The sequence below is a fragment of the Azotobacter armeniacus genome (genome assembly GCF_054779355.1).
Genome location: NZ_BAAGYK010000030.1, coordinates 1 through 45,915, shown reverse-complemented (window position 1 = coordinate 45,915; position 45,915 = coordinate 1). Strand labels below are relative to the sequence as shown.

The following is a 45,915-nucleotide window of genomic DNA, read 5'->3' as shown; positions in this document are numbered from 1 at the left end:
CATCGTGTATCCCTTCTCGACAAAGAGAAGACACGCTACACCAAACCTGCTCGGGCTGAAGCCGCTTGAAGCTACGGGCGCATCCGTTCATGCGATTGCCCTGCCCTGAGCGGAACGGCCAGCCCTTCGTTGAATGGTTGCTTTGACTGGCCGCCAGTGAAGCCGAATCGCTTTTGAGCACTTTTCAATAACAAGTGATTCTAGGGTTATAGAAAAACATTACTTTTACGCATAACCCTGAACTGTTATCGTAACCCGCTCTCCGAAAGCGGTGCGCGGTCGCGCGCGCAGAAAAAGCAGTAAGCAGCCTGACCGACAGGACACTTCATGTACGTATACGACCAGTACGATCAACATATCATCGAGGACCGGGTCCGCCAGTTCCGCGACCAGACCCGCCGTTACCTGGCCGGCGAGCTGAGCGAGGAAGAATTCCGTCCGCTGCGTCTGCAGAACGGTCTGTATGTCCAGCGCTATGCCCCCATGCTGCGCGTGGCCGTGCCCTACGGGCTGCTGTCCTCCCTCCAGTTGCGCAAGCTGGCGCAGATCGCCCGCGACTACGACAAGGGCTACGCCCACATCAGCACCCGGCAGAACGTGCAATTCAACTGGCCGGAGCTGGAGGAAATTCCGGAGATCCTCGCCGAACTGGCGACGGTGCAGATGCATGCGATCCAGACCAGCGGCAACTGCATCCGCAACACCACTACCGACCAGTTTGCCGGGGTCGCCCGCGACGAGCTGGTGGATCCGCGTCCCTGGTGCGAGATCATCCGCCAGTGGTCCACCTTCCATCCGGAGTTCGCCTTCCTGCCGCGCAAGTTCAAGATCGCCGTCAACGGCGCCGCTAGCGACCGTGCCGCCATCGAGGTGCATGACATCGGCCTGGAAGCCGTGCGCAACAGTGCCGGCGAGCTGGGCTTCCGCGTCTCGGTGGGCGGTGGTCTGGGCCGCACGCCGATCGTCGGCAGCTTCATCAACGAATTCCTGCCCTGGCAGCACCTGCTCACCTACCTGGATGCCGTGCTGCGGGTCTACAACCGCTATGGCCGCCGCGACAACAAGTTCAAGGCGCGCATCAAGATCCTGGTCAAGGCGCTGACGCCCGAAGTGTTCGCCGAGCGGGTCGACGCCGAATGGGCCCACCTCAAGGACGGCCCGTGCACCCTCACCGCGGCGGAAGTCGAGCGCGTCAGCCGCTGCTTCGTCGATCCAGCCTATCAGACCCTGGAAGACCAGGACGCCGCCCTCGCTCGTCTGGACGCCGAGCATCCGGGCTTCGCCCGCTGGCGCGCGCGTAACGTGTTCGCCCACAAGAAGCCAGGCTACGCCGCCGTGACCCTGTCGCTGAAGCCCACCGGCACCGCCCCGGGCGACATCACCGACAAGCAGCTGGACGCCCTCGCCGACCTGGCCGACCGCTACAGCTTCGGCGAGGTACGCAACTCCCACGAGCAAAACATCATCCTCGCCGATGTCGAGCAGACCCGCCTGTTCGAACTGTGGGGCGAGCTGCGCGAGCTGGGTTTCGCCACCCCGAACGTCGGCCTCCTGACCGACATCATCTGCTGCCCGGGCGGCGACTACTGCTCCCTGGCCAACGCCAAGTCGATCCCGATCGCCGAAGCCATCCAGCGCCGCTTCGACGATCTCGACTACCTGTTCGACATCGGCGAGCTCGATTTGAACATCTCCGGCTGCATGAACGCCTGCGGCCATCACCATGTCGGTCACATCGGCATCCTCGGCGTGGACAAGAAGGGCGCGGAATTCTACCAGGTGTCCCTCGGCGGCAGCGCCAGCCGCGACGCCAGCCTGGGGCAGATCCTCGGCCCGTCCTTCGCCCAGGAGGAAATGGCCGAGGTGATCGAGAAGATCATCGCCGTCTATGTGGAAAAGCGCGTCGAAGACGAGCGTTTCATCGATACCTTCCGCCGCATCGGCATCGAAGCGTTCAAGGAGCGCGTTTATGCAGCGAATCATTAAAAACGGCCAGGTGATCGACGAAACCTGGCACCTGCTGGACAAGGACGCCACTCTCGAGGGGCTGTCCAACTCCGACGACCTGATCGTCCCTCTGGCGCTGTGGCGCGAACATGCTCATGCCTTGAAGGTCCGCGACGGCGGCCTGGGCGTGTGGCTGGACAGCGATGAGGAAGTGGAGGAAATCGCCGAGGATCTTGACCACTTCAAGGTCATTGCGCTGAATTTCCCCAGCTTCACCGACGGCCGCCATTATTCGAGCGCCCGCCTGCTGCGTGAACGCTATGGCTATCAGAGCGAGATCCGCGCCATCGGCGACGTGCTACGCGACCAGCTGTTCTTCATGCAACGCTGCGGCTTCGACGCCTACGCCATCCGTCCGGACCGCGATCCCCACGATGCCCTGCAGGGCCTGCAGGACTTCTCGGTGTGCTATCAGGCCGCGGCTGACCAGACGCCGCTGTTCCGCCGCCGTCAGGGCTGAGGTTCAACCTGCTCAAAAAGAAGCCCCGTTTTTGGCGGGGCTTCTTTTCCCCAATCACTGATAATGGCGCTGATTCAGGCGCTCCCACCAGCTTGACAGAACGCGGTCCACTGCCAGGGCGACCCCTAGGCCGAAACGCTCCTGCAGGCTCTTCTTCTCGGCGTAATGCAGCTGGAACAGCTCCGCATGTCCGGCCTTCCCTGCCAAGTATTCGTCGCTGGTCATCAGCTCATCAACCAGCTCCTTGCCCAGTGCGCTCTGCCCCAGCCAGATCTCGCCAGTGGCAATCTCGTCGATGGACAGCTGCGGCCGGTAGCGTGCAACGAAATTCTTGAACAGCTCATGGGTAGTTTCCAAGTCCTCCTGGAACTTCTCTCGACCTTTCTCAGTGTTCTCGCCGAATACCGTCAGAGTGCGCTTGTACTCTCCAGCAGTGAGCACCTCGAAATCGATATTGTGCCTCTTCAGCAACCGGTGCACGTTGGGCAGCTGCGCCACCACGCCGATGGAGCCGAGAATGGCGAAGGGCGCGGAGAGGATCCGCTCGCCAATGCAGGCCATCATGTAGCCACCACTGGCCGCCACCTTGTCGACACATACGATCAGCGGTACGCCCGCCTGACGGATACGCGCCAATTGCGAAGCAGCCAGGCCATAGCTGTGCACCATGCCGCCACCGCTTTCCAAGCGCAGTACAACTTCGTCCTGGGGATTGGCCATGCTCAGCACGGCAGTCACCTCATGACGCAGCTTGTCAGTGGCGGAAGCCCGAATGTCGCCATCGAAATCCAGCACGAAGACCTTGGACTTTACCTTGCCTTCCTTCCTGTCCCGCTTCTCGGCCTTGGCCTCCGCCTTGCGGTGCGCTTTCAAATGATCCTTGTCTAGTACCGCCTGCTCCAGGCTTTCGCGCAGGTTTTTGTAGAAATCGTTGAGCTTGTGCACTTCGAGATGCCCAGCACCCTTGTGACGATCTCTACTGCGCAGTGCTGCGATGGCGATCAATATCACTAGAATGCCCGCCAGTACCGTCACGGTTCTGGCCAGAAAGCCCGCATAATCGAGAAGAAACTCCACAGCCGTCCCCTTGATTCAACATACAAACAAAACGCCCGGTCTCGAGCGCTGTCGAAGCGTTCAAGCATAACGAGAGGGTTATGCCCCGACCAGCACAATAGATAGAAGGAAGCAAAGCCTCCATGAACGACAGAAGGCCAGACATTGACAGTTTTCCACCTGCCCTCCTAACCTCGAAAAAATAACAATAACCACAGGGATATGGACGTGGGCAGCATCTATCTGATTCGACATGGCCAGGCCTCGTTCGGAGCACTGGATTACGACGTGCTTTCGCCCCTCGGCAAACGTCAAGCTGAAATACTTGGCGCCCATCTGGGCCGCTCAGGTGTCAGCTTCGACCGCTGCATCAGTGGCTCGCTCAGGCGCCAACAGCACACCGCCAGCGCAACACTGGAACAACTGAACCTTGCTGGCATGAGGACTCCGGCAATCGAAACCGATCCAGCTTTCGACGAAATCAATATTGATGCGGTGCTCCAGGCTCACCTTCCAGACATCTTTCCGACTAGTCAGGAGATGCAACTCGCCCTGCAGCAGGCGGCCGCGCAACCGAGCAGTTTCCAGCAACTATTCGGCCAGGTTATTGAACAGTGGATTTCCTGCCAGCACGAGAAGGCGACATTGGAGAGCTGGAGCGGCTTCCGTGAACGGGTGCAAGGCGGCCTCAATCGTCTGCTGGCCGATGCAGACCCACAAGCGCGGATTGCCGTGTTCACGTCCGGCGGGCCGATCATCACCCTGCTCCATCTGATCGTTGGCGTGTCAGCCAACAAGGCATTCGAGTTCGCCTGGCAGATCGCCAATACATCGTTCAGCCAGTTAAAATTCCAAGGTAATGTGGTGACAGTGACCTCCTTCAACAGCCACGCGCACTTGGAAATGATGCAGACACCGGAACTCATCACTTACCTATGAGTTTCGGAGCTCTTGCGACCCGCACACAGCCCCTCTCGAAAAGGATCAATACATGACTTCTGTTGCCGACATCATCGAAACCATGAAATCTAGATTCGACCCTAGCGCCGCTTCCGGCCTGGACTTGATATTCCAATTCACTATCAAGGATGCCGACAACCATTACCTAGTGGTCAAGGATGGTACCTGCGAGGTTCACCACGGCGAAGCCGATGAGCCCAATGTCACCCTGATCATGGACAGCAAGACCTTCAAAGGCATCACCACCGGTGAAATTGGCGGCATGCAGGCCTTCATGTTCGGCAAGCTTCGTGCCGAGGGCGACGTGAAACTGGCGATGAAGCTGAGCGAGCTGTTTCCACTCTGAGTTCAGCCCCCGCGCTGAAGAAGGCTCAGTTGTCCCTGTTTCGCTGCCGGATCGGCTGGCAGAGCCAGCGATCCGGTGCAGCCGAGCTCAACCTGGCAAAGGAGGCTCTCCGAGCCCAAGGCGCTGCGCCCGATAAAGCTCGATCAGATAGCGGGCAATCGAGTAGGTCGAGGGCAGCGGCGGCAAGTCGGCCAGACCAAACCAGCGCGCATCCTCTATCTCCTCGGGCTGGAGGACGATTTCCCCTCCGGCATATTCGGCATGAAACCCCAGCATCAGCGAATGGGGGAAAGGCCAGGACTGGCTGGCGATGTATTTCGGTTTCCGAATCTCGACACCAACTTCTTCCCGTACCTCGCGCACGACACACTGCTCGACGGTTTCACCCGGCTCGACGAAACCAGCCAAGGTGCTATAGATGCCGCTGGCAAAACGCGGCGAACGGGCCAGAAGAACTTCATCGCCATGGGTGACCAGCACGATCATGCTCGGTGACAATCGTGGATAATGTTGCTCCTCGCAACGTGGGCAATGCATTGCCCGCTCTCCCGGCAGCAGTTCCATCGGCGCCCCGCAACTGCCGCAGAAACGATGCTGCCGGGCCCAGGTACCGATCTGCGCTGCATAGCCAAGCAATCTGAAGGTTTCAATATCGCTCTCGAGCATCAGTTGACGCAGGCTCTGCCAAGAACAACCTGTCACCTCGGTGGGACTTTCCAACTCGAGCAGGCGAACCGGCTCGCCATCGCGACTCCCGAGCCCATGCTCGACGATCACCGGCAAGCCTTGCCTCCGCAGCCATTGGTAGGGAAACAGCGGCCCTTGCGGGCCAAGCAGAAAACGCTGTCGACATCGCGCTAGTGCCAAGCCATCCGATGGGAGGTCAATGTTTATTCCGGGACTCCAGCAAGGGCTCATCATTTGAAGGGATTCTCCTGCCTCCTGCCCCTTCGAAAGTTGGCTTGCGAGTACCAAACCATCCAGTGCGACAGGGGCCAAATTACAAACTGTATAAGGATATTCAGTTCGTAAGCCATAGTGTCCAGCACTTCCTGATTATGTATTGACAGATCTGTGCTGGCGGATATGGGCAGATCGGGTCATTGATGTTCTTGTTCGTGCCCCGCTACCAGAAGTCACCATCGCGTCGTTCATCTTCACCAGTATTTGGTATGCGGCTACAGCAATGCTGCCACCTTGGGCCACCATAGCGGAACACCATCCTCGTCTAGCACCATGGTATGAGCGTCATCTTTGAAGTGGCCGATATCGACGAACTCTGCCGCAGCGCCCCGCTCCACATAAGCGGCATGCATGGCCCGAGCGAACTCGATAGGCCAGAAGCGATCATTCCGGCCATAAAACCAGAGCGAGGGGCGCTTGCTTCGCAGGCCAAAGTGGCGAAAGGCACGCAGCAGGGGGTCTTGCCAGCCATTGCCATACTCGGAACGCAAGCCGCCCATAAAATTGACGAGTGCACGAACCCCGGCGTGTGGCTCGTTGCCATAGGCCAACGTCCCGAGTGAGCCATAGGAAAGCCCAGCCACGATGATGCGATTAGCATTGATTTTCGGGTGACATATCAGGCCGCGAATCGCTGCATCGATGTCCTTGGCGCAGCACAAAGCTCCTGACAACGGGTTCAGCCAGTGGCTGAGGTGAGTGCCGCCCGAATCGGCAAAACCCTTGCGATTGGGGGCGGCTACTGCGTAGCCGTGCCGTACCAGCACGCGGGCGAGCACCGTAGGTTCGAAGCGAGGTTGCGCTGCGGAGGCACCGTAGCTCTTACCGTGGTTGAAGACCCAAAGCGGAAACGGTCCGTGCCCGTGCGGCAGGTACAACGTCGTGACCAACGGCACGGATGGTGTGTCGTGCGACGGCAAATATAAAACCTCTCGCACCCAAGGCGATAAACGCACCCAAGGTGGCGGGGGCAAGGCCAGGTGCGAATGGAGCGTGGCCACTCGCATCCAATGGCTATCTGCAATCCGGTAGCTCATGGCGCTAGCAGTAGCACGATGTTCTGGCTCGGCATCAGCCGCATGCCTAACGCATTGTTGTTGTTCTGCAGTGTCATGCTGGTCAGCCGGGTGGCGGGCTTGCTCTTGAGCAACACGATGAAAGCGCCCGTCATATATCAGGATTGCGCCATGAAGCGTTGGGAAATGATCCCACCCAACGAACCCGGCGTATCGCCGATGGTGACAAAGGTTCGGGTACTCATGTTATGCGCCGGGGAGCGCTTCACCAGCACGTGATAGCAGCCGGGGCGCGCCATCTTGGCATCGGCCCTGGTTGAGGTAGGGCATGGTCAGCATCTGCGGCGGGGTCTTGCACACATCCGGAAAAGTCAGGCATTTGCCTTTCTGCTGGGTGTTCATGAACATCGCCGATTTCTCCTGGAAAACCTTGGGTTCCATCCGGCGATTCAACCGATATGGACCTGCCGCGCCTTGGCCTTGATCACTTCCCTGGCCATCACCGCCGTGTATTTGCCGTGGATGAGCACGCGCGCCGCGCCCTCATAGTCGAGTTGGGCTGCACGTACCTGGTCGATCTGCTCCACTCGGCGCAGGCTCACCTTGGTGAGCTGCAACACGCGGTCCACCATGGTTTCGCACACCCGCCCCACCAACCTCAGGGTGCCGACCGCGCCCTGCCACAGCACCCCGGTGTAGCGCAAGCTGTCGACAGTCACCTAGCCGGTCCGGGCGCGCACCACCAGCCGCTCACCGCTCAACTCGACCGCCTGCGCGGCCTGCACGGTGACCGGGCCCTGCCCGATGGCGAGTACCAGGTCGCCCTCCAGTTGCAGCCGGGCAGCGCCTTCGCCGGCGCGCTCGATCACCGCCAGCAGATACAGTTGCGCGCCGACCACCGCTAGTAGCACTGTGTCGCCGATCTCGGGCCGCAGCAGGCAACTGGCGACCTGGCGGCAGGTCCGGCCGCGGCCATCGGTTTCGGTCAGGAACAGGCCGCCGCCAAGGTTGGCGATGACGATACCCACCTCATGGAGGGCCGGCACGGCATCGGGTATGGATTTCAGTTGGATCGGCATGGGAGCTCCGAAAAGGAAAATGAACGATATCGGGGACAGTGTCGCTAAGGGGTGGTCTTGGACTGGATCAGCGCGTGCAACTCGGCCTGCCATAGCGCCTCGTCGCGCTCGATCATGGCACGACGCGAAGTGAAGCGTGCATCGCCCAGCAGCGAACGATGAAAGCGGGTGTGCTCGAAGACCGCGTCGCTGAAGTCGGCGCCGGTGAAATCGGCGTAGGACAGCTCGGCATGGGCAAGGCACGCGCCGTTGAAGCGTGTTGTCGCAGCCTGTACCCGCAGCAAAGTGGCCATGTCGAGCTGGGCGCCGGAAAAATCCGCCTCGGCCAACCGCGCCCCTTCCCACACGCTCTGGCTGAACTGACCCATGCGGCAATCGGCGCGACTGAGATCAGCCTCGGGAAACAGTGCATGGCGGGCATCGACGCCAGTCAGCCGGGCGCCGACGAGGCTGGCTCCCTTGAACACGGACTGGGTAAGCAGCGCGCCGCTCAGGTCGATGTCGTCGAGGATGGCGTCGGTGAACTGGCAGCCCACCAGTCGCTGCCCGGCCCATCGCTGCCCGGCCAGATCGCTTTCGCTGAAAACCACGCCATCGAATTCGGTCGCGTCGAAGCGGGTCTCGCGCAGGTCGAGATCGAACAGGGTGGCATCGTGGAGGGCGGCACGGGAGAAATCGGCCCCGCTCAACACGCAGTCGATCACCTCCAGTTCGCTGGCGCGCAGCGCGCCGCCATCCAGGCCGCTCAGGTCACTTTCGATCAACTGCACCTTGTCCAATACCGCCCCGCTCAAGACCGCCCTTTCCAGCTTGCAACGCACCAGGCTCACCTCGGTGAGCAGCGCGCCGTCGAAGCGCGCCCCGGTCAGGTCGCACTGATGCCACTGCGACTGCTCCGCTTCCACCTGAGCGAAACAGGCGCCGACCAGCCCGCACTCGCTGAAGATCGTCTCGGTAAGGGTTGTGCAGGTGAAATAGGCAGCAGAAAAATCACAGCCCAGGAACACGCCGCCCGAAAGGTCGAGCGCGGACAGATCGAGCCCGCGCCCATCGACATCGCTGACCGGCTCGCCCGCCCGGATGGTCTGCAACAGCTCTTCCACGCCATTCATGGCGCCGTCTCCGTCGGGCCACGCCGAGGGTAGGTGAGCGCGCGGACGGCATGCACGCGATCCAGCACCGTCGATGCGTCGAACCAGGCGTTGCCCAGGTCGGCTTCGAACAGATTGGCGTCGCTCAAGCTGCAACCGCGCAGGTCGGCCTGCTGCAGGATGGCCTGCATCAGATTGGCGCCATCGAGCCGGGCCGCGTTGAAACGGGTGGCGATGCAGAGCGTGCCTGCCGCATTGACCCGGCTCAGATCAGCCCCGACCAGTTGGGCGCCGGAAAAATCGCAGTCCTTCAGTTGCGCCGCGCGGAAATCGGCACGTGCCATCGGCATGTCGCGGAAATTTCCTTCCTCGATCCGGGCACCGCCGAATTTGCAATCCTCGAGCCGACTGTCCAACGCGAAGCTGCAGGAGACCAAGGACGCAGCGGCGAAATCGGTGCCATCCGCAAGCGTGGAGGCAAAACAGCAATCGTCGAGCCGGGCTTCGGCAAAGCGGGTGTCCTCCAGTACGCATTCCGTGAAGGTCACACCCTCCAGTGAAGCCTGGGCGAACGATACCCCGACGAATTCGACTTCCTGCGCATCGAGCTCGGCGAGTTCCGCGCCGGCGCAGTCGCAATCCACCAGCATGGCGCGGCACATATGGCCGCTCAAGGTGATCTGCGTCAGGTCGCACTCTTCCAGCAGCGCCTCCCACCATTGCGTGTCGGTCAACCGGGCTCCACGCAGCGTGGCGCCTTGCGCCCGCAGCTCGGAAAGGTTGGCGCCGTCACAGTCGGCCTCCACCAGCGAGGTACGCAGCAGATGCGCCCGGGCCAGCACCGCCCTCTGAAGCCGCGCGCCATCGAGCCGGGTATCGGTCAGGTTCGCGCTTTCCAGCAACGCGCCCGTCATATCGGCCCCGCTCAGATCCAATCCGGAAAGATCCGCGCCGGTCAGATCTAAGCCAGTCAGGTCACGATCGAACTGGTAGCGTTCGAGCACACGCTCGCGCAGCGCTTGCGCCGCCTCGGGTAGCAACGCTGGCGCCGCGCCGCAGAATTGCACGCTTTGCCGATAGCTGTCGCGCAATTGCGCGGCGAGTTCGGCGCTCGGCGCCGGCCCTGCGCCGAACGCCGAAGACTCGAGAAAGCCCGAATCCTGCAACAGGGCGAGTTTACCCCCGAGATCGAAGGGCTCGGGCTGGGCGTCGGTTTGCTCCGCCGCCTGCAGGCGCTGCTGCAGCGCCGCGTCTGGCCCGTCCTCGGGCAGATCGTCGAGCAACGCCTGCCGCTGCCTGGCCGCTTCGGCCAGCCAGCATTGCTCCGCGGCCTCCATGCCTTGGGCGTAATCAGGCAGATCGGCCAGTCGCCGCAGGGTCGGGAGCTCCTCATCAGCCACACCAGCACCTTCGGGCAACGGGCGATCGGGGAAGTGCTCGGCATACAGCGCGGCATGGCGTTGCCGCTGGTATTCCGCCATCGGTCCCGGAGCATCCGGCTCCAGTTCGTCGAGATCGAAACCGGGGCCGATCAGCGCCGGACTGACGAGGTCCTGGTCGCAGTAGGTGTAAAGATCGCCATGATCCGGATCGAGCCGTTGGCGGAGCACCTGCTGGTAATGCTCCAGGGTACGCGGCGCATCGCTCGCTTCGAATGCCGGCATGATCAGTACCGGTGCGGCCGGCCCGGCATCGACGCTGCCGTGATAGATCAAGGCCGCGCACTCGCGATGGGGGAAGAACCAGGCCGTGGTCAGACGCAGGGACATCTCCCCGAGCTGTTCGAGCTCGTCGCCATCGCGCAGTACGAAGCAGCGTGCGGCACCTGCCGGCAGGCTTCCGGCCAGCAGGGGATGATCGGGATGGAGGTTGACGAAAGCGTAGGTCGTTCCGGCGGGAAGCGTCGCCAACCCGTGCCATTGCTGGTCCTCGGGCGCGGCATTGAATACCCGCCAATCCAGGTCGTCGGCGAAACCGGGGAAATCCTGCTCCAGCCAGCGCTGATCGTGCCGGCCCAGCAATCCCAGGCGTTGCGACGTGTCCAGGGGCAACGGGCCGAAGCCTGCGGCAGCGGGCGGCTGCTGCCTGGGGCCGCTCAACAAGGCGTGGGGCAGCTCGACATTCGGCAGGCGTTGTACCAGGACGCCCTGGACCTCTTCCCGCTCCATTCCGATGCCCTGCGGGTTGGCCGGATAGGCGGCACCGCCGTAGGCATGCGCCCAATCGATGCATTGCAGCTCATAGGCTTGCGCGGCACTGGCCTCGCCGGCCAGCCAGTAGCGATCGCCGAAGACCATGAGATGCTTGGCCTTGTCGCCGACCTCGGCCCGCACCAGGCACCGCGTCCGCTCGGACTGATGCGCGGTGAAGGCATAGCCGGAAATCAGGAACTCGGGATGCGCCTTTGGGATGAGCAGATCGAACACCGCGCCATCCTCCAGCTCGTCCTCCAGCACATCCCACAACTCCTGCTCATGCAGCAGTTGCGACGGCGCGCGCAACGACACCAGAGCGGTGACGGCCACCCCGATCGACTCCCGTTGACGCCAACTGAACGGCCGAGTCATCACGCCGAGGCGTAATGGTTTGATGATTTCCATGCTTAGCGTTCGCTCCTGGTCTTGTCACGACAGCGTCCCTGGCGAGCCGGCGCGGGGTAAGACGCACGGTATGCATACCACCCGCGGTTTGCCAGGTCACAGCGCCCCAGCCCAAGGCCGGGCTGCGAAGGCCTAGGCGGAAGAAAGTCATTCATTTCGCTCTACTCCTTGAAAATAACCGCTGATGACCTACGTCGGACGCCTAGTGCCCAACTGTTCCGGCGCGCTGTTGAAAAATTTCCGGCTCTCAGCGCTCACCGCAGGTGGCCGCGGCTTGCGCTTCAGCGCCCAGGCACGGCAGGTCAATCACCAGTTGCTGCGGATTCTGGCGATCCACACGTAGCGGCACGTCCAGGCCCGGCTGCACGCGCGGCAGGTACACATGGGGAATCACCTGCGAGAACTCGGCCCTTACCGCCTGCCCGGCCACGCCATAACGCACCACCAGTTGCGCCACCGGCTGGTCGTTGACATAGGTGGTGGTGGGCCTGATCGAAACGACTTGTCCCCGCTCGAGGCGCCCTTCCCGCAGCAGCCTGTCATTCAGCTCGTTCATGGCGTTGAGCGGTGCCATCGCCGTGGCACCTATCCAGAACAGGAAGCCGAAGACGCCGACGACCGCCAAGACCAGTGCCACCTTGATGAAATCGCTGATGCTCATTTCCTCACCCTTCACTGATTGACCGGAGCCCGGCGGTTCAAGGCGTGCCATTTCCGCCGCCGGTCGGCGGCTGAGGAGGTTTCTTCACCTTGTTCTTGACCGTTTTCACGATCTCACCGCCCTTCTTCTGGACGGCCTTACCCGCCTTATTGACGCCCCGCTCCGCCGTGGTGGCAGCACCCTTGACACCCCGCCCCGCCGCGGTGGCGGTATCGGATACGTTTTTCTTGATCTTGGCGAGCCTGTCCCTTCTCGCCTGGCGGGCCGCCTGTTTGGCCGCGTCGAAGTCCGCCCTGGTCTCATGCTTCTTACTGAACCTGAAGGTTTTCTCTGCCGGGTCGGTCTCGGCATTGCTATCGTTCTTTTTCTTTTCCAGCTTCTTCCTGTACGAGCCACCCCCGAGGATCCTCACCAGCTGGGACTTGATGGTATGGGTCACACCCTTGTCATAGGAGGTCAGCACGTTCTTGTTTTCCACCGATACCGTTTCGTTCTTGAAGAAGGTGTATTCCTTCTTGCCGATCTCGTTGCGCTTGTATTCGAAGCCGTTGTAGGCGGTGTTGACTGCGGTCAGGGAGATCTTCAAGCCATCCGCGCTGAGATTGAGCCCCGTCGCCCGCCCTTTGACCGAGGTGGCATCGAGATTGAGGCGGGAGTGGGTGGTCACTTTATTGGCGTAGGTGGTAACAGTTCCGCCACCCATTACCGGTATGTTGGAGTTCGAGGAAGCGCCGCCGCCACCGGCCCCCGCCGAAATCGTCACATCCCCCGCCGTCACTGTGTGCATGCCCCCGGTCTGGTAGCTGGCGGCCTGCATCACCGTCACCGTGTGCCCCTGCTGGACGGTGGTGGTGCGGCTGCCGGTGACCGTAGTGTCGTGGTCCTGGCCGATGGTGACGGTGTGCGAGCCGGTGACATCATGCGTGTGATCCGCCTTGACCCTGTGCTCGAACAACTGCTCGTTGGTGCGGGTTTCCGGCGCCTCGTAAGTCTTGGTGGCGATGCCTTTCACCCGGTGGGTGTAGGTGTCCTCGTAGGTCTGGTCGTGGGCGCTCTTGCGCAGCACAGTGGAGGCACCGACCGAGGTGTGCGCCCAGGTGTCGTGATAGGTCTCATCGGCCCTCTTGATGACCTTGCGCGTGCTCTCGCCTTCCACGCTGTGGTCATAGTTCTGCAGGATGGAGGTGCTTTTGTTGCCCTTGACCGTCTGCGTGGCGTGGCGGCCGATGGTTTCGCGGCGGTCGTTGCCGATCTCGTGTGCCTTGTCACGCTCCACCGTGGTGCGGTGGTCGAGCTCGGCATGGAACCAGAGTTCCTCCTCGCCCGGCTTGTCTTCGAAGCGGATCGCGTTGGCATTGGCGGGCGAGCCCTTCAGCGAGCGGCTCACGAACCCGCTCTGCGTGGCGCTCGCCGGGAGGCTGAACGGTGGCATCTGGTCGGCGTTGTAGGTGCTGCCGATCACGATGGGCCGATCCGGCTCGCCAGCAATGAAGTCGACGATTACTTCCTGACCGACGCGCGGGATGTAGATGCCGCCGAAAGTCGAGCCGGCCCAGCTCGACGAGACGCGCACCCAGCAGGAGCTGTTCTCGTCCATCTGGCCATAGCGATCCCAGCGGAACTGCACCTTGATCCGGCCATACTGGTCGGTCCAGATTTCCTCGCCGGCCGGTCCGACCACCACGGCGGTCTGCGGCCCGTTGGTGCGTGGCCTGGGGGTGAGCCGGCGCGGGCGGAACGGCAGGCTGGTGGGCTGGGTGACAAAGTCGAATTCGTAGTAGGCCAATTCGGGATTGGTGGCGTAACCCGGCTCCTTGATCCGGTAAGTGACGCTCACCACCAGGTATTCGCGGTTGGCGTCCATGCGCGGGCAGTTGCGCAAGCTGAAGCGGTAGCCCGGCGCGAGGCCGCGCGCGGTGGCGTGCCCCTCGTCGCGCTCGCGCTCGGCCTGCAGTTCCTCCAGTCGGATGCGGCTGTAATGCTCCGATTCGCCGAGGTCACTGTAGCCACCCAGCCAGTCGTAGACCTCGTACTGGCCATGGTCGTGCAGCGCGGGGTTGCTGCGCTGGTTGCGCATCCGAATCCGCGGCTTGGTGAAGTTGTAGTCATCGGTCACATAATTTCCCGGCGCGATCTCCTCGGCGACATGGTAGGTGTCGATGCACTCCTCTTGCGCGGTCACCACACGATCGGCGGTGAAGAATGGGATGCTGTCGTAGCCGGGAAAGGGCTCGTGCGTGCCGATGTCGTCGGCCAGCACCAGCGTGTGGCTACCGAGCTCGTGCTTGAAGAAGTAGTAGATGCCCTCGTGCTCCATCAGCCGGCTGACGAAGGCGAAGTCGGTCTCCTGATACTGCACGCAGTAGCCCCACTGCCGGTAGCTGCCGGTGAAGCGCATCTCGATGGCGAAGCCGTATTCGCCCAGCACCGTTTGCAGGATCTGCGGCACGGTCTGGTTCTGGAAGATCTTGCAATCCTGCGTGCGCGTCAGCAGCCACAGCCACGGCCGCACGATGGCGCGATAACGGTACTGCCGGTCGGTCCTGTCTTCGCGGCCGATCAGCGTGGCGCGTGCGACTATGCCGTCGAGGTAGCGGACACCATCGGCCTGGGTGGCGATTTCCAGCGTCAGCGACTTGCCGAGCAGCGATTTCAGGTCCAGCGAATGGCTTTCCGAGAGCAGCTCAACCTCGAATTCGAACAACTGTGACAAGGCTTCGCAGCCGTTCATAGCGCGAAACCGCAGCGATTCGCCGAGCGGAGTATGGGCCTTGACGATACGATTCATCTCTTGTTTCCCCGTTCCTCGGGTGACTCCTCCTGCGGCATTGGCCCGCTACCATCGAAGCGATAGACGAAATCGCCCTCCGCCGCATCCAGCGTCACGCGCGACAGCGGTGCGCCCCCGCCGGCACGCAGCAACAGTTCGCGGCTGATACGCGGCAGTACGGTATGGGTGAGGATGGCGTCGACCATGCGGCCGCCCGATTCGACTTCGGTGCAGCGCGCGCCCACCAGCTGCACCGCGGCCGGCGTGTAGTGGAAATCGATACCATGGTTGTCGCGCAGTCGGCGGCCTATCCGGGCCAGTTGCAGCGCGACGATGCGTGCCAGCATTTCGTCCGACAACGGGTAATGGGGCACGACCGACAGCCGCCCCAGCAGCGCCGTCGGGAATACCTGCAACAGCGGCTCGCGCAGTGCGCCGGCCAGCACCTCGGGCTCGGGCAACAGCGCCGGGTCCTGGCACAGCCTCATCGATAAGTGCGCCCAAGGTGGGGAGGCAAGGCCAGGCGCGAATGGGCCTGGCCACTCGCATCCAATGGCCATCTGCAATCCGGTAGCTCACGGCGCTAGCAGTAGCACGATGTTCTGGCTCGGCATTACCCGCATGCCCAACACATTGTTGTTGTTCTGCAAAGTCGGGCTGGTCAGCCGCGTTGCGGGTTTGCCTTTGAGCAGCACAGTGAAGGCGCCCGCCACGTAGCGCGACTGCGCCATGAAACGTTGGGAAATGATGCCACCCAGAGAACCCGGCGTATCGCCGGTGGTGATAAAGGTGATTGTGCCCATGTTATGCGCGGGCATGCGCTGGACCAGCACATGATAACAACCAGGTCGAGACATCTTGGCGTCGGCCTGGTTGAGATACGGGATCGGCGCCATCTGCGGTGGCGTCTTGCACACGTCGGGAAACGCGAGGCATTTGCCCTTCTGCTGAGTATTCATAAACATCGTCAGCTTCTCCTGATGTCAACCAATGTGAACTTGGCGGGCCTTTGCTTTCAACACGTCTCGCGCGGTCACCGCGGTGTACTTGCTGCGAATGCGCACGCGTGCAGAGCCTTCATAATCGAGCTGTGCCGCGCGTACGTGCTCAATCTGCTCGATACGGCGAAAGCTCACCTTGGCCAGCTGCAACAAACGATCGACCATGGTTTCGCAGACTTGGCCGACGAGCCGCACCGTACCCACCGTGCCTTGCCACAGCACGCCGGAATAGCGCAGCTGTTCCACGGCCAGATCCCCTGCTTCGGCCCGTACGGCAAGGCATTTGCTGGAAATCGCCACGGTTTGCGCCGCCTGCATGGCGATCGATCCTTGCCTGCTGGCAAGGACCATGTCGCCTTCGACCTGCAACTGTGCGGGACCGGCGGATGCCCGCTTGATGACTGCGAGCAGATAAACCTCAAGCGGCGCGCCTACGCTGGCGAGCAGCACCGTATCGCCGACCTCGGGCAGCAGCAGGCAACTGGCCGCGCGCCGACAACTGTAGCCATGTCCTTCGGCTTCGACAAAGAACATGCCATCACCAAGGTTGGCGATGACCGTAGCCAACTCGTTGGCTGGCAAGACAGCGACCTGGGGCTTGAGCAGTGCGGACATGAAGGACTCCATTCCCTATTGATAGGAGGACTGGGTAAACGTGAGCATGGAAATAGTCGATGCGCCGATGAGAGTCACGTACTGACCTGCTGCGTCACGGTTGGCCTGGCGTAGCCGATCTGGCCAGCAAACGCTCCTCGGCATCCCACAGCTCCTCGTCCCGCTCGATCGACCCACCGCGTGAGGTGAAGCGGGTGTCGTCCAGCGAAGAACGGTGAAAACGCGTTTGTTCGAAAACCGCGTCGCTAAAGTCGGCCCCGGTGAAATCGGCATACGACAGTTCGGCATGCTGGAGCCGGGCGCGATTGAAGCGCGCACCGCTGGCCTGTGTGCGCTGCAGTACGGCCATGTCTAGCTGGGCATCGGAAAAATCGGCATCGACGAGCAAAGCTCCTTCCCACACGCTTTGCCCGAAGCGGCCCTGCCGGCAGTCCGCGCCGCTCAGGTCGGCATCCGGGAATAGCGCGTATTGCGCGTCGACGCCGGCCAGCTTGGCACCCACCAGGCTGGCGTCCTTGAATACGGCCTGCGTCAGCACCGCACCCGTCAAGTCGCTGCCGTCCAGCGTGGCTTCCGAAAACTGGCAACCAGCCAGCGATGTGTGCGCCAATCGTTGTCCGGACAGGTCTGCACTATTGAAAATGACTCCCTCGAACTGGGTATTCGTGAAATTGGCGCGGCAAAGATCCAGCTCGAAGAACGTCACCTCATTCAGGCTGGCCTCGCTGAAATCACAACCCGGCATGTCGCATTCGTTAAATGAGCTCTCGACCAAGGCCGCCCCCTTGAATGATCCATGGGCCATCTCGCATTGCGCGAAATCGACGGCATCGAGCATGGCTGTATCAAAACTGGCTCCGCCTAGATTACTCATCATGAAAGCCGCCTGATCGAGGATGGCTTCGTTGAATAAGCAATCCATTAATTCGCAGTTCTGCCATTGCGCCCCATCGAGTTGCGCCGCGCTGAAGTTGGCCGCAGTCAAGATGCAATCGATGAACATGCATTCGCTCAGCGTGGCTGTTTCCCAGTCGGTATTGGTCAAGTCGCACCGCAAAAACAGGCCGCCCGAAAGGTCCATGCCTGCTAGCTGCCGTCCCTGCAGGAAGCGATCTTCAATGGCCTCGCCCTGCTGCACTGCTGCCTGTATCTCATCGGGCGTCATGGCGTACTATCCTCCGGCCGGCGGCGTGGGTGGACATTGGCTCGTCCAGTATTTGCATCGTCCAACACGGTAGCGGCATCCAGGTGCACCTCGGCCAGATCGCTTTCAAACAGGGATACACCATGCAGATCAGCGGCGCGCAGATCAGCCCGCCTGAGCATGGCCCGCATCAAATTGGCGCCTTCGAGCTGGGCAGCGCCCAGATCCGCCCCCGCAAAGAGGCAGCCAGTCGCCGCTGCCTTGCGCAGGTTCGCGCCGCGCAGCTGCGCCTCCGACAGATCGCAGTCCATCAGTCGTGCTTCAAGAAAGCTCGCCCCGGACAACCGCGTCGCGCGCAGGTTGGTCTCGACCAGGCGCGCGGCGGTAAAGTCGGATTCGCTGAGGTCGCTTTCGAGCACTATGTAGCATGCACTTAATACAGCCTGGACGAACCGGATGCGGAGCGCATCCGTATCGACCAAGCTGCAGTTGTCCAGCTCCGCGCGTTCAAAGTTGGCTACTTCCAAAATCGACTCTACCCAGGTAGTGGCATAGAGCGTCGCATCGGTGAATAAGGGCTGTGTCAACAGACAGGAGTAAAACGAGACGTCATCCAGCGCAGCACTGTCGAAGCAACATGAGGTCAGCGTGCATTCTTGCCACATCATCCGGGCAAACCGGGCACGACTGAAATCGCATGCGTCGAGGTGAACCTCCCACCATTCACCATCGCTGAACTCCGTGTCGGCGAAGCAGGTATCGCGCGCCACCGCATGCGACAAATTGGCACCACGGCAATTCGCGCCACGCAGCGACGTGCCCTCCAACTGTGTCCTGGCGAGAATAGCCTCGGTCAAGTCGGCGCCATCGAGTCGCGTGCGTGCCAGATTGGCGCTCTCTAGCAGGGCTCCGGCCAAGCGCGCACCGGTGAGATCCATGTCGGACAAATCCGCACCGGTCAAATCCATCTCCGACAGGTCACGATCGAGCGCATAACGTGCTGCCACCTTGTCGCGCAATACCTCGGCCTCCGCTCCAGTCAATGTGGGTGCAGGCTTGCAGAACTGCACCGAATCCCGATACAGCTGACGCAATTGCCGATCGGTCTCCTCCTTGGGCGGCGGGGCTACGCGCCCATCGAGCGGCGCCGAAAACAAGGCAGGATCGTAGGCTGCCTGCAATTGAGACGAGCGGGCTGCGAAGTCAAAAGGCGGCACTTCGTTCACGTTTTCCAGCTGCGCCAGCAAAGCACGGGTCGCTGCGGTTGACTCCTGTTTGCGCAGGGTCTCTAGAAGATTGGCGCGCTCGGCCTCGGCCTTGGCTTTGAGTTCCGCCTCCTTGCGGCGCAGTCTGGCCTCGAACTGAGGCAGGTCGGCCAGCCGGTGTAGTCGCAGGTCATCCATATCGTCTTCGCCGGATGGGAAACCCGCTACCTTGTCCGGGTCGAGCCCGACCGAGCGCATCCGCTCGCGCTCGTCTTGCATGGTCTGCTGATGGCGCTGCATCAAGTTGCGCATCATGGGACCGGGCGGCTCGCTTTCGAGTGAGTCGGTATCGAAGCCGGCACTGATGAATGACTCGCTGATCAGCGCGGCTTCGTCGAAGACATACAGGTCACCGTCATCAGCATCCGATCGCTGCGCCAGCACTGCCGCGTAGTGGGCAGATTCACGCGGGACATCGCTCGCCTCGAATGCCGGCATCAATTGCAGAATGTCGGAGGCCTGTTCGTCAGCGACCGCAAGATCACCGTGATGGATAAGGGCGGCACATTGCGCATGCGGAAAAAACCACGCCGTCGTGAAGCGCAATGGGACTTCCTCGAATCGAGGTTCTTCTCCAGGCAAATGCCGCGTGACAAAGCAGCGTGCCAGCCCATCCGGCAGCCGCCCCGCAAGGGAGGCCAATTCGGGGTGCATGTTGAGAAACTCGTAGTCCACTCCGCATGGTATGCGGTCGCGATCGAGCCATTGCTGATCCTGTGGCGCCACGTTGAAATAATGCCAGTCGAATGACTCCGGGAAGCCCGGGCAGTCGCGCTCCAGCCATTGCTGGTCGTATTGGCCCAACTTTGCCATGTGCGACGGCGCGGTGATGTCCAGCATGCCAAACCCCGCCGGCATGTCGGGCTGCTGACTGGGGGAAAGCAGTTGCTGCAAGGCGTGCTCAATGTTGGGCAAACGCTGCACGTTCAGCTCGTTGATGCGTTCTGGCGCATGGCCGATGCCAATGGGATTCTGGGCATAGTCGGGCCCGCCATAGGCCTGACGCCTGCCAAGCGGCATTGCGTCGAACTCAGCCGGCGGAGTGGCACGCCCCTCCACCCAATAGCGATCGCCAAACACCATCAAGCGCTTTTGCCTGTTGTCCACGCGGGCTTGCACTGCACATACGGTCTTGTCCGCCGAGTGATGCGTGTACGCATAACCGGTTACCAGGAATTCGGCGGATGGCTTGGGCATCGTCAGGTCGAACAGATCATCCTCATCCAGTGCCTCATCGAGCAACGCCCACAACTCTTGTTCCGGAAGCAGGACGGGCGGCTTGTCGAGCGTCGCCAGCGCGACGACCGACAGCGAAAGCCGGTGGCGCTGCTGCCAGCGATAGGGCCGCTGCAACACACCGAGCCTCAGGGGTTTGATGATTTCCATGTCACTCCTTCCCGAGGGGGGCATTGAGCCGCCCTAAGTCGATCACGACCTGGCCATCCGCTGCTTGCCCCACCCGCAGCGGAATGACCGATCCGGGCTGTACACGCGGCAAATCGGTAAACGGCACGCGTTGTTCGAACACCACCTGCGTTTCGGTGTTGCCTTGGAGGTAGCCGATCGTGAAGCGCGAGACCGGCTGGTTATTGATCAGGGTATTGGTCGGCTCGATCAGCAGCACCCGCCCTTCCATAGCCTGGCCGTTCTTTATAAGGCTTGCATATGTATCATCGAGCCCCATGATCGGCGCCAGCACTCGTATTACCACCCAGATGCCAAAAACCAGCACGCCGCCGATCAACAGCGCCAGCACGGTGTACAGAACATTCAATCGAGTCAATGCACTCTCCTGCGCTGCTCAACTTTCCCTGGAAGACCCCTAGTGACCTGTGCGGTTGATTGGTTAACTCAAGGGTCGAAGTTCGAAATCAAATTGTCCGAGTTGTGGCGGCTCCTCTTGTGGCGGTTGTTGCGGTTGCTCTTCCCGCTGTTGGCGTTGCTGCTCTTCCCGCTGCTGGCGTCGCTGCTCTTCCCGCTGGCGTCGTCGCTCCTCTTGCCGAAGTCGTCGCTCCTCTCGAGCTCTATCACGATTTTCTTGTGTTCTAGTGCTAAATGGACCTGACATGAAACTCACAAGACCGTACTTGATCTGGCGCAACTTACCTTGCGCGTTATAAGCAACGGATACCTTGTTTTCGACGGTCGTCGCCTCGCTCTTATAGAAGTTATATTCCTTCTTTATCATTTCATTGCGGATGAAGTTGGCCACGTTATACGTGTTATTGACTCCGGTAATAGCGACTTTTATCGCGTCGCCACTCAGATTGAGGGCAGCTACTGCCACCTTCATTACGGAAGCATCAATATTAATGATCGACTGGGCCGTAATCTTGACGCCGCTCACGGCGATGGAGCCATCCCCTATGACCGAGTTGCTGATATCGGTCGAGGCGCCGCCTCCGCCGCTACCGGCTGAAATCGTGATATCCCCCGCCGTCATGGTGTGCATCTTGGCGGTGTGGTAACTGGCGCTGTTCATCACCGTCAACGTATGATCGCGACCAATGCTTTCGGTGCGGTCGTTATTGACCTCGGCCCGGTGATCGCGCTCGGCTTTGAACCACAGCTCTTCCTCTCCCAGCTTGTCCTCGAAGCGGATCGCGTTGGCGTTATTTGGCGCGCCCTTCAATGAGCGGCTGAGGAAGCCGCTCTGCGTGGCGTTCAGCGGCAGAGTGAACGGCGGCATCTGGTCGGCGTTGTAGGTGCAGCCGATCACGATCGGCCGATCCATTTCGCCGGCGATGAAGTCGACGATCACCTCCTGCCCCACCCGCGGGATGTACACACCGCCGAAGTTGGAGCCGGCCCAGCTGCTGGATACCCGCAACCAGCACGAACTCTCCTCGTCCTTTTGGCCGTAGCGGTCCCAGTGGAACTGCACTTTGATCCTGCCGTACTCGTCGGTCCAGAGCTCTTCGCCGGCGGGGCCTACCACCACGGCGGTCTGGGGGCCGTGGGGACGGGGCTTGGGCGTCGTCCGCTGCGGCCGGTACGGCAGGCTGACGGGCTGGGTGACGAACTCGAAGTCATAGCGGGCCGGCTCGGGATTGCTGGCGTAGCCCGGCTCCTTGAGGTGATAGGTGACGCTCACCACCAGATAGTCGCGGTTGGCCTCCTCCCGCGGACAGTTGCGCAGGGTGAATCGATAGCCCGGCGCCAGGCCGCGCGCGCTGGCATGGCCTTCGTCGCGTTCGCGCCTGGCCTGCAGCTCCTCCAGACGGATGCGCGTGTAGTGGGCCGCCTCGCCGTAGTCCCGGTAGCCGGTCAGCCATTCGTAGACTTCGGAGTCGCTGTGCTCGTGCTCCGCCGGATTGCTGAGCAGGGCGCGCATCAGGCTCTTCGGAGCGGTGAAGTTGTAGTCGTCACCGACATAGCAGCCCGACGCCATCTCTTCGACGACCCGGTAGATGTCGATGCACTCCTCCTGCACCGCCACGAAACGGTCGGCGGCGAAGAAAGGAATGCTCTCGTAACCGGGAAAGACTTCGTGCGTCTCGATGTCGTCCACCAGCACCAGGGTGTGGCTGCCCAGCTCGTGCCTGAAGTAGTAGTAGATGCCCTCATGCTCCAGCAGCCGGGAAACGAAGGTGAAATCGCTTTCCTGGTACTGCACGCAGTAGCCCCATTGGCGGTAGGAGCCGGTGAGCGATAGCTCGACGGTGAAACTGCCATACTTCCCGAGGATTTCCTGCACGATCTGCGGGACGGTCTGCTCCTGGAAGATCCGGCAGTCTTGGTTGCGGCTGAGCAGCCACAGCCAGGGACGGACAGTGGCGCGGTAGCGGTACAGCCGCGCGGTCCGATCCTCGCGGCCGTACAGCTCGCAGCGGGTGACCAGGCCGTTGAGGTAGCGCACCCCCTCGTCCCGGGTGGCGATTTCCAGGGTCAGCGAACTGCCCAGCAGCGTCTTCAGGGACAGCGAATGGCTTTCCGCCAGTAGCTCCACCTCGAACTGGAAGGGCTGCGACAGGGTCTCCGTGCCGGTCATGGCGCGGAAGAGCAGCACTTCCTCGCCCAACACGCTGTGTACCTTGACGTTACGGTCCATGCTGTCAGCCCCACCCTTTTTCCGCGCCGATCGACAGCTCCGCGCCATGCGGCTCCAACGCCTGTCCGCTCTCGAAGTGGTAGATGAAGTCCCCTTCCGCCACATCCAGCCTGATGTACGACAGGGGCGCGCCGCTGCCGGCGCGCAGCAGCAGTTCGCGGCTGATGTGCGGCAGCACCGTGTGGGTGAGGATGGCGTCGACCATGCGCCCGCCCGACTCCACCTCGGTGCAGCGCGCGCCCACCAGTTGCACCGCGGCCAACGCGTAGTGGAAATCGATGCCGTGGTTGTCGCGCAGGCGGCGGCCGATCCGCTCCAGTTGCAGGCGGACGATGCGCGCCAGCATCTCGTCCGACAGCGGGTAATAGGGCACCACCGACAGGCGCCCCAGCAGCGCCGCCGGGAATACCCGCAGCAGCGGCTCGCGCAGCGCGCCGGCCAGCGCCTCGGGCTCGGGAATCCGCTGCGGGTCCTGGCACAAGCGCATCAGCAGGTCGCTGCCGACGTTGGAGGTGAGGATGATCAGGGTGTTCTTGAAGTCGATGTGGCGGCCCTCGCCGTCCTCCATCCAGCCCTTGTCGAACACCTGGAAGAAGATCTCGTGCACGTCCGGGTGGGCCTTTTCCACCTCGTCCAGCAGCACCACGCTGTAGGGGCGCCGGCGCACCGCCTCGGTCAGCACGCCGCCCTCGCCGTAGCCGACATAGCCGGGGGGCGCGCCCTTCAGGGTGCTGACGGTGTGCGCCTCCTGGAATTCGCTCATGTTGATGACGATCAGGTTCTGCTCGCCGCCGTACAGCGCCTCGGCCAGCGCCAGCGCGGTCTCGGTCTTGCCCACCCCCGAGGGCCCGGCGAGCAGGAACACGCCCACCGGCTTGCCCGGATCGTCCAGCCGCGCGCGGGCGGTCTGAATCCGCCGGGCGATCGTCTCCAGGCCGTGGCGCTGGCCAATCACCCGCGTCGCCAGGATGTCGGCCAGGTTGAGCACGGCAGCGGCCTCGTCCTTGAGCATGCGGCCGACCGGGATGCCGGTCCAGTCTGCCACCACGGCGGCGACTGCGTGGGTGTCCACCGCCGGCAGGATCAGCGGTTCGTCCTGCTGCCGGGCCTCCAGTTCGGCCAGCACCGTGTACAGCTCGGCCAGCAAGGGCAGGCGGGCCGCCTCCTCGGCCGGCGTCGCGGCGCCGCCCAGCCGGGCGCGCAGATCGAAGACCCGCGCCGCCAGCTCCTGCTCGTCACGCCAGCGCACCATCAGGCGTTCGCACTCGGCCTCCTCGGCGCCCAGCCGCATCGCCAGCTCGTCGAGCCGCGAGGCGTCGCCGGCGCCGATGGCGCATTCGTGCTCCACGATGCCCCGCTCCACCCGCAGCGTCTCGATGCGCCGCCGGCAATCCTCCAGTTCCGGCGGCAGGGCGTGCTGGCTCACCGCCACCCGCGCGCAGGCGGTATCCAGCAGGCTGACCGCCTTGTCCGGCAGTTGCCGCGCCGGGATGTAGCGGTGCGACAGGCTCACCGCGGCGCGCAGCGCCTCGTCCAGCAGCAGCACGCCGTGGTGATGCGCCAGCTTGCCGGCTAGGCCGCGGATCATCGCCAGGGCACGCTCCTCGTCCGGCTCGTGGATCTGCACCACCTGGAAGCGGCGGGTCAGCGCGGGGTCCTTCTCAACATGTTTCTTGTACTCGGCCCAGGTGGTGGCGCCGATGGTGCGCAGTTCACCGCGGGCCAGCATCGGCTTGAGCAGGTTGGCGGCGTCGCCGGTGCCGGCGTTGCCGCCGGCACCCATGAGGGTATGGATCTCGTCGATGAACAGCACGATGGGACGCGGGCTGGCCCGGACCTCGTCGATCAGTTGCCGCAGGCGGCGCTCGAACTCGCCCTTCACGCTGGCGCCGGCCTGCAGCAGGCCGATGTCGAGCAGGTACAGCTCCACCTCGCGCAGGGGCGGCGGCACCTCGCCGGCGGCGATGCGCAGCGCCAGACCTTCCACCACCGCGGTCTTGCCGACGCCCGCCTCGCCGGTCAGCAACGGGTTGTTCTGGCGGCGGCGCAGCAGCACGTCGACCATCTGGCGGATCTCGCCGTCGCGCCCGGTCACCGGGTCGATCTCGCCCGCCCTGGCGCGCTCGGTCAGGTTGACCCCGTACTGTTCCAGCGCCCGCTCGGCGGCCGGAGACGGCGTATCGGCGGCGGCCGCCGACACCACGACCTCTTCGCTCGAACCGGCGAGAATGCCGCCCAGCCGGTCGCTCAGCACATCGGGCAGGATGCGCTCGAACTCGCGAGAGATGCCGAACAGCAGGTGGCGCAGCGCGGCAGTCCTGAGCAGGCCGATCAGCAGATAGGCGCCGCGGATGCGGCCGGCGCCGAACTTCAGGCTGCCGTACACCCAGGCCCGTTCCACCGCGTCGTCGATATGCCCGGACAGATCGCTGACCGCCCCGGCGCCGCGCGGCAGGCGGTCGAGGGCGGCCTGCAGGTCGCGTTCCAGGCGCTCGCCGTCCAGCTCGAAATGGCGCGCCGCCAGGCGCAGGTCGCCTTCGGCCTCCTGCCATTGCAGGAACAGCCAGTGGGCCAGTTCCACATAGGGGTTGCCGCGCTGCCGGCAGAACGCGGTGGCCTTCTCCAACGTGGCGAACAGCAGAGGGTCAAGCTTGCCGAACAATGAGACGCGACTGATATCAGACATGGGACTCCCGTAGCCCGGTCCGGGCGTAATGGGTGTAATCAATGATCAGATCGCCGGCGTCACCGGCGGCCATGGGTCGATGGCCGAGCCAGGTGCCCTGGCTCAGCGGCTGCTCCGCGCCCAGGACGGCTCCCCGCACCTCGCCGGCGGCCAGTATCAGTTGCGCGTCCCAGGCCAGTTCCAGCCCGACGTACTCGCGTACCCAGCGCAACAGGGCCGGCACCCGGTCGCCGTCGGGCAGGAAACGGCGGTAATCCGCCCAGCCCATCGGCCCGAGCACCAGGCGAAAACGCGACTGCGCATCGCGCACCGCACAGCCCAGGGTCGCGCCCGCGCCCAGGCCCATGCCCTCGCCGCGCCGGCCCAGGGCCAGACGGGCATCCGGCTCCAGCGTCACCCAGTGCGCCACGTACTCGACGACGCGCACCGGTATCCCGAAATAGCCGCTCAGAATCCGTTGCAGGCCTTCCGGGTTGCGCGTCTGCCGCAGCAGGTGCCCCGCCTGGTGGTAAACGGCGTGCCGGCCCAGCGGAGCGGAATCCTGCTGTGCCGGCAGTCCCCGCCCCAGCAGGCAGGCGATGTAGTCCTCGAAGCGGCTGGCGCCGGGCCGGTCGAGGCTGACGGTGGCCTGCGCGTCGGCCCAGGCGCGGTAGAACAGCAGGATCAGCCGGTGATGGAAAAGATCGGCGAAGGCGGCCAGGGTCGGGTCGCCCGCCGTGTGCTCGCGGTCGTGGGCGTATTCGGTCAGGTGCAGCGGCAGCGGACCGTTGGGACCGAACAGGCCGAAGCCGAAGATCGACAGGTGCGGCGGCCGCTCCACGGCCTCCTCCAGGCCAGCGATCATCGAGGGCGCGAACGACAGGGAGGGCCGCTGGCCCAGGCGCAGCGGCTCGTCCTGCGGCCGCGCGGCGCGCCCCAGCGGCACCGCCAGGCCGGCGCGGGCATCCAGCCAGCGCAGCACCTGGAACAGATCGTGGGCATGGGGCTCGGCGCGCAGCTCCTGCCACAGCGGGGAGTCCATCCAGTTCAGGGGCGAAGGCGCGTTCATGCCACCGGCCTCGCGCCCAGCCGGGGCGCCCAGCGCGCTACCTGGCCGCGCTGCAGGCTGTGCAGCGTCAGCTCGGAGAACAGGTTGATCGCCACATGACGGGCGAAGAACTGCTCCAGCACGGCGCCGAACAGAAAGGGGCTGTCGCCGGAGAACGCCTGTTCGTCCAGCGCCACCACCACCTGCACGCCGCGGCCGTGCATCAAGAGGCCGGGCTGCGGCAGACGGCGGAACACCGGGTTGCAGGCGACCCGCCGCAGGCTTTCCACCTGGCGCCGCAGGCCCGACTCGGCGTCGTCCAGGTACAGCGTCAGCAACTGGCGCAGCATGGCCGCGCCCCGCTCGCCGTCCAGCTCGGTCATGAGCTGATGGTTCAGGCCCAGGTGGCTGATCAGCTTCCAGGTCTGGGCACCCTCGGCCAGCGACGGCCGGGGCCGGGTCGGGCCGCGCAGTACCTTGACCCGCCCCACCGGGGCCGATACCGCCAGCGAGAAATCGCTGTCGCCGTCCAGCGGCAGCAGCAGCGGCAGGTCGCGGTTGGTGCACAGCGTCTCCACCACCAGATGGCGGAGCGCCGCACTGAAGGGCACCTCATGCTGATCCACCAGGGAAATGAAGATTTCGCTGCCGTCATAGCCGGTGCGGCTGCCGTGCAGGCGGGCCTGCTCGGACAGCAGACGCGACTCGCGGCGCAGGGCATAATAGGCGCCGTGGTCGCGCCCGTCGTCGCCGAACGAGGCGTAGAACGGGCGGAACTCCAGGGCCTCGGAGCCACTGCCGTAACCGGACATGCGGGTGACCGAGTGCACCTCGTAGTCGAGCGCCCGGGTGCGGTCCACCACCAGGTGGTACTCGCGGGTGCGCGGCGAGACCAGCACCCGGTCGGCGCGCTTGGCGAACAGGTTGACGACCGGCGTGCAGTGCAGCGCCAGATCGTCCGTCTCCACCAGGCGCTCCAGCGCAGCGTCGTCCTGGTCGAGCAGCAGGAGCAGTTCGAAGCGCTCGCCCCGCAGCCCCCGCAGCGCGCGGCGCAGGCCGCCGACGCTGAAGAACAGAAAACGCGCCGGACAGGCGAAGTACTCCTGCAACAGCCGGTAGCCCTGGAAGGTGCGACCGTCGTCGGGCAACAGCGCCTGGCTGGCGGAAAAGCCCTCGTGACGCACGCTGGCGGCGTCCAGCGGCGTTCCCCAGACACCGTCCGGACCGGCTTCGCGGCAGAGCACCGCGACGCTGTGACCGGCGATCAGCTCCAGCAGGCGCAGCGCCCGCTGCTCGGGGCCCGCCAGGTGGAACTCCAGCCGGTCCAGGGCCAGGCTGTCGCAGCGCTGGCCGGCGGTGATGCGCAGGCGGATGCGCAGGGCGGCGCGGGCGCGCTGCCGGTATTCCCCGGCGGGCAGGTCGGTGGGCACCCGGCCGTAGTGCACGCCGTCCAGCTCCAGCGGCCACAGGGTGACCGTATGGCCGGTGCGAAACTCGCAGACGGTCTGCTCGCCGTGGGCCAGGTTGGAATACAGCGCCGTGCCGGCGGGCAGCGTGAAGCCATTGGCCAGACTGCCCTCGTTGAGACTGGGCTGTAGCTTCACGATCGCCATCGCCGGCGTCGGCGCCGAATAGTTGGGGTGGATCACATCCAGCAAATGCTGAGAAAAACGTGGAAACTCCGCGTCCATCTTCAGTTGTATCCGGGCGGTCAGGAAGCTGAAGCCTTCGAGCAGGCGCTCGATATAGGGGTCGGCGATTTCGATACCATGCATCCCCAGGCGGCCGGCCACCTTGGGAAAACGCTCGGCGAACTCAGCCCCCAGCTCGCGCAGGTAGCTCAGTTCCCGGTTGTAATAATCCAGCAGACGCGCGTCCATCAGTCGATCGCCAGGTCATGCAGCATGGATTGGCCGCTTTCCAGATCCAGTTCGGAACGCACGCGGAATTCCACCGGGTACGGCGCCGACCAGAGCCGGGCGCGGATCTCGAAGACCAGTTCGTTGTGGTGCATGAGCTGCTTGTCGGGCTTGTCGATGTGCAGCACCTCGACGCTGTCCGGCAGCAGGCGCGGCTCGAAGCGCAGGATGGCCAGGCGCAGCCGGGAGGCGAGTTCCTGGCAGTCCAGTTCGGAAATGCGCTTGCCGGCCAGCGGCAGCACGCCGTAATTCAGCACCGAGCGCTGCGCTTCGCCGAAGGGCGCCAGATCCCGGTCGGCGGCCATGCTGATGGTGTTGAACAGCCAGGACAGGTCGCGCAGCACCGCGGCACGCAGCGCTCCCGTGCTGGCGCCCGGCGTCTGGACTTCGGTGCGTTGCAGGGGCTCGTCGTCGGTCAGGCGGTCGAGCAGCGCCGGGCGCAGGCGGTCGCGCTTGCCGCGCGGTTGCCGCCTGTCCCTGGGCGTATGCAGCGGATCAGCCATGGACCACCTCGGCGGACGGGTCGCGTGGATTCTTCATGGAACGGCTTCCGGAATGCTGGGCGAGTGCGGCCGGCCACGAACGGCCGGCCAGGCGCTGGCTGTGGTCAGAGCTCGACGTTCTGGGTGATGTTCCAGCCCATGGTGACTTCCCCGCCCGCGCTGCCGTCGTCCTGCTGGGGCGTGTAGCCGAATTCCACCTCGGGGGCCTGGAAGGCGTACTCGATGAGGATGCGTTTCTGCTCGTCCTCCGGATCGATTCCCTTGATGTCCGCCTTGGTCACCAGCACTTTACTCAGAGTGATGGTCATGAAGACCATCTTGTCGCCGTCGGCGAGCCGGGAGCAGGACAGTTCGACCGTCCCCAGGCTGGTGCCGTTGGCGCATTTCTTGAATGCGGTCGGCGCGGAGGCCTCCACGTAAGAGACTACGTGCAGGTCGGTGAAGCTCGCCCTGCCGGGGGTGCCGCCGCCGCCGGAATCCAGAGAGCCTGGCTGGCTGACCCCCCAGGTGAACGACTTGATGTCGAGCCAGGCAGCGTGCTGGGACTCCTGGGACTCGCCCTGGACGCCCTCGATTTTCAGGTGCATCGACGTGCTCATTCGCTAACTCTCCTCTATCGGTTCAAAGAGTCTTTCGGTTGTGGCATTCAGGCTTCGGCGACCTTCACCGACGGCAACTTCGAAACCAGCCGCAGGGACACGGTCAGGCCTTCGAGCTGGTAGTGGGGACGCAGGAAGAACTTGGCCGCGTAGTAGCCCGGGTTGTCCGGCAGCTCTTCGACGTGCACTTCGGCGGCGGCCAGGGGCTTCCTGGCTTTGGTCAGTTGCGAGGAATTGACTGGATCGCCGTCCACATAGGTCATGATCCATTTGTTGAGCCAGCGCTCGATGTCGCCGCGCTCCTGGAAGGAGCCGATCTTGTCGCGCACGATGCACTTGAGGTAATGCGCGAAGCGGCAGCAGGCGAACAGATAGGGCAGGCGCGCCGACAGGCGAGCGTTGGTGGTGGCGTCGGCATCCAGGTATTCGGCGGGTTTCTGCAGCGACTGGGCGCCGATGAAGGCCGCGACGTTGGTGTTCTTGCGGTGAACCAGCGGCATGAAACCGTTCTTGGCCAGTTCCGCCTCGCGGCGGTCGCTGATGGCGATTTCGGTGGGACATTTCATGTCCACCCCGCCGTCGTCGGTGGGGAAGCAGTGGTACGGCAGGTTTTCCACCGCCCCGCCGCTTTCCACGCCGCGGATCGACGTACACCAGCCGTAGAGCTTGAACGAGCGGTTGATGTTCACGCCCATGGCGTAGGCCGAGTTGGCCCAGGTGTAGCGGTCGTGGTTGGTGCTGTCGGTGTCTTCCTCGAAATCGAACTCGTCCACCGGGTTGGTGCGGCTGCCGTAGGGCGTACGGGCCAGAAAGCGCGGCATGGTCAGGGCCAGGTAGCGCGAATCCTCCGACTCGCGCAGGGCGCGCCAAGCCGCATATTCGCTATTCTGGAAGATCTTGCTCAGGTCGCGCGGGTTGGCCAGTTCCTGCCAGGTTTCCATCTGCATGACCGAAGGCGCCGCCGCGGTGATCACCGGGCAATGGGCCGCGGCGGCGATGCGCGCCAGCTCGCCCAGGGTTTCCACATCCGGCGGGCTGTGGTCGAAATGGAAATCGCCGATCAGGCAGCCATAGGGCTCGCCGCCGAACTGGCCGTATTCCTCTTCGTAGATCTTCTTGAACAGCGGGCTCTGGTCCCAGCCCACGCCCTTGTGCCGCTTGAGATTGCGCGCCAGCTCCTTCTTGGAGATCGGCAGCACGCGGATCTTCAGCATCTCGTCGGTTTCGGTGTTGTTGATCAGGTGATGCAGGCCGCGCCAACTGCCTTCCAGTTGCTGGAAATCGGCGTGGTGCAGGATCAGGTTCACCTGTTCCGTTAGCTTGCGGTCGATTTCCGCGATGATGGACTGGATGGTGTTGTAGGCATCGCTGGACAGGGTGACGCTCTGATCCAGCGCCTGCCGGGCCAGGGTGCGCACGGCCTCCTCCACCACGCTGCGCGCCTGTTCCGTCTTGGGACGGAATTCCTTCTGCAACAGCGCGGCGAATTCGCTTTCGTCGTATTCGGCAAGCGGCGCGCCCGGTACGAGGGCGGTATCGATCTGTTTCATCGTCCTATCCCCTCAGGCTTCTTGCGCTCGATCGTCGCGGACCGGCTGGTCCGCCTCGCGAGGCACCTTCGGGTTCGCGGCCAGGGTTTCCAGCAGGGCCGGGTCCTGCAGTACCCGGGCGATCAGTTCCTCGGCGCCGGTCTTGCCGTCCATGTAGGACATCAGGTTGGCCAACTGGGTACGCGCCTCCAGCAGCTTGCGCAGCGGCTCGACCTTGTGCGCCACCTGGGCCGGGGAAAAGTCGTCCAGTTGCCTGAAGGTCAGGTCGACCAGCAACTGACCATCGCCGGTCAGGGTGTTGGGCACGCCGAAGGCCACGCGCGGCTTGAGCGCTTCCATGCGGTCGTCGAAGTTGTCGACGTCGATTTCCACGAACTCGCGCTCGGCCAGTTCCGGCAGGGGCTCGACCTGCTTGCCGGTCAGGTCCGCCAATACGCCCATCACGAAGGGAAGCTGCACCTTGCGGTCCGAACCGTAGATTTCGACGTCGTATTCGATCTGCACGCGCGGCGAGCGATTGCGTCCGACGAATTTCTGGCCGCTGTCTTTCTGAGTCGAGTTTTTTCGGATATCAGCCATGATCCTGGGCTCCTGGTCGGAACAACGGGTGGTCGGCACCTGTGGTGTCGTGGGTGGAAAGGGTCACGGCGCGCATCACGAAGGTGCCTTGCCGATCAGCAGATCGATCTGCGCCAGGCTGGCCGGAGCCAGGTCGCGCAGGATGTCGTAGAAACCGAGCTGCATGAGCCGCTGCGCGCGGCGCAGCAGAATGGGCCCCGGATGGCTGGGCTCGTGGCGCTCCAGGTAGGCGCAGATCTTTTCCAGCAAAAGATTCACATCGGCGCGGCTGTCCAGCTCCACCGCGCGCCAATCGACGGCGGCCGGCGCGAACGCGGCCGGGGATGCGCTCCCTGGCGCCTCGTCGCCGGCGGACGGGCTTTCGGCCTTGGCCGCCGGCGGCGTGCCGCGCGAGGCTTCCAGCAGGCGCCGCAGGAGTCTTTCCAGCTCGGCGCTGTCGGGCAGCCAGCTCTCGCCGAGGCTGGCGCGCAGTCGCGCGGCGATATCGTCGAGGGCCTGCAGGATCTCGGGCACGGCCCGCAGTTCCGGGTCGGCCAGTTCCCAGGCGCGGGCCAGCTCGGCCTGCAGGCGCTCGCGTCCGCCGGGATAGTCGAACTGCTCCGGGGCGTTGCCTTCGAGCAGCAGGCCGACCTCGCGCACCGTCAGCCGGCCCGCGGCGGACAGCGGCGCGGCGCGCAGCGCGCACAGGCAGACCTGCGCGTCGAACAGGCCGGACAGCGCGTTGTGGCGCGGCAAGGGGTCCGTCTCGCCGTCCTCCTCCAGCAGCGGATGCAGTCCGTCCCAGTGGCTGTCCAGCAGCGCGGCCACCAGGCGCATGCCGTCGGCGTAGCCGGTCAGCCCGCGCAGTTCGGTCCAGCCGCGGGTCAGCAGGGCGGCGACGCGCAGGTCCTTGCTGCGCGCCAGCAGGCGTTCGGCCTGTTGAGCCACCTCCCGCCACTCCGGTTCCTCGGCCGGGATGATGGTGCGGCCGTATTGCTGTTCGGCCCTGGGCTGGACGGCCTGCATCAACTGCAGGAAATCCGCCGTGTATTCGAGATTGTCGCCGCACGGCCGGGCGTCGCTTACCGGGGCCAGTAGGGGAATCAGGTGTTCCGGGCATGACGTGGACATGGCGCGCCTCATTCGAAATGGTGGCTGATGGTGATGTTGTTGCCGCTCGATCCCGGCGCGACTACCAGCCGGGTGCGGTACGGAGGCAACTCACCATTACGGACTTCGATGTTGTAACTGCCGGGTACCAGCGACAGCGTTTTCAAAGGCGGGCTCACGCCACGCTTGCGACCGGCCACATAGACTTCGCCCCAGGGCACGATATGCAGCCGTACCAGCACCGGTTTGACCGCTTTGTCCGGCTTGGCCACCTTGTCCGGCTTGGCCGCATCCTTCGGCGTGACGATGGACAACGGTACTTCGGACGGTGCTTCTGGCGCCGCGTCCGCCGCCAGCAAGACCTGAGCCTCGGCTTCGTCGTTTTCGAGCCGCGGTGCTTCGCGTGCCGTGGCCGTCGCCAGCAAGGCCCGTGCTTCGACCTCGTGAGGGCCGCCCGCGTATTGCTGTAGGTAGCGCTGATAGGCTGCGACAGTGTCGGTGGCCCGGGCGAGCTTCCAATCCTGGGTAGCTGCAGCCTGCGGTTCCGGTTGCGGTGTGGTTTCTCGCTTCGGTGTGGTCTCTGGCTGCAACAGCGCAAACGCGATTCCGCCGGCCGTCAACAACACGACACCCAGCGCCAGCAGACGGGAGCGGAACGGTGCGCGCGGCCCTGTGTCCGCCGCAGGCGACCCGATCACGATGTGCGGCGCAGGATCTTCCGGAGGCAAGAGCGGTGCCGTGGGCATCACATGGTCGACCGCCGGCTCGGCATGTGGCGGCAGGCTTGGCGGCGCAGGGGGATCGGGCATGCTGTACTGGCCCGGCGAGTTCGATTGCAAGCCCAGCAGCGCGGCGAAACCGACCACGTTCTGGGGGCGATCCTCGATGCATAGCTGCAACGCGCGATCGGTAGCCTGCAACAGGGGCTGGCCATAGCCGAGCGCACGGCCGGCCAGCGGCACGTAGTTGTCCTGGATGCTGCGTACCACGGCGGCCGGCGGCAACGTGCCGCTGACCAGCACGTGGATCACTGCTCCCAGCGCATAAAGATCGGTCCACGGACCCTGGCGTAACGAAGGGTCGTCAGTATATTGCTCGATAGGTGCGTAGCCAGGCTTGAGCATGATGGTGCTATCGTCCACCAGATCGCCGATCAACTTGCGCGCCGCACCAAAGTCGAGCAGTATCGGGCGCCCATCCGGCTGGATCAGAATATTGTCGAGCGCGATATCTCGATGGAAGCACTGCGCGCGATGCAATGTTTCCAGCGCGCCCAGCAGCGCCGCTATCAACCGCAGTATCTCGGCCTCGGCCAGCGCCCGGCCGCCTGCCAGGCGCTGCTCCAACGTCTGGCCCTCGTAGAACGGCGTGGCCATATAGGCAGTGCCGTAGTCTTCCCAGAAGCGCAATACCTTGATCAGGCCGGGATGGTCGAACTGCGCCAGCAGTCGTGCCTCGTTGATAAAACCGGCCTGCCCCGCCTGAAAGGTGGCGGCGTAGCGTTCGCCGCGCAGCGATACGGTCAGGTCGCTCCGGCGTACCGCCAGCATGCTCGGCATGTACTCCTTGATCGCTACCACGCGCTGCAAGGTATGGTCGAAGGCACGGTAAACGATGCCGAAGCCACCGATGCCGAGCACGCCGGTGATCTCCAACTCGCCCATGCGGTGTCCCAGCGGCAACGGCTGCGCTGCAGCTATGTGCGAGGGCCTCGTATCAAGTAGCGAATCGGACATCACGATGCATATCCCTGCTGGGGGCCAAACAGTCGGGCAAACAACGCATTGTTCAGCTCGCCGCTATGGGTATGGGTCCGCGGCGGCGAACCGTCGCCTTGGTGAGTCCACCAGAAACTGGTCACGCCGCGGGCATCGAAGTACAGCGACAATTCCGGCCAAGCCAGCCCCTGGTTGTCGGCGGCCGGCTCAAGCACGGCCAGAATGTCGTCACCGCTGCCGCACGGGCGCAGCGCCAGCCAGTTGCTCGGCACGCCGGCCAACTGGCTGGTCAGGTGCTCGACCGAGTGACCGTGGCGAATCGCATCGAGGATGGCTTCGCTCGCCTGGCGATAGAACGGCCCTGCCCCGTCCATCAGCGCGTTGTCGAACGCGGCCAGCGGCAGTGTCAGGAGCGCGGTCACCGGGTAGTAACGCCCGACGCGGTCATAGCTCGGCGCAAGCGCACCCAGCTGCACGCAGTCGAAGCCCAGCCCGGCCGGCAGCAGGAAATTCCAGACCGGTGCCACCACGTAGTGGCGCGACAACATTTGTGGGGCCGTCCGCTGCAGGGCATCGAGACCCTCCTGCATCCAGCGCTCCCAGGCGCGCTGCACTGGGTAAGGCAACTGGCGCGTCACGAAATCGCCAGCGGCCGGAATCTTGCCGTACCAACCCACAGCTTCACTGCTGAGTATGCGTGCCGCCATGTTCATGATCGCCTCGGACAGGAAAAGGACTCGAGCTGCACCAGCCGGAACGGGCTGCGCACACTGCCGGCGGTCACTTCAAACACCGCCTTGCTACCGCCGATATTGAAGGTGGCAATCATTTGCTCCGGCACGCGGCCGGGTGCCAGTGCGGCCCGATCGAACAGCCGGTGCAGTGCCCACGGCCCCTCGGTGACAGAAACACTGCTGGCGCCGTTCGGCCCGCTGACCTCCACCCGCACCTGGTTGCTGCCTCGCGGGCCGGGCCACTGGACCTGCATCGGCATTTGTGGACCGTGGGCGTAGCGCACGATCTGGCCGTCAATGTCGAACAGGATTTGCGAAATGCCGGCGTCCATCTGCACCGGCTTGAGTTCAATGCGGATCGAGGGCATACGCGCACCGCCGGCGAAATACACGTCGCGGATCACTGCCGCGCGCTCAAAGGCTTGTAGATACGCGGCCCGGCCGCCTGTCTCGCCCTTGAAGCGCCACGGCCGCGCGGCAGTATCGACCAGGCTGGCAAGGTGCTTCTGGAAGAAATCGTCCATCAGGCCAGCCGGAGCGAACAATTGCGCAAAATCGCCTGGGCTCATGTCGTGCTCCGAACCATGTACCAACGGATAGCGCCCATTGACCGCCTGCTGGCAAAAATCGCCAATATTCGCCGCGGCACTCTGGCCGAGCTGTTGCTGCAGCACGCGTATCACGTTGCCATCCGAGGCACTGGCAAGCTCCCCCAGCATGTTGCGAAACGGCATCGGCAGCCGGCCGGCATCCGCGCGGACCTTGCTCAATACCTCGTCGCTGGGCGGCGTATTGCCGTCGCGCAAGGCCGCATCGGTGGCGATCAGATGGGTATAGAACTCGTTCAGCGTATCGCGGACCGCCAAGATCGGCGCCGGCGCGCCGCTCTCGCCTGGACGGGTGAAGTGGTGCAGCGCGGCGAAGCGGTTGTCCACCATCAGCTCGGGGCGCTCGGCACGCGGCGTACGCTGGCCTTCGGGCGACTCGGGCTGGCCAAAGATGTTTTCCAGTGTATTGCGCGTGGCACTGACCCTATCGCGTGCTTGGTCGATCAAGGTGCGCTCGTCATCGTCGCCATCGCGCAGCAAGGTGGTCTCGCGCGCCGCGGCGGTCATGAGTCCGACCAGGGGCGATTCGGCTGCCGACAAGGTGCGTGTGATCTGGATGTTTTGCGCCAAGTCGGCGCCACTACGCAGCCTCAGGTCGGCCAGATAGCTTTCCCACGCGCTGATGTAGTCGTTGAAGTACAGTCGTTTGACCTCGCGGCCCCACTTGGCCAGCGTTCCCGGGCCGGTAGCCTCCAGCTGAGGCAGCGCCAGCACCCAGCTTTCCTCGCGGCCACGCGCGGCAACGTCGCTCTCAATGCGCGGGGCAAATACCTCCCAGTAACCTTGATAGGTAAAGAGCCCTGGCACGCCATCGTTCAGACTGGCGCCGCTGGCACGGCGAAACACCAGCGTGGCTTGCGGCCCGACTGCTTCGGCCACGTTGAAATCTGCCAGGCGGCTGTCGTGGCGCAGTGCGCGCTTCATGCCGTTGTAGCTGCGCTCGCCCAGCGTATGGCCACGCAGGCGCTCACGGGTCTGCGCAACCAGCGCGTCGTCTCGAGCATACGGCGAGCTGACCGCGCGGCCGGCCAGCAGCCGTGCCAGGTGCTGGCGCAGCGCCGTTCGTTGATCGCGCGTGATGTTGCCGCCCAAGCTGCGCTCGATATCGAGCGACAACCACGCCTGCAGAAAATCGGCGTCGTAGTGACTCGCGTCGTACAGCATCAAATAGGCTTTAAGCGAGCCGTAGGAGTACTCGATATCACCAGGCGACGCGTGGCGCAGACCATCCTCCAGGCGGCGCGCCAACTGCGGCAGTAAGACGTCCTCCAGCGCTCGGGCATAGACGCCATCGGCTGCGGCATGCAGCTTGTCACCCTGGAACAGGCCGAAACGGTAGTCCAGCGGTGGATCGTTGACGTCGAAACGGGCGCTTACGTGCAAGGCGCGTAGCTGGTCCAGCGCCGGCATCACCATTGTGACCTGTGCATGATCGTCGACCTTGACCGTACCGATCCGCACCGCCACGTCAGGTACCTTGGCCGCTACTTCTTCGACGTAGCGCTGGTTGTTGCGGTAGCTGTTAAACCAGGCCAGCGCCAACACCAGCGTCGCGATGCCGACCACGCCATATCCGGCGCGGCGTATCCAATACTGGCGCCGCTGCCAGCGCTCATTTCTGCCCGCAAGGCCAGCTTCCTTGAAAATCACGTCCTGCATCAATCGGCGCAGGAAAAAACTGCGGCCCGGCTCGCCGACCTGCGGCACATGCATCCCCCCCCCGACCTTCAGAAGGCGCTTGATGCCTCCCATCACCCGATCGAACACCGTGCCTTCTTGGGTGCCGCTGGTGAAATACACGCCACGCAGCAACGCGCTGGCTTCGAACTTGGATTCGACGAATACCTGCGCTAGAAATTGGCCCAGCAGCGCCTGCAGCCCGGCGAACTCCTGCGGCAGCAGATAAGCGAGCTCGCGCTGGCGAGGATCGTGCTCGGCCAGCAATTGCTCAGGCAGACTGGCGTAGAGGCGCTCGAGCAGCAGCTGGTATTCGGCGGCAAACGTCCGTTGCAGGTCAAAGCCCGGCGCACGGACCGCATCGAGTGGGAAGGTCACGCCCCAGACCTGGCCGCGCTCCTCGCGGCCAAGTTGTGCGAAATACTCGGTGAACCCGGACAGCAAATCGATCTTGGTCACCAGCACATACACCGGAAACTGGATACCCAACTGGGCGCGCAACTCCTGCAATCGCTTGCGCAGCGTGAGCGCGTGCTGCGTGCGCTCCTGCTCGCTCGCGCTGAGCAGGTCGGCGGTGCTAACGGTGAGGATGGCACCGTTGATAGGCTGGCGCGCACGATACCTCTTCAGCAAGTCGACAAAGCCCTGCCACTCGTTCTGGTCCTGCTCACGGTTGCTTTCCTGCATGGTGTAACGGCCGGCGGTATCGATCAGCACCGCCTCGTTGGTGAACCACCAATCGCAGTTGCGGGTGCCGCCGACGCCGCGGATCGCAGCCTTGCCGAACTGCTCGGCCAGCGGAAAATCGAGCCCAGCGTTGACGAGAGCAGTGGTCTTGCCCGAGCCCGGCGCGCCGATGAACACGTACCACGGCAGTTGATACAGATATTGCTGCGAGAAGCGATCCAGCCAGTGCCCCCCTCCTGCCCTGCCCTGCGGCGCAAAGCGGGCGGTCTTGAGCCGCTCGGCGGCCTCGTCAAAGCGTGTGTGCAATTCCTCCAGATGCGGATTGGCCGCTGGTTCGACACCGGCCGCCGGCGCCGGATCGCGAATCTGGTTGAGCAGTTGCGCATTCAGCTGCGCAGCGCGCCAGGTGCGATACAGCACGCGGACCAGCCAGATCGCAAACATCGCCACGATCAGACCCGTGCATACCGTTTCGCTCTGGAGTGGCCGGTAACTACCGATGGCGATCAATGGTCCGAGCAGCCAGATCAGGCAGGCGAGCACCACTAGGCCCAGCAATCGCGAGAACAAGCCGAGTATGCGATTCATGGCTTCGCCTCCGTAGCTGTGGATCCGGGAGGCACCAGCAGCGTGATCTCCACTCGCCGGTTGCGTGCACGATTGCCGGCGCTGTCGTTGGGGGCCACCGGGTCTGCGGCGCCCCGTCCTTCGGCGCGGACCCGCTCGGGATTGTTCAGCCGTGTCTGTAACTGCGCCTTGACGGTATCGGCACGGGCCTGCGACAACTCCCAGTTGGAGGCAAAGCGCAGCCCGCGCGTCGGCACGTTGTCGGTGTAGCCCATCACCACCACCGTGCCTTCGGCAGTGTTCAGCGCGTCGCCAATCCGGGCCAGCAGCGGTTGATAGCGCTCGATTACCGTGGCCTCGCCCGAATCGAACAGACCATCTCCGCGTAACACCACCACGCTACGATCAGCCTCGTCGTGTACCGCGACAAGCCGGTCGCGGATCTCTGGTTCCAGCAGTTGCGCCAACCGTGGCTGGACGGGTGCCTTGGCTGTCGGTGCGACGGAGAGCATGCGCGGCAGCCGCAGTTGGTCGATGGTGGCGAACACATCGTCCGAGCGCCCGGCCAGCAGCAGCTGTAGCGTGGCGAATAGCGCCAAGCACAGCAGCGTGGCGACTGCGGCGGCCACCCAGACCGGCAGTGCCCGCTGTACCGTGGGCGGGGCGATGGCTGGATCGTGCCAGTGCGGCGACAGCGCGCGCGGATACTCGCCACGGGCATTACGGATCACTTGCAGCAGGCGCTGCTTGAGCGCCTCGAGCTGCGAGCGCCCCTGATCCAGCACGCGGTAGCGGCCTTCGAAACCCAGCACCAAGCAGAAATACTGCAGCTCTAACAGATCGACGTGCTCCTGCGGAGCATGTGACAGCCGCGCCAGCAGCTGGAAGAACTTCTCGCCGCCCCAGGTTTCGTTGTGGAAGCTGACCAGCAGGCTGTGCGCCGACCAGACCCCGCCCCCCCAAGGGGTCAGCGTGGCGGCCTCGTCCAGCGTGGTGCACAGGCAGTAGCGTGCGCCGATGATGGTTTCGGTCGGCAGGCCGGCCGTGCGTGCGCGCAGCTCGAACTGGCGGATTTCATCGAGCAGTTGCGTGCGTAGCTGCGGCGGGTCGGGATGGTAAACGGTGCCGCGGATTTGCGGCACCAGGTTGAGCAGCGGATTGGCCGCGGCAACCAGGGGGTTGCTGCCGCTGATAATGTGTGGCGTGATGGCTGGCTGTGCCATGCCATCGCCGCCCATGTTCGGTGGCACGAAACCGCCGGCGAGATGATCAAGCGGATCGGATACGGTATCGGCACGGAGGTTCATTCGCGTATTGCCCAGAATTCCATCTTCAAGCCGGGAAACTCACCGGCTACATGCAGTGCCAAGCTGCCCGACTTCTCCAGCTGCCTCCAGAATTCGCCTCCCTTTTCCAGTTCGAAATAGATGTGGCCGGCGTGGTAAGGCAATTGCCGTGGCGCCACCGGCAACAGCCGCAGGCCGATTCCAGGCAGTTGCAGCGACACCAGGTCGCGGATACGCTCCACCGCCCCCAGCTTGAGCTGCGCTGGGAAGCGCGTGCGCAGCGTTTCGGCGGGCATTTCGGCATTGATTGCCAGCACGAAACCGGCCTGCTGGATCAATTCCATGGACGGAATCTGCGCTACGCTCACGCCGTTGCCGCGCTCCTGCAGCGGGATCGGGATGGCATGCTGCTCCAGCACACTGGACAAGGCGCGCCTCAGCTCCGCCATTAGCGGTGCGAACGTGGTGCGTAGCGCATCGTGACGATATTCGGGAAACACGTGGGGGCGACGGTGCTCCGCGGTATAAGTCGCCAGATCGCACGCCAGCTTGAGCCAGTCGCCGAACAACTGCGCCGGGTGCAGACACGCGGCCTGCTGCGCGTGCCAAGTGACAGCGGTGTAACGGTTGACCAGTTCCAACAGTAGGAAGTCGGCCACTTCGGCCACTCCGCCGCGGCCCGGCTGCGAAAGGCGCTCGCCGAGTGCATCGCCACGCTGCTGCAATAACCCGTGCAACTCGTCTAGGTAGCAGCGCAGCACTTGGTGGCGCGTGGCCGAGAGCACTGGGGGGATATACCCCTCGTCCAGCAGGATCTGGCCGTCATTGCGTCGTTCCAGCACACGGACCACGCCTAGCGATTGCCAGTCGCCACTCAATGCCGATTCAGGCATCAGCCGCAGATCGAGCCGCCCCATCTGAAGGACCGCAGGACCGAACGACTCGCTGTTGGCATCTTCGATCTCGAAATCAGTCACGTCGTAACGCGTCCAAACCGAGTTGCCGGCCTCGCTCCAGCTCGTTTCGTCGCCGCCGGCGCGCCAGAGCGGCAGCGCCAGCACGATGGTCTGATCCTTGAGCTCGGCAGAGATGTCCAGCGGCGCCGGAGCATCAGCGGTCTCGAAGGCGAACGGCGTGCCGTCCGGCATCAGCCCGGCCCCGCCAAGCAGCACCACCTTGCCCAGCGCTAGCGCTGGGCGGTCGAACTCCAGCCGGTGCCAACCCCAATGAAACCCTTGCATCGGCAGGCAACGCGCCTGCACATAGTGTTCGAGATAGCGCTCAAGCTGCTGGAAATGGTGGGGGCGCAGAAACATGCCTTCACTCCACACCACGCGTTGGCGCAATGCACTGGAAACTGCGGAAATCGAACCATGAGATTTCATCATTTATTTTGAAACCGGCAAAAAATCAATACCATCACTTTTTACAACCACACCTAAACGCAATTGTTCCGGCGATGTTTTCCAGAACCTATAGGGACTCAATTGCTTGGGTTGCGGCAATGTAATGAGTTGTCGCCAGCGACTGGCCTCCAGTACTCGGTATTCCGCCATAATGCCAATGACTCGCGCATCCAGATTGCCATGGCGTGTCACATACTTCACTTCGCCGGGGTGCAGAATCACCTGCTCCACCGCAATCAATTCCTGGCCCAGTGCAGTCTCAGGCTTGTCCTGCAAACTGAAGAAATCACTCGTTTCAAATGCTGCACCGGTCCGCAATTCGAACACCTTGACCACGATGGGCGACGGGCGTCTCCGTATATCAGGATTGATATTTTTTTCGGCGACCAATTTCACCTGATAAGGCGTTGCCATAGAGCGCGTCGTAGATGCACAGCCGGCCAGCACACCAACAGCCAACACCCCTGCAGCCAGCACTGACAAGACATTGAAATAGCAATACAAATCGCTACCCGATCGCGATAGATAACGATCTGGAACAACGCAACATAAGCGATATCCATGATTGGGCAAGGTGGAAGAATCCATAGAGTAAATAACATCCTGCTTAATGGATAATTACAAGCTAAGAGCTATTTATGGCAGCTTTAATACAACCAAGTGAACGAATTGATAAATATAATCCCCCCCGAGAAACATATGGAGCATCATAAAATATTCATCCCGAGACACTAGACAGAACATACAAAAGCAGATAAATGCGCACAAAGAAAAGTTCATGACATGCAAAATCTGATGGAACTTATACCCACCTTGTATATCTACTTATTTTTTCTACTCAGCTGCAGGCCACAACCAATGAAAGTCAAGCTAATGCTTTTCCCCCTATTAGTTTCGCAAATTACATTGATACTTACTGCTTGCCAGAGCCAGAGCCTTGAGGCAGAGCACTCCGCCACTGAGGTCCCATCCGCAACTCAGCAGGCCGCCCAAGCCGCCGTGGACGAAGGTAGCAGACTGTACGAAGGGGGCTATTTTTTAACTGTAATCAACTTATTGACCACCACCAAAGAGATCAATCTGGCCAGCCAGGAGACACAGATTCACGCGCACAAACTGCTGGCCTTCAGCTACTGCGCCAACGGTAAAAAGTTATTCTGCCGTGATGAGTTCTTGAAAATCCTCGCCATCGATCCGTCGTTCAAGCTTTCCGAATCAGAAAAACATCACCCGATGTGGGGACCGGTCTTCGACTCGGCGCGCAAGCAGTACAACCTCTGATTCGTCGTGTCGTCGCGCACGGCACAGATCTGCACAGGAGCGACACTCCATGCGATTGACTGTATTCGAATACGACGGACAGGCGGTCAGCCCGCCGCTGAGTGTGCTGTTCAGCGCCCCCGGTGCCACCATCGGGCGCGGTGCTGACAACCACTTGGTATTGCCCGACGATACGCGCCAAATCTCTAGGCTGCAGGCCGCGATATACGTGAGTGAAGCTGGCGTGCAGCTGAAAAACCTCAGCACTGTTTGCCCCATCGGAATCAATGAAAAGATGCTGCTGCAGCAAGAGGATCATCCCTTGCTCGTTGGCGACACCATCCGCATCGGCGCATATCTGCTGCGCGCAGAAGCAGCGGACTCCCCCCCTGCACAGAGGGCAACCACCTTACCGTTACCGCTGGCCGATGCATCACGGCCGCACTCCGACATGGCGCTGCACCAGGCCACTGCCAAGGTTGCGCCACCGATGTGCCCGCCCACTGCAGATTCAGTGCCCGTGTCGCCCCTCATGGCCGAAGCTCCAGCGTCACACGCTCAGGCCCCCGATCCGCTCGACGCGCTGCTGCAGTCCGAAGCAGTGTCTCAGTTGCCGGCAAGCGGCTTTATGGATTTGTTCGATGACACGACACCGGCGGCCGAGATCGATTCAATGCCCGCCGCTCCGGCCCCGCCACACACAGTCAGTATCGTGGCATCGCCTGCAGATCAAGGGAGGGAGGTGGCGGAGCATCCGACCCAACCCCGTATCTACGCCGCCCCCGCCGAAGCACCATCGGAAACATTTTGGGAAAACCTAGTTGCGGAATTTGCGCAGCCAGCCACGCCTGCTGCGCTGACGCCCGCCGACGAGATCCAAGCCCCCTTGGCATACGAGCAAACCGAAGTTGCAGATGCCACAGATCAGGACGCGCTGGTCGCCCTACGCGATATTCCCGCTGATCCATTAGCCTTATTTGATTCGCATCTCTGCGACAGTTCGAACGTTCTCTTCAACGACAGCTCCAGCAGTCTGACTGATCCGCTCACCCCTCCCCTCGATGTCGGGTTGAGCGAATTTGTCGTTGCGCCGCAGGCAGATCGCGTGGCGGAACTGAGAGGTCATTTCCAGGTGCCACATGCGAGCTCACGACAAGAAGACCCGCTCGGCATGAACTCGCCGCCGGAACCAAGCAGTTCGATGGCCGGGGAGCTCCCAGTAGCCGGTGCCAGCCCTGTATCGTCGACACCTTTGCCCCAGGCCAACACAGCCACTGTTTCATCGGCAAGACCGTCGCCTACCGATCCGGCGTGGTTCGATGGCGCTGCGAAAGATATGCCCGCCGCCTTCCAGAAAGGCGCAGGGCTTGAGCTTGATCATATGCTCGATGCCGAACAGCTGCATACCGCCGGGCGCCTACTGGCCAGCATGCTTGGCGGCACCATGGCCCTGCTGTCCAGCCGCACCATTATCAAGCGCGAGGTCAAAGCCGATCTGACGATGATCCTGGACCGGGAAAACAATCCGCTCAAGCTGTTGCCCGATGCGAATACGGTACTCAAGCAAATGTTCGGCCCTCCATTTCCGGGTTTCATGTCACCGGAGCATGCTATCGATGACGCGTTCCATGACTTACAGGCGCACCAAATTGGCATGCTGGCCGGCATGCGCGCAGCCTTGAGGCAATTGTTGCACAAGGTCAGCCCCTCACTTGTCGAGCAGCAACTGGGCGCGGCCAGTTGGCACGAGCGGCTGGTGCCACGCGGCCGCGACAGCCGGGCGTGGGTGCACTACTGCAGCTTGCACCAAACCATGGTCACGGCGGTGGAAGAAGACTTCCATACAGTTTTCGGCCAAGCCTTCCTTGCCGCCTATGATGCCGAGGTCGAGCTCTATCGTCAGCAGTGCCGCAGGAGCGCCTGATGCTCAAATTGACCACCGCGCACTGCTCGTACCCGGGAAAACGCGACACCAATGAAGATGCGCTCGGCGTGCGTATCCGTAACGACGATGCCTGCTTCGTGCTCAGCGATGGCGTGGGAGGCGAAAACGGCGGCGGCCATGCCGCCAGGCTGGCTATCCATGGCGCGCTGAAACAGTTCGAGACGCGCGCGCCCGCAGGGCTGGATCAGCTGGCGCTCAGCAGCATGGCGGCAGCCCACGCTGCGATCGTGGCCGACCAGTTGCGTTACCCGGAGCGCTCACGCATGGCTGCCACTATGATTGGCCTGTTCATCGACCGCCGCCTGGGGCTGGCGCAATGGATACATGCCGGTGATAGCCGGCTATACCAATTTCGCCGCGGCATACTGGTGCAGCGCACGCGCGATCACAGCCTAGTAGCACAGTTGGCAGCAGCCGGTTTGTCGTATGAGAATGTCAATCCCAACCTGCTCAGTCATAGCTTGGGCCGCGCTGATATGATGTCGCTGCACCCCGCCGAACCGTGGCCGCTGGAAGATGGGGATGCTTATCTGCTATGCACCGATGGCTTCTGGAACGCCTTGGCCGACCACGAGTTGGAAGCCCAACTGCAACTGGCCGGGAGCGTGGAAGACTGGATTACGCTACTTTCGCACAAGGTTAGCTGTCGTGGCGTACAAGATAATTATTCGGCGATCGCCGTATGGATCGGGAGTCCGCAGTCGATTACGCTGGCGCGCGTACGGAGATAAGAATCCGCCGGCAAATGACTCATCCACAAGCAGTATATTCCTCTCTGCGGGCTTGTTATTGCGGGCTCCGGTGTACTTGATCGACTTTGCCTGTGGTCTGAAGCAGAATTGATGTGAGAGGAGAGCCTACTTGGGCATCAGCGATCAACCTGATGATGGCTGGCGACTCACACCTGACATCTTGGCGCATCAGTGCCGGACGGAGTGGGATAAGGAGGAGTCCATCCCATTGGTTATGCTGCTATGGAGAGCTTCCGAC

The 45,915-nt window shown here is 63.1% G+C and carries 36 protein-coding genes and 1 pseudogene; 7 read left to right on the top strand and 30 right to left on the bottom strand.

Going from position 1 to position 45,915, the window contains the following annotated elements; all coding sequences use genetic code 11:
- The first annotated feature begins 327 nt into the window (after positions 1–327).
- Together ACYVD0_RS06670 and ACYVD0_RS06665 are read left to right on the top strand one after the other, a co-directional pair.
- Entirely contained in the window at positions 328–1,986 is a 1,659-nt protein-coding gene (locus ACYVD0_RS06670) for a nitrite/sulfite reductase (RefSeq protein WP_460426093.1), read from the top strand.
- Positions 1,970–2,467, top strand: a complete 498-nt coding sequence (locus tag ACYVD0_RS06665; protein WP_460426092.1) for a DUF934 domain-containing protein — start codon at positions 1,970–1,972, stop codon at positions 2,465–2,467. Before ACYVD0_RS06670 ends, ACYVD0_RS06665 begins: the two co-directional genes overlap by 17 nt.
- 54 nt (positions 2,468–2,521) lie before the next feature.
- Here the strand turns inward: ACYVD0_RS06665 and sohB are convergent, their stop codons facing one another.
- Entirely contained in the window at positions 2,522–3,544 is a 1,023-nt protein-coding gene (gene sohB, locus ACYVD0_RS06660; RefSeq protein ID WP_460426091.1) for a S49 family peptidase, read from the bottom strand.
- A gap of 207 nt (positions 3,545–3,751) precedes the next feature.
- Between sohB and ACYVD0_RS06655 the strand changes: the two genes are divergently transcribed.
- A complete protein-coding gene (locus tag ACYVD0_RS06655; RefSeq protein WP_460426090.1) occupies positions 3,752–4,462 on the top strand; it encodes a histidine phosphatase family protein in 711 nt (236 codons plus the stop codon).
- Between the two features lie 52 nt (positions 4,463–4,514).
- Complete coding sequence (locus ACYVD0_RS06650; protein WP_460426089.1) at positions 4,515–4,829, top strand: SCP2 sterol-binding domain-containing protein; 315 nt, start codon at positions 4,515–4,517, stop codon at positions 4,827–4,829.
- An 87-nt stretch (positions 4,830–4,916) separates the two neighbouring features.
- On the opposite strand, the gene nudC is transcribed toward ACYVD0_RS06650, so the two are convergent.
- The 29 genes and pseudogenes from nudC to tssJ all read right to left on the bottom strand — a co-directional run bounded on the left by nudC (position 4,917) and on the right by tssJ (position 42,308).
- Entirely contained in the window at positions 4,917–5,747 is an 831-nt protein-coding gene (gene nudC / locus ACYVD0_RS06645) for an NAD(+) diphosphatase (protein ID WP_460426094.1), read from the bottom strand.
- A 260-nt stretch (positions 5,748–6,007) separates the two neighbouring features.
- Positions 6,008–6,688 (bottom strand): dienelactone hydrolase family protein, encoded by a 681-nt coding sequence (locus ACYVD0_RS06640; RefSeq protein WP_460426088.1) that lies wholly within the window; start codon positions 6,686–6,688, stop codon positions 6,008–6,010.
- Between the two features lie 278 nt (positions 6,689–6,966).
- Positions 6,967–7,107 (bottom strand): PAAR-like domain-containing protein, encoded by a 141-nt coding sequence (locus tag ACYVD0_RS06635; RefSeq protein ID WP_460426087.1) that lies wholly within the window; start codon positions 7,105–7,107, stop codon positions 6,967–6,969.
- Between the two features lie 150 nt (positions 7,108–7,257).
- Positions 7,258–7,887 (bottom strand): annotated as a pseudogene (locus ACYVD0_RS06630) (DUF3540 domain-containing protein).
- A 44-nt stretch (positions 7,888–7,931) separates the two neighbouring features.
- Entirely contained in the window at positions 7,932–8,999 is a 1,068-nt protein-coding gene (locus ACYVD0_RS06625; protein ID WP_460426086.1) for a pentapeptide repeat-containing protein, read from the bottom strand.
- A complete protein-coding gene (locus ACYVD0_RS06620; protein WP_460426085.1) occupies positions 8,996–11,578 on the bottom strand; it encodes a DUF2169 family type VI secretion system accessory protein in 2,583 nt (860 codons plus the stop codon). The genes ACYVD0_RS06625 and ACYVD0_RS06620 overlap by 4 nt, the downstream gene beginning before the upstream one ends.
- 247 nt (positions 11,579–11,825) lie before the next feature.
- Complete coding sequence (locus tag ACYVD0_RS06615; RefSeq protein WP_460426084.1) at positions 11,826–12,239, bottom strand: hypothetical protein; 414 nt, start codon at positions 12,237–12,239, stop codon at positions 11,826–11,828.
- Between the two features lie 37 nt (positions 12,240–12,276).
- Positions 12,277–15,027, bottom strand: a complete 2,751-nt coding sequence (locus tag ACYVD0_RS06610) for a type VI secretion system Vgr family protein (RefSeq protein WP_460426083.1) — start codon at positions 15,025–15,027, stop codon at positions 12,277–12,279.
- Positions 15,024–15,470: a hypothetical protein gene (locus ACYVD0_RS06605; protein ID WP_460426082.1), complete on the bottom strand. Its 447-nt coding sequence runs from the start codon at positions 15,468–15,470 to the stop codon at positions 15,024–15,026. Before ACYVD0_RS06605 ends, ACYVD0_RS06610 begins: the two co-directional genes overlap by 4 nt.
- Positions 15,471–15,584: 114 nt before the next feature.
- Positions 15,585–15,974: a DUF4150 domain-containing protein gene (locus ACYVD0_RS06600; protein ID WP_460426081.1), complete on the bottom strand. Its 390-nt coding sequence runs from the start codon at positions 15,972–15,974 to the stop codon at positions 15,585–15,587.
- Positions 15,975–15,992: 18 nt separating this feature from the next.
- The gene (locus tag ACYVD0_RS06595; RefSeq protein WP_460426080.1) at positions 15,993–16,625 is read right to left on the bottom strand and encodes a DUF3540 domain-containing protein; all 633 of its coding nucleotides are present in this window, start codon (positions 16,623–16,625) and stop codon (positions 15,993–15,995) included.
- Between the two features lie 94 nt (positions 16,626–16,719).
- Positions 16,720–17,790, bottom strand: coding sequence for a pentapeptide repeat-containing protein (locus ACYVD0_RS06590; protein ID WP_460426079.1), 1,071 nt, complete (start codon positions 17,788–17,790; stop codon positions 16,720–16,722).
- Positions 17,787–20,420 (bottom strand): DUF2169 family type VI secretion system accessory protein, encoded by a 2,634-nt coding sequence (locus ACYVD0_RS06585; protein WP_460426078.1) that lies wholly within the window; start codon positions 20,418–20,420, stop codon positions 17,787–17,789. The genes ACYVD0_RS06590 and ACYVD0_RS06585 overlap by 4 nt, the downstream gene beginning before the upstream one ends.
- 1 nt (position 20,421) lies before the next feature.
- A complete protein-coding gene (locus ACYVD0_RS06580; protein WP_460426077.1) occupies positions 20,422–20,817 on the bottom strand; it encodes a hypothetical protein in 396 nt (131 codons plus the stop codon).
- A gap of 63 nt (positions 20,818–20,880) precedes the next feature.
- Entirely contained in the window at positions 20,881–23,085 is a 2,205-nt protein-coding gene (locus ACYVD0_RS06575; protein WP_460426076.1) for a type VI secretion system Vgr family protein, read from the bottom strand.
- 4 nt (positions 23,086–23,089) lie between these two features.
- Positions 23,090–25,771 (bottom strand): type VI secretion system ATPase TssH, encoded by a 2,682-nt coding sequence (tssH, locus tag ACYVD0_RS06570; RefSeq protein ID WP_460426075.1) that lies wholly within the window; start codon positions 25,769–25,771, stop codon positions 23,090–23,092.
- Positions 25,764–26,819, bottom strand: a complete 1,056-nt coding sequence (gene tssG / locus ACYVD0_RS06565; RefSeq protein ID WP_460426074.1) for a type VI secretion system baseplate subunit TssG — start codon at positions 26,817–26,819, stop codon at positions 25,764–25,766. The genes tssH and tssG overlap by 8 nt, the downstream gene beginning before the upstream one ends.
- A complete protein-coding gene (gene tssF / locus ACYVD0_RS06560) occupies positions 26,816–28,678 on the bottom strand; it encodes a type VI secretion system baseplate subunit TssF (protein WP_460426073.1) in 1,863 nt (620 codons plus the stop codon). The genes tssG and tssF overlap by 4 nt, the downstream gene beginning before the upstream one ends.
- Positions 28,678–29,220, bottom strand: a complete 543-nt coding sequence (gene tssE, locus ACYVD0_RS06555) for a type VI secretion system baseplate subunit TssE (protein ID WP_460426072.1) — start codon at positions 29,218–29,220, stop codon at positions 28,678–28,680. Before tssE ends, tssF begins: the two co-directional genes overlap by 1 nt.
- Before the next feature lie 104 nt (positions 29,221–29,324).
- The gene (locus tag ACYVD0_RS06550) at positions 29,325–29,819 is read right to left on the bottom strand and encodes an Hcp family type VI secretion system effector (protein WP_249935092.1); all 495 of its coding nucleotides are present in this window, start codon (positions 29,817–29,819) and stop codon (positions 29,325–29,327) included.
- A gap of 47 nt (positions 29,820–29,866) precedes the next feature.
- The gene (gene tssC / locus ACYVD0_RS06545) at positions 29,867–31,369 is read right to left on the bottom strand and encodes a type VI secretion system contractile sheath large subunit (protein ID WP_460426071.1); all 1,503 of its coding nucleotides are present in this window, start codon (positions 31,367–31,369) and stop codon (positions 29,867–29,869) included.
- Between the two features lie 12 nt (positions 31,370–31,381).
- Positions 31,382–31,948, bottom strand: coding sequence for a type VI secretion system contractile sheath small subunit (tssB, locus tag ACYVD0_RS06540; RefSeq protein ID WP_460426070.1), 567 nt, complete (start codon positions 31,946–31,948; stop codon positions 31,382–31,384).
- Positions 31,949–32,023: 75 nt separating this feature from the next.
- Positions 32,024–33,058 (bottom strand): type VI secretion system protein TssA, encoded by a 1,035-nt coding sequence (tssA, locus tag ACYVD0_RS06535; protein WP_460426069.1) that lies wholly within the window; start codon positions 33,056–33,058, stop codon positions 32,024–32,026.
- 8 nt (positions 33,059–33,066) lie between these two features.
- Entirely contained in the window at positions 33,067–34,701 is a 1,635-nt protein-coding gene (locus ACYVD0_RS06530; protein ID WP_460426068.1) for a serine/threonine protein kinase, read from the bottom strand.
- 71 nt (positions 34,702–34,772) lie between these two features.
- A complete protein-coding gene (tagF, locus tag ACYVD0_RS06525; RefSeq protein WP_460426067.1) occupies positions 34,773–35,462 on the bottom strand; it encodes a type VI secretion system-associated protein TagF in 690 nt (229 codons plus the stop codon).
- Positions 35,463–35,464: 2 nt separating this feature from the next.
- Positions 35,465–39,049 (bottom strand): type VI secretion system membrane subunit TssM, encoded by a 3,585-nt coding sequence (tssM, locus tag ACYVD0_RS06520; protein WP_460426066.1) that lies wholly within the window; start codon positions 39,047–39,049, stop codon positions 35,465–35,467.
- On the bottom strand, positions 39,046–40,335 hold the full coding sequence (locus tag ACYVD0_RS06515) for a DotU family type VI secretion system protein (protein WP_460426065.1): 1,290 nt from the start codon (positions 40,333–40,335) through the stop codon (positions 39,046–39,048). The genes tssM and ACYVD0_RS06515 overlap by 4 nt, the downstream gene beginning before the upstream one ends.
- The gene (tssK, locus tag ACYVD0_RS06510) at positions 40,332–41,630 is read right to left on the bottom strand and encodes a type VI secretion system baseplate subunit TssK (RefSeq protein ID WP_460426064.1); all 1,299 of its coding nucleotides are present in this window, start codon (positions 41,628–41,630) and stop codon (positions 40,332–40,334) included. The genes ACYVD0_RS06515 and tssK overlap by 4 nt, the downstream gene beginning before the upstream one ends.
- A gap of 72 nt (positions 41,631–41,702) precedes the next feature.
- Positions 41,703–42,308, bottom strand: a complete 606-nt coding sequence (tssJ, locus tag ACYVD0_RS06505; RefSeq protein WP_460426063.1) for a type VI secretion system lipoprotein TssJ — start codon at positions 42,306–42,308, stop codon at positions 41,703–41,705.
- Between the two features lie 270 nt (positions 42,309–42,578).
- Between tssJ and ACYVD0_RS06500 the strand changes: the two genes are divergently transcribed.
- The 3 genes from ACYVD0_RS06500 to ACYVD0_RS06490 are packed head-to-tail and all read left to right on the top strand — an operon-like array spanning position 42,579 to position 45,656.
- On the top strand, positions 42,579–43,001 hold the full coding sequence (locus tag ACYVD0_RS06500) for a TssQ family T6SS-associated lipoprotein (RefSeq protein ID WP_460426062.1): 423 nt from the start codon (positions 42,579–42,581) through the stop codon (positions 42,999–43,001).
- 49 nt (positions 43,002–43,050) lie between these two features.
- Positions 43,051–44,904, top strand: coding sequence for a type VI secretion system-associated FHA domain protein TagH (gene tagH / locus ACYVD0_RS06495; protein ID WP_460426061.1), 1,854 nt, complete (start codon positions 43,051–43,053; stop codon positions 44,902–44,904).
- The gene (locus ACYVD0_RS06490; protein ID WP_460426060.1) at positions 44,904–45,656 is read left to right on the top strand and encodes a PP2C family protein-serine/threonine phosphatase; all 753 of its coding nucleotides are present in this window, start codon (positions 44,904–44,906) and stop codon (positions 45,654–45,656) included. The genes tagH and ACYVD0_RS06490 overlap by 1 nt, the downstream gene beginning before the upstream one ends.
- Positions 45,657–45,915: the final 259 nt, after the last annotated feature.

Bases quoted from the DNA above. Each gene is read 5' to 3' on its own strand.
- ACYVD0_RS06665 (WP_460426092.1), top strand. From the start codon at position 1,970: ATGCAGCGAATCATTAAAAACGGCCAGGTGATCGACGAAACCTGGCAC.
- tssH (WP_460426075.1), bottom strand. From the start codon at position 25,771: ATGTCTGATATCAGTCGCGTCTCATTGTTCGGCAAGCTTGACCCTCTG.
- tssC (WP_460426071.1), bottom strand. From the start codon at position 31,369: ATGAAACAGATCGATACCGCCCTCGTACCGGGCGCGCCGCTTGCCGAA.
- tssE (WP_460426072.1), bottom strand. From the start codon at position 29,220: ATGGCTGATCCGCTGCATACGCCCAGGGACAGGCGGCAACCGCGCGGC.
- ACYVD0_RS06610 (WP_460426083.1), bottom strand. From the start codon at position 15,027: ATGAATCGTATCGTCAAGGCCCATACTCCGCTCGGCGAATCGCTGCGG.
- nudC (WP_460426094.1), bottom strand. From the start codon at position 5,747: ATGAGCCCTTGCTGGAGTCCCGGAATAAACATTGACCTCCCATCGGAT.
- ACYVD0_RS06620 (WP_460426085.1), bottom strand. From the start codon at position 11,578: ATGGAAATCATCAAACCATTACGCCTCGGCGTGATGACTCGGCCGTTC.
- tssA (WP_460426069.1), bottom strand. From the start codon at position 33,058: ATGTCCACGTCATGCCCGGAACACCTGATTCCCCTACTGGCCCCGGTA.
- ACYVD0_RS06595 (WP_460426080.1), bottom strand. From the start codon at position 16,625: ATGTCCGCACTGCTCAAGCCCCAGGTCGCTGTCTTGCCAGCCAACGAG.
- ACYVD0_RS06600 (WP_460426081.1), bottom strand. From the start codon at position 15,974: ATGTTTATGAATACTCAGCAGAAGGGCAAATGCCTCGCGTTTCCCGAC.
- ACYVD0_RS06575 (WP_460426076.1), bottom strand. From the start codon at position 23,085: ATGGACCGTAACGTCAAGGTACACAGCGTGTTGGGCGAGGAAGTGCTG.
- tssJ (WP_460426063.1), bottom strand. From the start codon at position 42,308: ATGGATTCTTCCACCTTGCCCAATCATGGATATCGCTTATGTTGCGTT.
- ACYVD0_RS06490 (WP_460426060.1), top strand. From the start codon at position 44,904: ATGCTCAAATTGACCACCGCGCACTGCTCGTACCCGGGAAAACGCGAC.
- tssK (WP_460426064.1), bottom strand. From the start codon at position 41,630: ATGTTTCTGCGCCCCCACCATTTCCAGCAGCTTGAGCGCTATCTCGAA.
- ACYVD0_RS06530 (WP_460426068.1), bottom strand. From the start codon at position 34,701: ATGGGCGAGTTGGAGATCACCGGCGTGCTCGGCATCGGTGGCTTCGGC.
- tagF (WP_460426067.1), bottom strand. From the start codon at position 35,462: ATGGCGGCACGCATACTCAGCAGTGAAGCTGTGGGTTGGTACGGCAAG.
- ACYVD0_RS06515 (WP_460426065.1), bottom strand. From the start codon at position 40,335: ATGAACCTCCGTGCCGATACCGTATCCGATCCGCTTGATCATCTCGCC.
- ACYVD0_RS06650 (WP_460426089.1), top strand. From the start codon at position 4,515: ATGACTTCTGTTGCCGACATCATCGAAACCATGAAATCTAGATTCGAC.
- ACYVD0_RS06500 (WP_460426062.1), top strand. From the start codon at position 42,579: ATGAAAGTCAAGCTAATGCTTTTCCCCCTATTAGTTTCGCAAATTACA.
- ACYVD0_RS06615 (WP_460426084.1), bottom strand. From the start codon at position 12,239: ATGAGCATCAGCGATTTCATCAAGGTGGCACTGGTCTTGGCGGTCGTC.
- ACYVD0_RS06670 (WP_460426093.1), top strand. From the start codon at position 328: ATGTACGTATACGACCAGTACGATCAACATATCATCGAGGACCGGGTC.
- ACYVD0_RS06635 (WP_460426087.1), bottom strand. From the start codon at position 7,107: ATGGCGCGCCCCGGCTGCTATCACGTGCTGGTGAAGCGCTCCCCGGCG.
- ACYVD0_RS06625 (WP_460426086.1), bottom strand. From the start codon at position 8,999: ATGAATGGCGTGGAAGAGCTGTTGCAGACCATCCGGGCGGGCGAGCCG.
- tssF (WP_460426073.1), bottom strand. From the start codon at position 28,678: ATGGACGCGCGTCTGCTGGATTATTACAACCGGGAACTGAGCTACCTG.
- tssB (WP_460426070.1), bottom strand. From the start codon at position 31,948: ATGGCTGATATCCGAAAAAACTCGACTCAGAAAGACAGCGGCCAGAAA.
- ACYVD0_RS06590 (WP_460426079.1), bottom strand. From the start codon at position 17,790: ATGACGCCCGATGAGATACAGGCAGCAGTGCAGCAGGGCGAGGCCATT.
- tagH (WP_460426061.1), top strand. From the start codon at position 43,051: ATGCGATTGACTGTATTCGAATACGACGGACAGGCGGTCAGCCCGCCG.
- ACYVD0_RS06585 (WP_460426078.1), bottom strand. From the start codon at position 20,420: ATGGAAATCATCAAACCCCTGAGGCTCGGTGTGTTGCAGCGGCCCTAT.
- ACYVD0_RS06550 (WP_249935092.1), bottom strand. From the start codon at position 29,819: ATGAGCACGTCGATGCACCTGAAAATCGAGGGCGTCCAGGGCGAGTCC.
- tssG (WP_460426074.1), bottom strand. From the start codon at position 26,819: ATGAACGCGCCTTCGCCCCTGAACTGGATGGACTCCCCGCTGTGGCAG.
- tssM (WP_460426066.1), bottom strand. From the start codon at position 39,049: ATGAATCGCATACTCGGCTTGTTCTCGCGATTGCTGGGCCTAGTGGTG.